We start from the raw sequence: 46594 nt of genomic DNA, 5'->3' as shown, positions 1-46594 counted from the left end.
GGGGCGGTGGGTTTGGGGCTGGGTGTCCCCCCCGGCCCCGCGGTCGCCGCGGTTCGGCGGGGGGGGGGGGGGGGGTGGTTGGTGTGGGCGGCGGCGGGGGGGGGGGGGGGGCCCCCCCCCCCACGGCTCTTCTCATGACCGCGACCAACCCAGCACGTACGCATAGACTGGAAGAGGTACCACGATGTCCGCTCCCCCGCTCAGCCCCCACCGTTCCACCGGCGTGAAATCCAGCGTCCGGCGGTCTCTGACAAGGACCGAGTGGTCGAGCCTGGGGGGCGTCTTCGCCATCGTCACCGCACTGCACGTCGTCGGCTGGGGCATTCTTGTCACCGTCGTGGCTCCCCATCACTTCACGGTCGGCCAGAAGGGCTTCGGCGTCGGCATCGGCATCACTGCCTACGTGCTGGGCATGCGGCACGCCTTCGACGCCGACCATATAGCGGCCATCGACAACACGACCCGGAAGTTGATGAACTCCGAGAAGCGCCCCCTGACGGTCGGCTTCTGGTTCTCCCTCGGCCACTCCAGTGTTGTCTTCGCCCTGTCGCTCCTCCTCGCGTTCGGTGTCAAAGGTCTGGCCGGGCCCCTTGAGGACGACAACTCCACGCTCCACAACCTCACCAGCTGGATCGGCACGCTGGTCTCCGGTGCGTTCCTGTACGTCATCGCGGTCATCAACCTTCTGGCCCTCATCGGTATTTGGAAGATCTTCCAGGGCATGCGCTCGGGTCAGTACGACGAGACCGAGCTGGAGACGCAGTTGAACAGGCGGGGGCTTGTCAACCGGCTCCTCGCACGCTTGATGGGGGCCATTACCAAGCCCTGGCAGATGTACCCGCTGGGCCTGCTCTTCGGGCTCGGCTTCGACACGGCGACCGAAATCGCCCTGCTGGTCCTCGCCGGCTCCAGCGCCGCCTCGGGCCTGCCCTGGTACGCCATCCTCTGCCTGCCCGTCCTGTTCGCGGCCGGGATGTCCCTCCTGGACACCATCGACGGCACGTTCATGAACTTCGCCTACGGGTGGGCGTTCTCCCAGCCCGTCCGCAAGGTCTACTACAACCTCACCGTCACCGGCCTGTCCGTCGCCGTCGCCCTCCTCATCGGCACCGTGGAGCTGCTCGGCCTGCTCTCGGACAAGCTGGACCTGCATGGCACCTTCTGGCAGTGGATCGCCAGCGTGGACCTCAATACGGTCGGCTTCGTCATCGTCGGACTCTTCTTCACCACCTGGGCCATTGCCTTGTTGGTCTGGAAGCTGGCTGGTGTAGAGGATCGATGGAGCCACGGAATGACGCATCGACGCGCTCCCGCCGAATGAGGTGGCACCCGTCTAGTCCGCTCGCCTGCTCGCACTCGGTCCGACCACCCATGTATGGGCGGACAATGCAGCACTGAAGACCTCCAGTAGATCATCGGGCATGCGATAACCCGCTACCTTGCCGAACCCCGGCCCCACGGGGGCGACGGGTGCCCGGAGTCCATCTGGCCACCAGCCGAGCCGAGCGCCTCGCTCCAGTGTCTTCTTCAGCGCCCCGGCGTGTCCGCGCAGGCTGGCGCCCGGCGAAGAGCGCAGTACGTCAGCGGAGACGAAGCCTCCCCCCGCTACGACTCCCTGAACGATTCGGCGAGCCCGCCCAGGCAACGCCTCGTAGAAACGTGCGGCACGCTCGACACTCCACTCAGTGTCCATACGGACTTGAGCCGCGTGCTTTATCAGCAGATCCAGCAGGTCTCTCTGAAACTCTGCGCTGGGTTCCCTGACCGTCAGAACGATTTCCATCGGCACACCTCGTCCACTCTCGTTTACCTGCGTTTAATGTACTGGGCTCTCTGCGGTGCGTGCGTCCTCGTAGCGAGGAATCACTCGGTGCAGCTGAGGAGGGCGGGCCGCGGCTATTACGACGTAATAGCTCCGGGCCCCGAGCACGCGAGTGGATGATCTGGTGAAGCGTGGTGGCGTCTGGCAGCGCACCTCTTCCCACGTCAAACGTGATCAGGACGCGGTGGGGCGACCAACTTCCGCAGTAGATCAAGGCGGCCCGCGCCGACGACCTGCCCAACCTTCACACCTTCGCCAACGGCCTTGAACGCGATCTCGCCACTGTCACCGCCGGTCGAACACTGCCGTGGAGCTGCGGCGTCGTCGAATGCCACGTCAACCGGATCAAGATGATCAAGCGACAGATGTACGGCCGGGTCGGCTTCGACGGTCTGCTGGTGTCGCTCCGCAGGCGGACGCCAGAAGCTCAGCGACCAGTCCGGGGCGATGAATGAAGCATCATCGTCAAGACCTTCCTCGGTCGTGGTGAACTACCGACGCGCCGGACAACCTCGCGGGCCGGAAGCGCGAACACGTCCATACCCTGGAGCAACACTCGGTCCGTTTGGGACGACCCCAGTTCGATGGCTTCAAGCACATCACGCATGCAGTGAATGGCTTTGAGATCGCAGAGAGAGCGCGGAGCGAGTCCAGAGCCGCGTTGGCCGCCTGTCGAGTCGTACCGATCCGCAACGGGCCGTCGCCGGTCGGCCGGGCGGGTTCGAAGTCCAGCGGGCATGATCCCAGAGAGATCTGTCGGCGAGTGACAAAGGGCCATCTACTCCCGGCGGTTACAGAGCGTGTGAGCTCCACCAAAGTTCAGAGCCCGAGCAGGGACAGCAGTTGGGTGACGTCGTTGCCGTAGCCGCCGGTCGGCCCGAGAGAGGGAAGGGCCGTGCCTCATCGGTGATCAAGTGGTGTTTCGAGCCGGGCCGGCCACGGCCGACCGGAGACGAGCCCGTCTGATTCACCTTGCAACGCCCCGACGTGAGAGGAGTCCACCACGCAGCGCAAGAGATTCAGCTCGCCGTCGCGTTCAGCTCGGCGAGCAGTACCTCCTGCAGCCGCTGCCACACACCGGGCTCGGTCCAGTCCCGCAACCGACGCCAGCAGACATGCCCGAGCTAGAGCCCAGTTCCTTCGGCAGATACTCCCACTCAATCCCAGTGTGCAGTACGTACAGAACCCGCACAGCACATCGCGGTCCGACAGCGGCTACGGCCCCGGCACCTGAAACGCCGCTCACGCTGCGACAGCAGCGGTTCCAGGCCGTCCCCCCGATCAATCCACGGCGGGCTCTCCACATCAAGGCGAATGCGCAACAACCATATCGGCAAACGATCTTCCGGGCAACCTCCCACGGAACACAACTAATCACTAGAAACTGTCTCTCCAGGGACGTGACCGCAACTCACCTACCTCCCCCGCCGCAGTCACGCTTCAACCCATTGATCCCAGCACCTTGCCGCTGTCGGCTATTACGGCGTAATAGCTCCGCAGGTGGGTAACCGCTCGGTTGGTCGTGGTGGTGCACCGCAGTACCGCTCACCGTGCTGGATCACTACTGGCCAGGGGGCTGGTGGGCATGGCTGGCCGTACGGACCTGGCCACCGATCAACACGCCTGATCGGGCCGTTCCACAAAGCTGCACCGTCCAAGGAAGTGGCGGCATTGCGCCAGCGGGCTCGCCGGAGCTGCTAGGTGCGGGCCCGCCGGCGGCGGCCGTGAGTACCCGCAGGGTCGAGAAGCTCGCTGAGTCCCTCGGGGTGACCCAGCTGTCGGAGTCCCAGGTCAGCGTGATGGCCAAGCACCTGGACGAGGAGGTCGCCGCGTTCCGCAACCGGCCCCTGGACGCCGACTCCTACGCCTTCGTCTGGGTCGACGCCCTGACCCAAAAGGTCCGCGAGGGCGGTCGCATCATCAACGTGCACGCCCTGATCGCGGTCGGCGTCAACGCCGACGGGCATCGAGAGATCCTCGGCCTCGACGTGGCCACCGCCGAGGACGGCGCTGGCTGGCTGGCCGTCCGGCGCTCCCTGGTCGCCCGCGGCCTGTCCGGCGTCCAGCTGGTCATCTCCGACGCGCACATGGGCCTGGTCAACGCGCTCGGGGCCACCTTGCCCGGCGCGAGCTGGCAGCGATGCCGCACTCACTACGCCCGCGCGTTGCTGAGCCAGGTGTCCAAGTCGGCCCAGCCGTGGGGGGCCGCGCTGCTGCGGACCGTCTTCGAACAGCCCGAGACAACGACGCAGTCCAGGCTCAGATGCGCCACGTCCTCGATGCTCTGGAACCCAAGTTCCCCAAGGCAGTAGCCCACTTGGACGCCGCTCAGGGCGATGTGCTGGCGTTCACCGCGTTCCCAAGGCGATCAGGCGTCGCATGGACGTGGCCGGCATCTTCCCCGACCGCACCGCTCTGATCCGCCCGGTCGGCGCCGTGCTGGCTGAGCAGAACGACGAGTGGACCGAGGCCCGCCGCTCCATGGGACTCGACCTGCTCGCCAAGGCCCGACTCCACCCGATCGAGTCAGAAACCGACGAGTCCGTCCTGCCCACCGAACTCACCGCCTAGCCTCAAGGCAGAGATCACCGAGTGGCTGTCGATACACCACTCCGGCGGACGTGACCGGCCGACGGAGGTTTGGCCGCCTTGGTCGCACCCTCTACCTGACTCATCGGCGAGGTCGAGGCCGGTATCTCGATGATGCCGCCGACCACCCGCACCCGATCTCAACCTGGCCGGAGGCATCCGGTCAGCGGCCCATCACTGAGCAGTCGGCAATACGTCTCGCGTCGAAGCGTTCGACCTGCCGTTGGTCTAGGGCCGGTAGGGTCGGGTCCGCTTGTGTGTGATGACGGCTGCTGCCAGCGTCTCGCACCAGTCGCGGGATCGGTTAGGAGCCGTTGTCGGTCAGGACCCGCTCGACAATGCCACTCCGGGAGAAGAAGGTGGGGCCCCACAGCCAGAAGCGGGACGACGGTCCGTCAACCTTTGAAGGTCAGCAAGTGATGGCTGATCATGATCAGACGTCACACCGGCTGATGCCAGGTCACATCCCCCGTTGGCCAGACGGTAACGACCAGTTCTGTCTGAGCCGAGCGGGTAGGGGAGACATGGCTGACTGATGGCGCGCACCGTAGGGTGGACCGTCTTCTATTACGGCGTAATAGGCCAGCACCTCCACGGCTCTAGGTGTGCTGTCCCGGGACGTTGCTGACACGCGTGCTGGGTGTTTGAACAGGTGAGGGCCTTCTGGGTTCGATGTGGATTGCGACATCTACACCTGACCGCAGGAGGCCCTCGTGTCCCACCGTCATGCCCCGCTGACCCCGACCGGCAGGCTGCGTCTGGCCCGGTGTGTCGTGGACGACGGCTGGCCGCTACGGCGGGCTGCGGAACGCTTCCAGGTCAGCCACACCACCGCCGCACGTTGGGCAGGCCGCTACCGGCAGCAGGGCGAGGCCGGCATGCAGGACCGCTCCAGCCGCCCTCACCGCCAGCCGCACCAGACGGCGGCCTGGGTGGAGGAACAGGTCGTGCGATTGCCACGCGAGCACCGCATCGGCCCGTTGTGGCTGGCGGCCCGCACCGGCGTCGCCGCCTCCACCGCCCACCGGATCCTGAACCGGTACGGTCTGCCCGCCCTGGCCGCGCTGGAACGGGCCACCGGCGAACCCGTCCGCCGCTACGAACGCGCCCGGCCCGGCGAACTCATCCACATCGACGTCAAGAAACTCGGCCGCATCCCCGACGGCGGCGGCCACAAAGTCCTCGGCCGCGCAGCCGGCAGCCCCGACAAGGACCGCCGCAACGGCACCGGATACGCCTACCTGCACACCGCCCTGGACGACCACACCCGACTCGCCTACACCGAAGACCTCCCCGACGAAACCGCCGCCACCTGCGCCGGCTTCCTACGACGAGCCACCGCCTGGTTCGCCGCACACGGCGTCACCGTCGAACGCGTCCTGACCGACAACGCCTGGGCCTACACCAAGAACACCTGGCGCGACACCTGTCGCGACCTGGGCATCCACCCCCGCTGGACCCGGCCCTGGCGGCCCCAGACCAACGGCAAGATCGAACGCTTCCACCACACCCTGCCCGACGAATGGGCCTACATCCGGCCCTACACCTCAGACACCGAACGACAAGCAGCGTTTCCCGACTGGCTTCACTAGTACAACCACCACCGACCCCACACCGGCATCAGCGGCCAACCACCAGCCAGCCGCGTCACCAACGTATGCGCGGTCGAGAGGCGCCCCTTCCGAGTGCCTGACTCTTTGGACTAGACCAGGAGGGGGATCAGTATTTAGGCCTTAGCCAAGATCCACCAGTCGGACCGGGCCAGAGCGCCCGATCTGCGGTTGAACACGGTCAGACTGCAGGTCCGTCAAAGACGGCCGATAATCGGGCAACGGTGTCCAACTTGACCTGGGGGCCTCACCGATCGACGTTCGATTCGGATTTGGGCCGTCGAGACGATCACCGGCCTCGGGGAGGATGCCGCTGCATGCGTGACCGGCCTGCGGCGGCGGAACACGTTGCTTTGGCGAGACGGGAGGGGTGGAGTCCTGACAGCCGGGAGGTGAGAAGCTGAGGAGTGAGCTTCGTTCGCAGAATCCCTCCGTGGGGAGGGAGAGTCCCGGCTCTGCAAGCTAGCGTGGCGGTCGAAGGCCTGTGGTCTTGCACCACGGCTGTCAGGTTATTTGCGGTTGGCGGCTGATGCGTGGGCTAAGATGCGCCCTATCGCCGATACTCCCTCCGGGATGGTAGTAGGGCGGGCGGTGCGTCCAGGAACCCATAAGCAGGTCATGACCCGAGTACCTGAGTGGACGCGGCTTCGTCCAGGTGGCAGCGGCCGGCTGCGGCGAGGCAGATCTTGGCAGTCGTACGACAGAGACCGTCCCAGGGCGTGGGTCGGGCGGCTCGGCAACACGAGCCCGTTGCGGCGGGCTCGGCAGCGTGTTGATGGGCACGGACGATAGTCGAGGCTTTCGGTCAAAGGCCAGGCCGGGGAGTCGTGGGGGACAGGTGGCCGTTGCGACGGTCCGCGAAGCGACTTCTAGGTCGGTTGCACCACCGCCGCACGCTGCGCCCGCGACCATCGCCTCCGAGGTGGCAGCTAGCCACCAGTCAGCCAAGGCTGCACAACATGCCCAGGGCCTACCTGCTTGCTTGTCGCGCCAACCCGGTCCACTGTGAAGGTGACGAAGAACTGGTTGATACATGCTACGCTTGAAGATTATCCGCTCTTTGTGAGTATTCCCCTTATCCGCCACCCGGTGAGCCCGCCTGCTGCCCACAACAACGAGTGGGCGTGCGTGGGGGTTACGCATTGAGCAGCGTTGTGAGGGCGGTAACAGCGACTGTAGCGACCCAAAACCAGCATGAACGTGTCCTGGCCCGGCGGCTGTACGTGCCCCACCCACCCCCTTCAGTCGCTGGGCTTCAGTCGCTGAGCTTGCTTCGGGACTCTCGAAGAAGCAGGCAGCGACTGAAGCCCAGCGACCGGCCGAAGGCCTCGGTAGCTGGCCTGAAACGAGGAAAAAGACCAGGTCAGCGCGGTGGTTCGGGGTGGAGCAGCGACCGAAGCGACCCAAGGTCTCTATATATGAAGGGATTATGCGCGCGTGTGTGCGCGTCATAGATAGAGGCCTTCAGTCGCTACAGTCGCTAATGCTCACCACCTACACCCTCTCACCTGGGGTTTTGCCAGCGACTCACAGCCAGCGACTGAAGCATCTCAGTCGCTGGCTCTTCAGTCTCAGTCGCTCGTCGCATGTCGGGAGCCACCCATCTCGACGTGCCCGCGTCTTCCCAGGTGGGCATTCCATGCTCCCCGCGCCGACGTTCGCTAGTCTGTGTGCGTCACTGGGTAGCTTCGGTCGCTGATAGGGGGTTCGTATGTCCGCTGAACTGGGCTTTTCCACCAGCGACCCAACCCGGGTCTGCCAGGCGCCTTCAGTCGCTCCGACCTCCCTCACGACGGCCCGTTGGTGCGCCCGCAGGGGCTGGCCAGTCCACCCGCTTGCTCCCGGGCGCAAAACTCCGGCAGGCAACTGCGAAGCCTGCCGGACCGCCCCGCACCCGGCCCCCGCATGCGCCTGCTTGCCTCTCGGTCGCTGGTGCCACGGATTCCATGCGGCAACTCTCGACCAGCGCCGTATCGACCAGTGGTGGGGCATGCACCCTGACTTCGGCGTCGGAGTCGCCTGCGGCCCCGCCAACCTCGTGGTCATCGACATCGACGCTCATGCCGCCGAGCCGCCGCACAGGAACCGCATACTGCCGGGCATCACCATTGGTGAGCATGTCGATCTCAGCGGGCTGTCCAACGGTTTCCACACGCTCGCGGTACTGGCGGCGCTCCGTGACCAGGAGAGCCCCGCAGACGACGACACGACGCTGCGGGTCCGCACCCCGTCAGGCGGGATGCACGTGTGGTACCGGGCCGGAGACAATCGGCGCTGGCAGTGCTCCTCGGGATCCAGCAGGGGGCGCGCCCTCGCGTGGCAGGTCGATGTGCGTGCGCACGGCGGTTACATCGTCGCGCCGGGTACCGTGACGGGCAAGGGTACCTACACTCCGGTCGGGAAGGTCAGGGAGCCGGCGGAGCTGCCCAAGTGGCTTGCGCAGGAGCTGGAACGAACAGGGCATCTGCCCGCACCCAACATCCCGGCGCCGCGTCCTGTCCCGCCCAGGGCCCAGCAAGCGGTGCTGGCGGCCGGCGGGGGAACGACCGGGGTTGAACGGGCAGTGAAGGCGATCCTGGCCCCCGTGTGGGCGTGTGGGAGGTTGGCGGAGGGCGCCGGTTTTTCGGACGCCCTCAACCGTGCCGCCTACACCCTCGGAGGCCTGGTGGCGGCTGGCCGCATGACGAAGGCGGAGGCTGAGCACATCCTCACCGAGGCCGCCGAGGCAGTCAGGCCCGGACAGCGTCGACGGGCCGAACAGATCATCAGCAGCGGTCTGACCGCCGGTTCGAAACGACCCCTGTACAACGGCGGGGGACACCTGTGACATCGCCGAGCAACCCGAAACTCTTCGACTTCGATCCCGCCGCGGTCGCGGCCCAGATCCGCAGTCAGGTCGCCGTACCGCTCCCGGCGCAGAATGACCCCGGACGCGTCAGTGATCCCAGGGTCACGGCCGCAGGGCTTCTTCCGGACACACTCTCGGACCGTGGCAACGCCAAGCTGTTCGTGAAGCTCTACTCCAACGATTACCGGCACGTCCCGGGGATCGGCTGGTACCGCTGGGACACCACCCGTTGGCAGATCGACGAGGACGACACGGTGTTGTGGGCGGCAGGTGACCTGGCGGAGAACATCGCGTTGCAGGATCCACGCGGTGTGTTCAGCACGGCTTCTCTGCAGCAGCACCGCAAACGATCGCTGTCCACGGCGGGCATTAACGCCATGCTTGCCCAGGCGAAGTCGGCTCCCGGCATGGTGCTCAACGCGGCCCGGTTGGATGCCGATCCGTACGCCCTGTGCACTCCCGACGGAATTGTTGACCTCAAATCAGGGATGATCAAAGCTCCTGACCCGAACAAGGACTTCCATTCCCGCTCCACCACCGTCGGTCCCCAGCACGTGCCCACCCCGCGATGGAACCGTTTTCTCACCGATACGTTTGGTGAGGATGCCGAGGGCACGGAAATGATTGAATTTCTGCAATTGTTGCTCGGATATTCCGTCACCGGCGACGTGGGTGGCCAGGTACTCCCATTTCTCTTCGGGTCCGGAAAAAACGGAAAATCAGTGCTTCTGGACGTCCTCATGCGGCTCCTCGGCGATTACGCGGACGCCGCGCCACCCGGATTCTTGATGGCCCGTCCCTATGAAGGTCACCCCACCGACCTGGCCGAACTTCACGGTCGTCGAGTCATTGTCTGCTCCGAGGTCAAACCCGGGGACAAGTTCGACGAGGCCCGCGTCAAGCTGTTGACGGGTGGTGACCGTATCAAAGCTCGGCGCATGCGGCAGGACTTCTTCAGTTTCCAGCCCACGCACAAGCTCTGGTTGCTTGGCAACCACCGGCCGGAGGTGGGGACGGGCGGATTCGCGTTCTGGCGCCGTATGCGGCTCATCCCCTTCGAGCGGGTCGTCTCCGATGATCGGAAGATCGACAACCTGGCCGACATCCTGGTCACGGAGGAGGGCCCCGGCATCCTAGGCTGGCTCATCGATGGCGCGCGGCGCTATCTGGAGGGATCTCGGGATCTGACAGGGCCGGAGCGGGTAAGGATCGCCACGAACGCCTATGCGGAGACGGAGGATCACACAGGACGGTTCTTCGAGGAGTGTTGCGTGCTTTCCGCAGATCTACGGGCGGAGCAGACGGGTCTCTACAAGGCGTACAAGGACTGGTGCCACAATGAGGGAGTGCCGCCTATGTCCTCTCGTGCCTTTGCCGCACGGGCACGAGAACTCGTCGGATTGGCGTCACCGAAGGAGATGATTCTGTCCAACCAGCGGAAGTACTACCCAGGTATCGGTCTGCTCACCGGCGAGGAGAGGGAAGCCGTCGCATGAGCTCCTTGATCACCGAGGACGAGATCAGTCACGAGACAGACCTCGTCTGGCTCGAAGACATCGGTCAGTTGGACTACGTCCGGCAAAGCCTCGATCGGCTGCCCACCCGCAGGGGGAAGCCGGCCTACCATCGTGATGGGCGCATGGTGGGATACGCCTGCCTGGGCACCGAGGCCAAGCCGTCGCGTTCGTCGGGGACCTTCCGTCGGCGAGTGTTCTGGTTGCTTCCGCACGACCGCGACAGTGAGCCGGAAGGCCTTTATGCAAAGGGGGCGCCCGCCGAGGCTGTCGACCCACGCACTCTGGCGGCGCGGGTCAAGGGATACAAAACGGAGCGTTCCGAAGGGGGCCCACCCTCGAGTGCCATGCAGGAGCTCGGGATAACTCTTCCGCTCTGACGGCGAAGCGACCGCGACAAAGGAATATGGCGCGCCGCTATCGGGTGTACGTGAGGCGTCCTGCTTCGAGCACCAAGTTGCCGCATGTGAGACTTACCATACTCGGGAGGTCACGAGCCGCCGAGGCTTCCGTAGGCTGTACCTATTTCTCCGAGGAGATGCTTCATGGCACGGGTTACCGTCACCATTTGCACGGACGATCTCACAGGAGAAACCGGTGACGATATATCCCCACACGTCTTCAGTCTCGACGGTGTCAGTTACGAGATCGATCTGGCGCCGGCAAGCCACCAGAGGCTTCTGGATGAGCTGGAACCGTTCATCCGGGCGGGCCGCCGCGTCGGCACCCGTGTCCCGCAAGGGCGCCGGACGTCTGTGCGTGGCGGTGCGACTGAAGCAGCCCGGATCAGGCAGTGGGCCCGAAGCCAGGGAATCGAGGTCAACGCCCGGGGGCTCGTACGTCAGGACATCGTCGACCAGTATGAGGAAGCCACGGCTGCCCGCTAGCGCCAGGGTCTGCGGATCTCCTTGCTCAGCCGAGGGACATTTGCCCGGCAGGCGGCACCGTCGATCCGTGACGGTCCTTCCGCCAGTCTGTCAGCGCAAGGCCCAGAGCCAGAAGGACCGCTAGGATACCAGCGCACACCGACAGGGCGACCGCCGCGGCGGCACCATCACCGTCCCCCTTCAGCAGGTAGTACAGACCGGGCAGCACCGCTGTGCCCACTGCCGCGCCGAGGCGCTGCCCGGTCTGTAGTGCCCCTCCCGCAACCCCCGCCATGGGGAGGGGGACCTCGCGCAGGGTCATCGTCACGTTGGGGGCGATGACGAAACCACTTCCGATGCCGCTCACGAGGAGCGCCGGCACCAGGGCCCAGATCGTCGTACCCGGCGGCACGAGCCACAGCAACAACGCGGTGGCTGTCAGCCCCAGCGTGACCGCGACCAGGCCGAGGACCGTGAGAAGACGCCCCAGACGCTGTACGAGTCGGCTGGCCACCACAGCGGCCGCTGCGCTGCCGACGGCGAACGGTGTCACGGCCAGCCCCGACTTCAGCGGCGAGTCCCCCAGTGCTTCTTGGAAATAGAGGGCGAATACCAGCCAGATGCCACTGAACCCGACGAAGTAGATGGTGGTCAGTGCGGACCCCACCGCGTATCCACGGACGTCGCGCAGCAACTTAGGGTCGATCAGGGGCTGGTGACCTCGGGCGGAGACTCGGCTCTCCCAGCGGGCGAAGGCGTAGAGCAGCAGCGCGCCGACGGGGAACAGCCACCACATCCGGTGCAGGCCGCCGGCGTCTGCCTGTATGAGCGGCAGCATCAACGCGAGGACGCCAAGCCCCAGCAGGGCGACCCCGGCGAGGTCCAGGTGTCCGGGCGTACCGGTCGCCTGCCTGGGCAGCAACCGGAGGCCCAAGAGGACTGCGGCCACCCCGATGGGCACGTTGACGTAAAAGATCCACCGCCAGCCGTCCGTACCGGTGACCAAGGCCAGGATGACGCCGCCGGTGATGGGGCCGACGGCGCTGGAGACGCCCACCGTGGCACTGAAAAACCCGAACGCGCGTGCCCGTTCCGCGCCCGCGAAGAGTTGCTGGATCAGAGCTGAGTTCTGCGGGGCCATGAAGCCGGCCGAGAGGCCCTGGAAGGCACGTGCGACCGTCACCAGTCCAATAGTGGGAGCGGCGCCGACCGCCGCGCTGCACAGAACGAAGGCGGACAGGGACACAAGGAAGATGCGTCGGCGTCCGACGGCGTCCCCGAGCCGGCCGGCCACCACGAGGGCGAGCGCGAACGTGAGGGCGTAACCCGACACCACCCATTGCACCGACGACGGCTTGGCGCCTAGATCACGCTGCATCGACGGCAGGGCCACGGATACGATCGTCACGTCCAGGAGGATCATGAAACCGGCCACCAGTGTGACCCACAGAGCGTGCCATCGGTTGGGGTCCTGTCCGGGAGCAGATCGTGTCTGGGGATGTGCAGTAGTGCGGGACTGGGGGCTCACCGCGACTCCTTTCGCCACTGTGATGCAGTGTGGAACGCCTGTCGCCTGAAGACATCACACGAACATGTGCTTCGGCCCGACCGGACGGGCCGAAGCACGTACGCCGTCAAATGACGGATGCTACGGCCCTGGGGCGGGCCTACGGTCAAGGTGTAGGGCGCACTGTTCGCCGGTCTCCTTGAGAGGAGTCGTGGAAGTGACGTCCCCGTCAGGTGAGACAGGCGGTCGTACGGCAGGCTTCTTACGCCACGACCTCTCCGGCCGAAAAGACCGGCGGTAACCAGTCCGGCAGGTACGCGCGTAAGCGCCGGGCGTCCGCCGTCTCACTCAGAGTGCTTGCTGCCGGGGTCCGGCCGGGCGCGTCGGAGAACCGATTGACACACCAAGAGGACGTCACCCATGGGGAGAGCCGCGGTCAACCGCAAGGTCGTCAGGATGCGCCGGGGGAGTGTCTCGGCGTGGGCGGACACGGTGGTGGCCGAGGAACCGCTTGAAATCCGTCTGAACGGGGAGGCGTTGGCCATCACCATGCGTACTCCTGGCGACGACTTCGCCCTGGCGGCCGGGTTCCTGGTCAGTGAGGGGGTGCTCGGTACGGTCGAGGAGTTGAGGAGCATCACCTATTGCGCCGGTGCCACAGAGGACGGACGCAATACCTACAACGTGGTCGACGTGCGGACGGTGAGCGGAGTCGGCGCCGAACACCTCAGGCTACAGCGCAACTTCTACACGACATCTTCCTGCGGCCTGTGCGGCAAGGCGAGCCTTGACGCCGTGCGAACCACTGCCCACTGGGAGCTGGCGGACGATCCGACTCTTACGTTGTCCCCCGAGCTGCTCGCCGCTCTGCCAGACAGCCTGCGCAAGGGTCAGAAGGTGTTCTCCCGAACAGGCGGGCTGCATGCGGCAGGGCTCTTCGATGAGCAAGGCCTGCTCATCGACCTCCAGGAGGACGTCGGCCGGCACAACGCCGTAGACAAACTGGTCGGGCGGGCCTTCCAGAAGGGTCTGCTGCCGTTGTCCAGAGCCATCCTGATGGTGTCGGGGCGTGCGTCGTTCGAGCTGGTGCAGAAAGCCGTCATGGCCGGGATACCGGTTCTGGCGGCCGTGTCTGCTCCCTCCTCGTTGGCGTGTGACCTTGCCCAGGAAAGTGGTATGACGCTGATCGGTTTCCTGAGGGGTGACTCCATGAACATTTACAGTGGTGAACGGCGGATTCTTCTCTGATCTGCCTCGCAGGGGTTGGACAACGGCGGAACCGTGGTCAGGACACTGCGTCCATGGCTGCTGCGCACCATCCAGGACGAGCAGACGGGACCAGCCGTCGACACACCGCGGAGCACGAGGAATCGCAGTCGCCCTCGAACGACGATGGTGAAGGCAGGCTCGCCCACCGGCTCGGCGAGCAGTTCTTCGAAGTACTGCTCTGCGTAGCCGGGACCCGCACTCTCGGTGCTGAGCAGCCGCTCGAACGCCGCGGGGTCACGGTCCCGCACGGCTGCAGCCGCGTCATCGCGCAGATCGGAGACGGTCACCGCCCCCCGTCGGTCCGGGGTGTGCCCGCTTTGCTGGTGGATGAAATAACAGATCACTGTGAGCCATGCACCGAACAGCCCGAACACCACCCAGGTCCACAGTCCATTCGGCTGGCGGGGCATGAGGGTTCCTCCGGTCGTGAAGGGAGGCGGCAACACGGGGAAGGAACGGCCTGGTGCGGGGAGAGTTGTGCCCGGTGCCACGTTCGGCCGTTCAAGCACCTGTCGAACGCGGGGCTCTCCACGGTGGACAGCCACCGGGCACTCTTCCCATCCCTCACGAGTGCCCGGTGACCGGCCGCGAAGCCCCGGTGCCGTGCCCCGAGGCCGTCGGTGGAGTCAGGCCGCCGCCGGCGGCTGATCACTCGGAATAACCCAGTCAGGCCGTACCCAGTGGCAGGTGTAGCCGCCCGGATGCTTGCGGAGGTAGTCCTGGTGTTCCTCCTCCGCGGGCCAGAAGGGCCCGACGGGCTGGACCTCGGTGACCACCGGCCCCGGCCAGCGCCCTGAGGCGTCGATGTCCGCGATGGTCTGCAGGGCGGTTCGGTGTTGGTCCTCGCTTGTGTAGAAGATGGCCGAGCGGTAGCTGCGTCCCACGTCGTTCCCCTGCCGGTCCCGCGTGGTCGGGTCGTGGAACCGGAAGAAGAACTCCAGCAGTTCCCTGTAGGACAGCCGTTGCGGATCGAAGAGAATCTCCACAGCTTCGGCGTGGTCACCGTGGTTGTAGTAGGTCGCGTGAGGAGTGTGACCGCCGGTGTATCCGACCCGCGTGCCGAGGACGCCAGGGAGGTCTCGCAAGAGTTCCTGGGCTCCCCAGAAACATCCGCCAGCCAGTACGGCGCGTTCAGTTGACATGGTCCAACACCTTCGATCCTTCGCTCATCTGCGGTGACGCCCGGCTCACGTGATGAACGCACCGTTAGCCGGGCTTTCATCGGGCGGTCTGCGCAACAGACATCCAGGATGGCTGTTGCGACGGGACAGCGCGATGGAGCACGCCCCATGTATGTGAGGTCCCTTCCATGGGGATACCCCTATTCGAACGCCGCACCAGCCGACTGTCAGGTGTGACACACATGACCTTCTACGGTCAGCCGGGTGTATGTATCACGTACACCCATGAGTGGTACCCCGCCCTTATGCTTCATGAAGCGACGGGACGCCCCGGCCCCCCCGACCGGGTCGTTCCGCCGCAGCTGAGTTCCAGCGCCATCCTGGCAACGGCGCAGGGCTCGGCGGGGCGGGTCGGCGGACGGACTCCGAGTGGTGCGCCTCGTGCCGTCTGTCGGCTCGTCACGTCCGAGGGCCCATCCGCCGGAAGGCGGAGAGACCGGATGCTCCTGCGGGAAACAGGTGGGCCGAGGCACACCAACGAGCGGGAGGAGGACGCCATGCAGATCGCCTTCAGTAACGTACGGCCGTGGTCTTCGACGCTACGCCGAGTATCGGCACGGACGTCGTCCAAGAGGTGGCACGGGCCGGGGACAGGGGCGGACGTCAGCGGCAGGAGCAGAGACGGGATGAGCGACAGGATTCCCGCGCTCTGCGTTTTACCGCTGGACGAGCTGGTAAGCCCCGCCCGCCGGCATCAGCACGGAGCAGGAAGTGTGGCACCTCGCCGGGGTGCGGAAGGCGCTTCGACATGTGGTTGACAACCTGGGCGTCCACAGATCCGTGCTGCTGACCCGATGCACCTGCCCGCAACGGAGGAACGCGACTGAGGCCGCGTACAGTACGTGGTGAGTCATGCGGCGATCGCCGTTCCGGCCGAACCGGTCCGCTACGGTATGACCCGTATCTCCTTGTGCGCGGTGAGCCGAGGGTGCGGCAGAAGCCGGGTCGCACGGAAGTGATGGTGAACTAGGTGATTCCCTGCCCCAGGCGCACCGGGGGAGCGAGGATCCGGGCCCGGACCAGGACTGGTCGGGCGTCCTTGCCGTGGAGGGAGGTACAGCATTGCCGCTCGCACGCCCTGCTGCAACGGCCGACCCAGCCGGAGGAGAGCGCGAGCATGGTCGTCCACCTCAGCCCAGCAGGCGTTCGGGACCATCGGAGGGACGCTGCGTTGCGGCGGGCACACGGATGGGATCCCGCCCTGAGCTGCCGGGACGAGCAGCAACAGATCCCGGGCCGTAGAGCAGGCGTCGGGCTCGTACCGGTTGCCGCCGCGTGCGCACGTCTCGGCGGTTGAGCGAAGGAGTCTCAAGTGCAACTGCCGATCCGCAGCGTCCTGCCTGCCATCCTGGACAGCGTCTCGCAGGTCGTCTGGGTGGTTGACCACCGGGGGGACATCGTTTACACCAATCCGGCCGGTGTCGCCGCGCTCGGCTATGACGATGTCGAGGATTTGGTGGGTCTACCCAGCCACGAGACTCTGCATCCCTGCCGTCCGGACGGCTCTCCCTTCCCCGTCTCCGAGTGTCGGATGCTCCAGCCGGCCGTCACGGGCGTGCCGGCACACGGCAGCGACGAGTGGTTCAGACGGCGGGACGGCTCCTTTTTCCCGGTCTCCTGGTGGGCAGCGCCCATCGACCTGCCGGAAGGACGCGGAGTCGTCTACTCCTTCTTCGACGCGACCGAGAGCCGCGAGCTCGAGCGCGCCCGGAGGGAGAGGGACACGGCGCGCATCCGGGCGGACGAGTCACGCGCCGCGCAACGGCGGATCATGCAGAGTATCGAGTCGGTGCGTCGGCAGACGGCGCGCGACCTGCACGACGGCGCGCAGCAGCGGCTGGTCAGCCTGCTGATCGGGCTGCGCCTAACCCGTGACATACTGCCGGAGTCCGCCTCCGGCGCCGCCGCGCTTCTCGACCAGTCCATCGCCGATGCGCAGACCGCGATCGACGAACTGCGCGAGCTGGCGTACGGCGTTTACCCTTCCGTGCTTCAGGCCAAGGGGCTGGTGACAGCGGTGGAGTCGCTGGCCGAGCGGTGCGCAGTACCAACGAGCGTCGTGGGGGAGTATCCGCGCCGGCTGCCCGCCGAGGTCGAGTCGAACGCATACTTCGTCATCGCTGAGGCACTGACGAACGCGGTGAAACACGCGCACGCGTCGCATATCCGCATCACGATCGAGCTGAAAGAAGCGTTGCTCATCGAAGTCGCTGACGACGGAATCGGAGGTGTCGCCCACGACGCCGGCAGCGGTGGCCTCATCGGTTTGGAGGACCGGGTGAGCGCGTTCGACGGGGTCGTCGTCATCGACTCCCCGCCGGGACAGGGCACCACGGTGCGGGCGGAGATTCCCGTACCGGAATGAGCGGCAAACCGTGGGGCTGCCCCTATGGTCTAGGCAGCGAGACCCGGGGCATCCTGAGAAACATGTCCGTCAACATTGTGGTCGTCGACGACGACCCTGGGTTCCGTCGCATCGCCAAGACGCTGCTGACGGCGCGCGGTATGCACGTCGTAGCCGAGTCGGAGGACGGCGCTTCGGCCCTGGCGGCGGTGCGCGCGTACCGGCCGGACGGTCTTCTTCTGGACTTGCATCTCCCCGATCACGACGGAGTGGCCGTCGCCCGCCTGCTGCGGGCGGAGGAACAGCGGCCGCGGATCGTGCTCACTTCCACCGAGCAGTCGTTCTGGTCGGCGGACGAATTGCGGCAGGCGGGGATCGAGACCTTCATTGCGAAGGACAGGCTTTTCGACGCCGACCTGAAAGCGATCTTCGGGCCGACCGCCTGAACAGTGCGGGCGGCCCGGCGCCGTCGGCGTCCTCACTGCTTGAGGTAACGCAGCACCGCGAGAACCCGGCGGTGCTGATTGGACGTCGCCTGGCTGAGACCCAGCTTCATGAAGATCCCCGTCACGTGGCGTTCCACAGCGGGCACGGTCACCACGAGCTTCCTGGCGATGCCCGTGTTGGAGTGGCCCTCAGCCATCAGGGCCAGCACCTCGCGCTCCTTCGGCGTGAGGGCCGCGAGCGGGTCCTCTTTGCGTTTGCGCCCGACAAGGGTGGAGATCACATCCGGGTCGAGGGCCGATCCACCGGCGACCACCCGTTCCACGGCGTCGATGAGTACCTGGGGGCTCGCGACCTTCTCCTTGAGGAGATAGCCCACCCCGCTCGGATCATCACCGACCAGATCCAGCGCGTAGGAGGCGTCCAGGAACTGGGAGAGCACGATCACAGCGGTGTCCGGCTGCGCGGCACGGATCTTCTGCGCGGCCTGCAGCCCGTCCGCGGCGAGGTTGGGCGGCATCTGAATGTCGGTGATCACGACGTCCGGATGCTGGCTTTCGGCGGCGCGTACGAGGTCGACCGCGTTGTCCACCGCGGCGACTACGGTGATGCCGGCGTTGCGCAAGATGGTCGCGATACCCTCGCGGACAATGGCCTGATCTTCTCCGAGCACTGCTCGCAGGGGTTCACTCATGACGGCATCCTAGTCCGAGCTCGATGTTCGGGTGTGGGGTGAGTCTGCGTCATGTCAGTCATATGACATCAGTGTCGACTATGTCCTGTTCCATCCAGATAGTTTTGCCGTCCTCCGTATAGCGTGTCCCCCAGCGCCGAGCCAGGGCAGCCGCGATCATCAGGCCCCTGCCGTTCTCCTCCTGGGCCCGGGCGCGCCGGAGGTGCGGTGCGAACGCGGACCCGTCGGAGACCTCCACGGTCAGCGTGGCGTCCCGCACGAGCCGCACGTGCGGCGCTCCCGTAGCGTGCCGCAGCACATTAGTGACCAGTTCGCTCACGATCATCTCGGTAGCGAAGGAGTGGTCGGCCAGCCCCCACCTCGTCATGTGCTGTCGGACCCACTGGCGGCAGCTGCCCACGCAGGCAGGCTGGCGGTCGGCAGTCCAGGTGACGACACTGTCCGCGGCCAGTTGGTGCGTCTTAGCAGTGAGCACGGCCGCGGACCGTCCGTGAGCCCCGCCCATCATGCGGTAGACGATGGCGTCACACGTGCCCTGGGCATCGGCCGGGGCGGCCGCTGCCGCTCGACTGAGAAGGGTGCCCGGATCGTCGCATGGCGGTTCCTGCAGAAGCCCGGCCGAGTAGAGCGTCAGTACGCTGTCCGGGGCCAGGGTGGTGTGGGCGGCCTCGTAACCGGTCCGGCCACCCAGTGCCGGGCCACGGGGGACGGGCACCTCCAGTACGGTGCCGTCCGGTGCCGTCACCAGCGGAGCCGGCCAGCCCGCCGAGGCCACGGAGAGGTCGCCCGAGGCGGGATCGTAGACGCAGTACTGGCAGTGGGCGCGCTCCTCCCGGCGTGTGCCGTCCGTATCGGCCAGACCGAGGCGGGGGACGACGTCGTCCAGGTGGGCGAGCACCTCCTCGGGAGGAAGTTCCAGGGCGGCGAGCGTCGTTACGGCGGTGCGCAGCCGGCCCATGTCCACTGAGGCGTCGAGCCCCTGGCCTGGAACCTTTCCAATGACCAGGGCGACCCGTGCGCTCGACAGGGGCAGGACGTCGAACCACGCGGTCCAGCGGGAATCCGGCAGCCAGAAACTGGCTGTGTCCACCGCTGTCACCCGGGGCAGCGACCGCGGCAACAGCCGCCTTTGCAGTGTCACAGCCGTGGTGTGCTCCCGCATGAACCGGCGGGCGTTCTCGAGGTGCGCGGCCGCCTTTCCTATGACCTGCTCCACCAGCGCGACGTCCTGTGTGTCGAAGGGCACCGGGTGCCGGGGCCCGCGGTACAGACTGACCAGACCAAGGACCCGGCCCTGGTGAATGAGAGGGGCCACGATCATGGAGTGGATGCGTGCCTCGCGCAGCGCGCCCGCGCGAGCCGCGTCGTGCCTGAGCCAGGCGGGGTCCGAAGGATCAACCAGCCGGGGAGCCAAATCCGCGAGAACCTGCGTGTAGGGAGTGGGAAAGACGAAGCGGCTGGGCTCGCCCACGGCGTGCACCCCCTCCAGGCCACCGGGGGCCTCGAACGCCGTGCGGCGCAGCGGATCCGCAGGGGTGAGGGGCGCCGCGGGCGGGTCGCCCCCGTCCAGGACGGCGCCGACCAGATCGACCGACACCGCATCGGCGAAGTCGCGCGTCAGGGTGGTGGCCACCTCCTGGCTGGTGCGGGTCGCGCTGAGTGTTGTGCCGATCTCACGGTGTGCTGCCGACAGCACTTGCTCCCGGGCGTGCGAGCGTGCTTCACCGGTCACGTCGTGAACGAGAGTGGCGGCACCGACCACGGTGTCGCCGTCGCGCAGGCACAGGGCGGTGATCCGGTAGACACGGTGACCGGCGCCTTTGGACGGCACGCTGACGAACCGCTCGGCCACCGTCCGCGGCCCGCGCACGACCTCCCGCAGCAGGCGGCTCGTCGGAAGACTGGCGTCCAGGTCTGCGGCAGTGCGGTGCAGTACTTGGGCAGCCGCGCGGTCGCGGATGCGCAGTGCTGCCGCGTTGCTGCGCAGCAGTCTGAGATTCTTGTCGAAGAGTTCCATACCTGCGGGCGCGTATTCGAATGCCGTACGTGTGTACGCGGCCTGCGTGCGCGCCAACTCAGCATTGGTAGCCGTTCCCGCCACGGTCACGTGGGTGTGCGCCTCATCACGCCACACGTCGAGTTGCAGCACAGCGGACGCGTCGCAGCCTGCCCGGTCGAGCAGTCGGCCGAGGAAGAGGTGGGCCGGCGCCCGTCCGGATTCCTCCGCCGGGTCGTCTCCCGGTGTGTGAACCGACCTGCCTTGCGCGTCGAAAACGAAGAACCGCTCACATGTCATGTCGGACCTCCTCCGTCGGCCGTTCGGCGTGCTACGTGCCGCGTTCGCGCCCGCATGTCCGGCCGGTGTCCCTTCACGGTGACCATCGCCCCCCGTTTGGGCAACCGGGTGACCGGAAAATGAGACGGAGGCGTATCCGGTCCCGTTGTATCTGCGACCGGAGAAGTGGATTCACTCGTTCATGTGATGCGCGAGACAGAACATCGCCCCATCCTGGATGACAGGAGAACCGACGAAGAAAGGCGCACGTGATGTCGTTCGTTACGGTGGGGCATGAGAACTCCGGTCCGATCGAGCTGTACTACGAGGACCATGGCAGTGGTCGTCCGGTGGTGCTGATCCATGGGTATCCGCTGAACGGGCATTCGTGGGAGAAGCAGGAGCGGGTGCTGCTGGAGGCGGGGTACCGGGTGATCACGTATGACCGGCGGGGGTTCGGCCGGTCGAGTCAGCCGGTGGTGGGGTATGACTACGACACGTTCGCGGCGGATCTGAAGGTGCTGCTGGAGCACCTGGATCTGCGGGACGTGGCGCTCGTGGGGTTCTCCATGGGGACGGGCGAGGTGACCCGTTATCTGGGCCGGTACGGTTCGGAGCGGGTGTCGAAGGCGGCGCTTTTGGGTGCGATTCCTCCGTTTCTGCTGAAGACGGAGGACAATCCTGAGGGTGTGGACGCGTCGGTGTTTGAGGAGATCAAGGCGGCGGTGCTGAAGGACCGTCCGGCGTATTTCAAGGATTTCCTCGATAATTTCTACAACGTGGACATGTACGCGGGGACGCGGATCAGCGATCAGGCGTGGCAGAACAGTTTCAACGTCGCAGTGGCGGCATCGGCGTGGGCGGCGTACGCGTGCGTGGACACCTGGCTGACGGACTTCCGCGCGGACCTGCCGAAGATCGATGTGCCGACCCTGCTGGTGCACGGCGACGCGGACCGCATCCTGCCCTACGAGAACACCGCCAAGCGGCTGCCTGGTCTGATCGAGGACCTGACGTTCGTGACGGTCGAGGGCGGTCCGCACAACATCGCCTGGACCCACCCGGAGGAAGTCAACACCGCCCTGCTGGACTTCCTCGCCAAGTGACGCCACGTCAGCACGGCTGAAGACGTTGTGGCCCGTCCGGTGAAGCCTTCGCCGGACGGGCCACAGGCGTGTCGGTTGTGCTGCCACTGCTGCCGGTCGTGGGTTCGGCCGCGGAGCGGCTGGTGCCGAGGTGAGTCATGGGAGCTGTCCAGCGGGTGGAGCCCGAGGCTCCGTCCCGGCCTCAAGGTGGCGGCCGACGCCGGCACGGTGACCGCGAGGTGCTGGCTGCGACCGTGTTCGTGGCAACGTCGGGCTGCACGTGGCAGCAGCTTGCGTTCGGGCCTTCGGGAGCGACGGCTCATCGGCGCTTTGCCGAGTTGGACTGGTCTTGCTGCGCTATCGATTCGGTGAACATGCGGGTTCTGGACACGGGGACCTGACCGATCCGCATCCTGTCCACCGGGGCACAGTACGGCTCGAAGATCCACCTGATCAACGAGCGGACCGGTCTGCCCCTCTCCGTCGGGATCTCGGGAGCGAACCTGCACGACAGTCAGGCGCTGATTCCGCTGGTGAGATCGAGTCCTCCAAGCGGCTGGGCCCGCCACCGGTGGACCACCGAACGCACCACGTCCTGGCTCGCCGGCTGCACGCCCGCTACGAGCGCAAAGCCGAGCACGTCTCGGCCTTCACCAGCATCGCCTGCACCCTCATCCGCCACCGAAGACTCACAGACTCACCGTCTGAGATGGGTCTGTACGCGGCCGCATCACATTTTTTCGGGCGGCGGCCCCTCGGACAGGGTCGCGGCCCCGTCTGTTGGGCCAACCCCACAGCGCTGCACGGGTGGTCCACATACAGGGTGCCCGGCCTGCCCGATGGTGACCGGAAAGTGCCGGCGGAAAACTGGTGAGAGCGCCGAGAGGGTCGCCCCATCGCCCCCGCCTCGACGTTGTGATCGATGCTTACGCGCTTCTGTTGCCATTGATCGCATGATGTGTTATCGTCGATCACGTCAAGGCGTCATCAGCGATACGGCTTCACCCCGGTGGGCCGAGCAGCTGTTATACCGATCAAGGACTGGTCAACATGACGGACACCCAGACCCGCGTCGCGCTCGTCACTGGCGCCACCGGCGGTATCGGCCTCGCCGTGACCGACCGCCTGGTCCAGGACGGCTTCGCTGTCGCCGTCCACTACGCGGGCAACAAAGCCAAGGCGGACGAGACGGTGGCGGCCATCAAGGCCCGCGGCGGCAAGGCCATCGCCGTCAGCGGTGATGTGGCCGACGACGAGGCCATGACCGCGGCGTTCGACGCTGCGGAGGCAGAGTTCGGTGGCCTGGACGTCGTGGCCAACACGGCAGGCATCATGCTCCTGTCGCCGATCGCGACACTCAAGCTGGAGGACCTGGACCGCATGCACCGCACCAACATCCGGGGCACCTTCGTCGTCTCGCAGCAGGCCGCGCGACGCCTGCGCACAGGTGGTGCTCTGATCAACTTCTCCACGTCTGTCACCCGGCTTCAGTTCCCCACCTACGGGGCCTACGCCGCGAGCAAGGGAGCGGTCGAGGCGATGACCCTGGTGCTCGCCCGCGAACTCCGTGGCAAGGACATCACCGTGAATGCGGTGGCCCCCGGCCCCACGGCAACGCCGCTGTTCCTGGAGGGCAAGGACCAGGCGGCCCTCGACAACCTCGCCAAGGCGGCTCCGCTGGAGCGGATCGGCACCCCCGAGGACATCGCCGAGGCCGTCTCCTTCCTGGCCGGCCCCGCGCGCTGGATCAACGGCCAGATCCTCTTCGCCAACGGCGGCATCGCCTGACCCCCGGCTCCGCGCTCGGCCGAGCCCCCGCCTGTCCGAGGCGCCTGGAGCCTCAAGGTCCCACCCCACTCCGAGAAGAGATCCGCACGCGCGGACGAGGAGATTCCCATGGGCAACATCGTCGTCATCACCGGTGCCTCCAGCGGCTTCGGCGCCCTCACCGCCCGCGCCCTCGCCGATGCCGGCAACACCGTCTACGCCGGCATGCGGGAGACCGAGGGTCGCAACGCACCGCAGGCCGAGGACGCCGCCGACTACGCCAAGGAGCACGGTGTTGACCTGCGCGTCATTGAACTGGACGTCAACTTCGAAGATTCCGTCGACTCGGCCGTCGAGCAGGTGATCGGTGAGCATGGCCGTATAGACGTGGTGATTCACAATGCCGGTCACATGGTGACCGGGCCCGCCGAGGCCTTCACGCCAGAGCAGTTGGCCCAGCTCTACGACATCAATGTGCTGTCCACCCAGCGGGTCAACCGCGCGGTGCTGCCGCACCTGCGCGAGGCCGGCAGGGGCCTGGTCGTCTGGGTCTCCAGCTCCAGCGTCAAGGGCGGCACCCCTCCCTACCTCGCCCCCTACTTCGCCGCGAAGGCCGCTATGGACTCGCTCGCGGTCAGCTACGCCGGCGAGCTGGCCCGCTGGGGCGTCGAAACCTCGATCGTGGTCCCCGGCTCCTTCACCAGCGGCACCAACCACTTCGCGCACTCCGGTCACCCGGCCGACGGCGCCGTCGAGGCCGAGTACGAGGCGAGGTATCCGGGCCTGCTCCAGCAGGTCTCCCAGAAGCTCGCGGCGCTAGCCCCGGCAGGCGCTGAGGCCTCGCTCGTCTCCGACGAGATCGCCCGTATCGTTGCCCTGCCCGAGGGCCAGCGCCCCTACCGCGTCCACATCGACCCGGCGAACGACGGCTCCGAGGAGGTCTCGGAGGTTGCCGACCGTATCCGCCGTGAGTTTCTGACGCGCATCGAACTGGCCGACCTGCTGACTGTGCACCCGGCCGGCGCCTGACGGGATGGCACAGCGCGCGACGAGGGGGGCGGCCCGCGGACCGGTCCCCTCGCCGTCCACGGTCCTCGAAAAGGCGACCGCGGTGAGTTACTTCCTATGATCAACTGGACTGAGGTTTACTCCGGACATAATCTTTGGCCGTAGCAAAAACAATTGACTGCACACGTGACGGGGGATGCAGCTCTGCTGCCAGGGGTCATTCCATGATGAGTCGGGAAGCGTCGGGGACGCTGCTGGTTGGCCGCGAGGCGGAGTTGCGAACGCTCGACAGCTTCTTCTCGCGCGCTCGCCGTGACGGCGCCGTCCTGCTACTGAGCGGAGAGGCGGGCGTCGGCAAGAGTGTCCTGCTCAACGCGGCCGTGGCCCGTGCCGAAGCGGTCGGCGCCAGGGTCATCCGTGCCACGGGCGTGCAGTTCGAAGCCGACGTCAGCTACGCCGTTCTCAATCAGCTCATGCTGCCCCTCGCCCCGCGCTTCGCCCATCTCGGCGAAGTGGAGCGCAACGCACTCATGGTGGCCCTGGGGCTGGTGTCGGGCCGGGTGCCGGAGCGGACCGTCGTCGCCCGCGCCTGTCTGAACGTGCTGCGGCACGAGGCCGGGCAGCGTCCGCTGCTGCTGGTCGTTGACGACCTGCCCTGGATCGACCGGCCCACCACCATCGTCCTCGAATACCTCGCACATCACCTCGCGGGCAGCGGAATCGGACTGCTCACGGCCTCCCGGACCGGCGAGGAGAGCTACTTCGATCCCAACGGTCTGCCCGGACTGCGCGTGGAGCCGGTCGGTGAGGAAGCCGCCGACGAGTTGCTGCGCACCGCCTTCCCGGAGATGGCGGTGCGGGTACGGCGGCGCATTCTCGCCGAGGCCCAGGGCAATCCCCTCGCGCTGCTGGAACTCGCCGACGCGCTCGATCCCGCCCAGCTGACGGCCCGCGGAGTGCTTCCCGAGGTGCTGCCGCTCACAGATGGCATCGAAGCCCTCTTCGCCTCGCGAATCAAGCAGCTACCGGAGCTCACGCGGGAGACCCTGCTGCTGGCGGCGCTGGAGGGCAGCGGCGATCTTGGGCTGCTGCGCCACACCACAAGCTCGGTCACCGGGACCAGCGCGCTCGTCCCGGCGGAGACCGCGAGGCTGATCGAAATCGACGAGGCGGCGAGCCGCGTGGTGTTCCGGCACCCCCTCGTGCGATCAGCGGTGGTCGAGTCCTCGACAAATGTGGAACGACGACGGGTGCACCGCAGACTGGCCGACTTCTTCGCCCGGGACGCCGAGCGCCGTGCCTGGCACCTGGCCGAGTCCTCGGTGGAGCCCGACGAGGCGGTCGCCGCCCTTCTGGAAGAGGCGGCCCGTCGCAAACTCCACCGGGGCGACGCCACCGGCGCGGTCGCGTCCCTCACCCGGGCCGCCCACCTCAGTCCGAGCGCCGCCGACCGGGGGCGCAGGCTTGCGGAGGCCGCCTACCTCGGGGCCGACGTCACCGGCGAGCTGGACAACGCCTCGCAGCTGCTCGATCAGGCCCGCGCCTTCGACCCGGATCTTGGCGGCTCCCTGCACGCCGCTTCAGCCGCAGCCTTCATCCTGGTCAACGGCGACGGCATCATCGACACCGCGCACCGTATGGTCGTCTCCGCCATCGAGAACGGCGACCATGGTTACGACGCCAACAACACCGACCTGACGGACGCCCTGTACACCCTCCTGCTCATTTGCTGGTGGGCCGGTCGCGAGGACTTCTGGCCTCCGTTGTTCGACGCCATCGACCGGCTGGTCCCCGAACCACCGGAGGTCATCTGGCTGATGAGCACGGCGTTTCCCGACACCGCCCGGGCCACGGTGGAAACCCGGCAACGCCTGGCCGCACTCATCGACCGCCAGAGTACCGAGTTCGACCCCGGCACCCTCGTCCGGGGCAACACCTCGGCCGTCTACATTGACCTGCTGGGCGGCTGCCGGGACAGCGCCTGGCGGCTCATCGAAAGCGGCAGGGCGGGCGGCACGGTCCGTTCCAGCCTGGCCGGTCTGATGCACCTGTGCCTGGACGACTTCGCCACCGGCCGCTGGGAAGAGGGGCAGCGCCTGGCTGACGAGGGTCTGGCCCTGGCAAAGGCCCACGGTTACGACTTCATCAGCTACTACTTCCTCTTCCACCAGGCCCTGCTGGCCGCGGCGCGAGGCCAGGACGCGGCGATGCACCGATGGGCCGACGAACTGACCAGGGTGACCACCCAGCGCCGTGCCTACGGTGCCGCCCGCTTCGCCGACCACGCCCGGTCCCTGGGCGCCATCGGCCGCGGCGACTTCGAGGCCGCCTACCACCACGCTTGCGCCCTCAGCCCGGCCGGCACGCTCGCCCCGTACACCCCGCACGCCCTGTGGGTGATGCTCGACCTGGTGGAGGCAGCCCTGCGTACCAACCGGCGGGAGCAGGCCGAGGCCCACGTCAGCGCCATGTGCGAGGCCGCCTTGTGGGACGTGTCACCCCGCCTGGGCATGCTCACCCATGCCGCCCGTGCCCTCGTGGCCAGCGATGCTGAGGCTCCGGCCTTGTTCGATAAGGCCATCGGCACCCCCGGCGCACGAAACTGGCCTTTCGACTACGCACGTGTCCGTCTGCTGTACGGTGAGCGACTGCGCCGGGCCCGCGCGCCCATCGAGGCACGCCAGCACCTGAGCGCCGCGCTGGGGATCTTCGAGGAACTGGGTGCCGTCCCCTGGGCCGCCCGGACGGCCGCCGAACTGCGAGCTGCCGGCCAGGCCCAGCCGAACACCGCCGTCCCCGCCGCGGCCGCGGCCGGGCTGACCGCTCAAGAGACGGAGATCGCGCTGCTTGCGGCGGAGGGACTCACCAACAAGCAGATCGGCGAGCGGCTGTTCCTCTCACCGCGTACAGTCGGCTCCCACCTCTACCGCATCTTCCCCAAGCTCGGCATCACGTCCCGGGCCGCCCTGCGCGACGCCCTGTCCGACAGAGAGATGTGACGTCCACCCGGTCGCACCTCTGCCGCGCGTACGAGGCAGAGAAAGCACCTCTGACCTGGCCGGATACCTTCTGACGTCAAATGACGGATGCCTTCGGCCCGCGTCGGCTGCGACAGTCGTGTCATCAACGGCGAAAGAGCCGGGCACGACGAAGGAGCCGGGCGGTGGGCTTGACCGACAGCGAGGCGGGAACGGGAGCGCTATCCGGCGCCGCCCAGTTTCGTCCGTCGGACTGCGATCGAGCCATGTTCTCGAATCGCTATGGGAAGGGGCAACGCGATGACGTCGCTCGCCGATGATCTGGGGCACATCCTTGACGTCATGCAGCAGCCGGCCTGGGCAGTGGACGCCGAGCACCGCGTGTTCCACGCCAATCCGCTGGCCGCCGAGTTCCTCGGCCACAAGCGTGCCACCGACCTGCTGGGCATGGATGGCAGGCCGGCCGAGTTCCCCGGCCCCATGCCGCAGAGCCATGCCGCCGCGCACACTGCACCATCCCGTCGGCGTGGCACGCTCCCGCACGCCGACGGCTTCCGCCTGCCGGTCGAGTGGTCCGTCGTCCCCTTGACTCGGCCGAGTGGTGGTGCCGCCGTGTACGTCTTCCGTGCGAGCACCGGCGTACCCGTCGCCGCCCGAGAGCCCAAGGAGGAGGAACCAGCGCGGGCACGGGGCGCGGGGCTCGACGCCGACCTGCACCGCGGCGCGGCCCGCACCCTCCAGCACGGTGCCCAGGAACGCCTGACATCGCTGCTGCTGGGCCTCAACCTACTGCGTGAGCAGGTTCCCCCGCCGGCGGCAGGGATGCTCGACCACGCGATCCGGGACGCCGAGGCGGCACTGGGCCATGTCAGGGAGGTGACGCACGAACTTTACCCGGGTGTACTCCGGCTGCGTGGGCTTCCGGCCGCGCTCGCCGTGCTGGCGGGACAGTGGCCGGTATCCGTCGGCGTCTCCGGAAACCTGCGGGAACGGCTGCCGCACGCGGTGGAGATGCACACCTACTTCCTGATCCGGGAGGCGCTAGGCAGAGCGGTGCACGGTTCAGGGGCCAGCACGGTCCACGTGGCCACGGACTTTGACCTTGAGCTGGTGGTCACCGTCGTGGACGACGGTGTCGCCACCGGTGACGGCCCGGACTCGGCACCGCTGGCGGCGATCGCCGACCGGGTGGCCGTACTGGACGGGTCGCTCAGTGTCCGGCAGACGGTGGGTGAGGGCACCACGCTGCGCGCTGTCATCCCGGTTCAGGCGTACACCGTTCCTCAGGAGGACGACCTCTACGGCGGCTAGAGGAACGTCTGCACATGAGACGTCGGGTTGGGGATTCGTACGGCCGTTGCTGCCGGGGTCCTTGCTGGCTCACGGGCGGCTGGACGGCCGTAACATACTCAGCGGGACCGTGCGGACGATCCGCCGCCCACCGGCATGCCGCCGGGGCCCGAAAAGGGGGCGCGGCCCGGCACTCGGACGCTCCCGGGGCAGTCGGACCAGTAGGATCAACCTGGCGTTCGGTGATGCCGGGCGCCCGCTCGCCTTGCGGCCTACCCACGTCCTGGGGGACGGTGGCTACAGCTCCAAGGTCATCCGGACCTGGCTGCGACGGAGTGGCATCGCATACATCATCGCCGAGCGAGCCGGCCAGATCCGCAACCGGCTCCGTCGCGGCAGCCAGGCGGGCGACCACCGGCCTTCGACCGGCGTCTGTGCAAGCGGCGCACCGTGGTGGAACGGTGTGTCCACCGCCAGGCATTAGCGCCGCATCGCCACTCGCTACGACAGGACCGCCGAGACCTACCGAGCGACCGTGACCCTCGCCGCGCTCCGGATGTCGGCGTGAGATCCGAAGACGACCCCTAGCCGGAGGAAACCTGGTTTCGGCATCTCAGCTCAAGAGGCGCGTGGAACGGGCGCATTTCCACCTTGACGTCAAATGACGGATGCTCCATCCCCTCGTGAACGAGAGGCTGGTCCTGTGGTCGTCAGGAGAGCGAACGGAGCAGAAGATGGACCAGCATCGTGAGCACGCGGCTCGCCCCGTCGAGCGGGCACCGCTCGACGGTCCCTCCGGTATTGTCCGCCACGACATCTGGGTGTGGCTGGCTCCGGCCGGAACGCTCCGCATTCCCGTCCGTGCCTGCTTCGCTTACGACCGGACCGACCCGCTGGCCGTGCGCGTCTCCTTCAACCTGCCGCATCAGCGGCAGGTGACCTGGGTCTTCGCCCGGGACCTGCTCGCCGACGGACTGCACTTCCCCGTGGGAGCCGGTGACATCCGGATGTCGCCCGACAACGGTCCGGCAGGTGGTACCGCGCGCATCGTGTTGAGCCCGCCCTCCGGGGCAGCGTTGATCGAAGTGCGCAGGTCCGCCGTCCGCACCTTCCTGCGGGCCACGGAACGCCTGGTCCCGAGGGGGCAGGAAACCATCGACATCGACGCCTTCCTCAGGGAGTGCCTCGGCGACGCTTGAAACAGCCGGCTTCCGCGTTTCCTCGCACATTCAGGTGATGCGGAACGGCCGGTCGTCCATCAATCTGAGCACAGACAACCGACGAGAGGTATGAGCCATGTCGTTCGTTACGGTGGGGCATGAGAACTCCGGTCCGATCGAGCTGTACTACGAGGACCATGGCAGTGGTCGTCCGGTGGTGCTGATCCATGGGTATCCGCTGAACGGGCATTCGTGGGAGAAGCAGGAGCGGGTGCTGCTGGAGGCGGGGTACCGGGTGATCACGTATGACCGGCGGGGGTTCGGCCGGTCGAGTCAGCCGGTGGTGGGGTATGACTACGACACGTTCGCGGCGGATCTGAAGGTGCTGCTGGAGCACCTGGATCTGCGGGACGTGGCGCTCGTGGGGTTCTCCATGGGGACGGGCGAGGTGACCCGTTATCTGGGCCGGTACGGTTCGGAGCGGGTGTCGAAGGCGGCGCTTTTGGGTGCGATTCCTCCGTTTCTGCTGAAGACGGAGGACAATCCTGAGGGTGTGGACGCGTCGGTGTTTGAGGAGATCAAGGCGGCGGTGCTGAAGGACCGTCCGGCGTATTTCAAGGATTTCCTCGATAATTTCTACAACGTGGACATGTACGCGGGGACGCGGATCAGCGATCAGGCGTGGCAGAACAGTTTCAACGTCGCAGTGGCGGCATCGGCGTGGGCGGCGTACGCGTGCGTGGACACCTGGCTGACGGACTTCCGCGCGGACCTGCCGAAGATCGATGTGCCGACCCTGCTGGTGCACGGCGACGCGGACCGCATCCTGCCCTACGAGAACACCGCCAAGCGGCTGCCTGGTCTGATCGAGGACCTGACGTTCGTGACGGTCGAGGGCGGTCCGCACAACATCGCCTGGACCCACCCGGAGGAAGTCAACACCGCCCTGCTGGACTTCCTCACCAAGTGAGCACCGCCCAGCCGCCCCAGAGGCCGTGGCCCGGCTGGACCGGAGCCACGCGGTATCTGCTGACCCTCGCGGCCGGAGCGACGAACGCCTTCGGGTTCCTCGCCCTGGGCGGTGTCTTCACCAGCGTCGTGACCGCGAACTCGGCCCTGCTCGGCCTGTACCTGGGCAACGCCCGCCTGCCCGCGGCACGCCTTGTCGCCGTCGCCCTGCTCGGCTATGTCGTCGGGGCGGCGGCAGGCGGTCTGGCGGCGGCGGGCCGGGGCAGGGTCCGCGGCGCGGGCATCCGGGGCGGCCTGCTGCTGGAGGCCCTGCTGTTGTGGCTGGTGTTCTTCGGCTGGCCGGCCTGGCACTCGGGACCGCGCGGTCGCACCCTCCTGCTGTTCCTCACGGCGGTCGCCATGGGCTGCCAGAACGGCGCCGTTCGGGTAACCGCCGGCGGCGAGGTCACCACCGCCTACCTGACAGGCCTGCTCACCTCGACCGTCACGGCCTATGCCACCCGGGGCCGCCTGGCAGCTCGAAACGGTGCGGTCGTGCTCGCGCTGATCGCGGGAGCGATCGCCAGCGGTGCCGCGTATCGTTGGTCTCCCGCCGCAGCTCCGCTGGTACCGGCCCTCCTCGTCAGCGCCGCGCTGGCGGCGACCTGGACACGCTCGCCGTCCCACGCGGAACGCCGTCCCCCTTTGATGCACTGACCACAGCGCCGCACACCGTCTCCGAGTCAGTCCCCGGCCCGTCCGGGGCGAACGGCCCCTTCGACAGAGAGAGCGCACGATCATGACCGCACCCGACCTTGACCCGACGCGGAACCCACAGGAGGGCGTGGTCGGCCGCTCGGCCACCGGCGGCGACGGCCCGGCCGGCGACAAGCGGCCGTCCCACCGCTCCTATCACCACCCGGCGGCCGGCTGGGGCGCCGCCAAGAGCGTCGGCCGGGTGCTGATCAGGGAACGAGCGCTGTTCGACGGGCCGCGGGCCATCCTCAAGATGAACCACGAGAACGGCGGCTTCGACTGCCCGGGCTGCGCCTGGCCCGACGACACCAAGGGCCTCAAGCTCGACATCTGCGAGAACGGCATCAAGCACGTCACCTGGGAGATGACCTCCAAGCGGGTCGGCGCCGACTTCTTCGCCCGGCACACCGTCTCCGAGCTGTCGGAGTGGTCGGACTTCGCGCTGGAGGACCAGGGCCGGCTGACCGAGCCCCTCGTCTACGACCAGGCCAGCGACCGGTACGTTCCGATCACCTGGCAGGATGCCTTCGACCTCGTCGGCCGTGAACTGCGCTCCCTGGACAGCCCGGACGAGGCCGCCTTCTACACCTCCGGCCGGCTGAGCAACGAGGCGACCTTCCTCTACCAGCTGATGGCGCGCGAGTTCGGCACCAACAACCTGCCCGACTGCTCCAACATGTGCCACGAGGCATCCGGCCGCGCCCTGACGGCGGCCCTCGGCACCGGCAAGGGGACCGCCGACCTCAAGGACTGGGAGACCGCCGACGCCCTGTTCGTCATGGGCGTCAACGCCGCCTCCAACGCCCCCCGCATGCTCACCGCGCTCGCCGAGGCCTACCGGCGGGGTGCCCAGATCGTCCATGTGAACCCCCTGGTCGAGGCGGCGGCCACCAGCACGATCGTGCCGCACGAGTTCACCGACATGGCCCTGTTCAAGGCCACCCGCACCAGCACCCTCAACCTCCAGGTCCGCGCCGGCGGCGACATGGCCCTGATGCGGGGCATCGCCAAGGCGGTCCTGGAGGAGAGCCGGACCGATCCGAAGGCGCTCGACAAGGAGTTCATCGAGCGCTACACCCACGGCTTCGAGGCCTACCGGGAGCTGTGCGAGGCCACCTCCTGGGAGGAACTGGAGGAGCAGTCCGGCCTCACCCGGGCCGACATCCTCAAGGCCGCCGAGATCTACTCCCGTTCCGACCGCACCCTGATCAGCTGGTGCCTCGGCCTCACCCAGCACGAGCACGGCGTCGACACGGTCCGCGAGATCGTCAACGTCCTGCTGCTGCGCGGCAACCTCGGACGGGAGGGCGCGGGCCCATCGCCGGTGCGCGGGCACAGCAACGTCCAAGGCAACCGCACCTGTGGTATAGACCACAGGCCCGAACCGGAGTTCCTGGACCGGCTCGCCGACATCTGCCGCATCGACCCGCCGCGCGAGCACGGCATGGACACGGTCGACGTCATCGAGGCGATGAACCAGGGCCGGGTGAAGGTCTTCGTCGGCATGGGCGGCAACTTCGTGCTCGCCGCGCCGGACACCGCGTACACCTCCCAGGGCCTGCGGAACTGCGAACTCACCGTGCACGTCAGCACCAAGCTCAACCGCAGCCACCTCGTGCACGGCAGGAAGGCCCTGATCCTGCCCTGTCTCGGCCGCACCGAGAAGGACCACCAGCGCAGGGGCCTGCAGTCCGTCTCCGTGGAGGACTCCATGAGCATGGTGCACCTGTCGGTCGGCATGAAGAAGCCCGCCTCCCCGCACCTGCTGTCCGAGCCGGCCATCATCGCCGGGATGGCGCGGGCAACCCTCCCGGAGAGCAGCACGCCCTGGGAGTCGTACGTCGAGGACTACGACCGTATCCGCGACACCATGGCGAAGGTCCTGGACGGCTTCGAGGACTTCAACCGCCGGGTGCGGCTCCCGCTCGGCTTCCGCATCAAACAGCCTGCCCGGGAACTGGTCTTCCTCACCCCCTCCGGCCGCGCCGAGTTCTCCGCCGCGCCACTGCCCGAGGCACCCCCCAATGACGACGTGCTCATCCTGCAGACCATGCGCAGCCACGACCAGTGGAACACCACGATCTACTCGGACAACGACCGCTACCGCGGCATCAGCAACCTGCGCACGCTCATCCTGATGAACGGCGACGACATGCGCGCCCGCGGCATCAAGCCCGACAGCCTCGTCGACATCACCGCCACCGCCCGCGACGGCAGCAAGCGGTACCTGAAGCGGTACACGGCGATCGAGTACAGCATGCCCAGGGGTTGCGCCGCCGGGTACATGCCGGAGATGAACGTCCTGGTCGCCGCGAGCGACTACAGCAAGCAGAGCAACCAGCCCCTGATGAAGAACATCAAGGTGCGGGTCGCGCCCAGTGCCGAGGAGTGACCGGCCGTGACGACCGTCGGCACGCTCGCCTCCCTGCCCGCACTGGCCGCCGCGGACCCCGCGCAACTGCTGCCCGCCCGGGAGCAGATGGCGTTCACCCTCGGGTTCCACATCATCCTCGTGCCGTTCGGCGTCGCCCTGACCACCTTCATGCTGATCGCCCACTGGCGAGGGCTGCGCAAGGGCGACGCCGACGCCCTGCTGCTCGCCCGCCGCTGGTCGAAGGTGGCCGCCGTGCTCTTCGCGGTCGGTGCGATCACCGGCACCGTCCTCTCCTTCGAACTGGGCATCCTGTGGCCCGGTCTGATGGGCGACTACGGCTCCGCCTTCGGCTTCCCCTTCGCCATCGAGGGCCTGTTCTTCTTCCTCGAAGCGATCTTCGTGGCCCTCTACATCTACGGCTGGGACCGGATGCCGCCCTGGGCGCACTTCTGGACCGGCGTACCCGTGTCCCTGGCCGGCGTCGGCGGAACCGCCTCGGTGGTCGCCGCCAACGCCTGGATGAACCAGCCCGGCGGCATCACCGTCGAGCACGGCAAGGTGGTCGCCGTCCGGCCCGTCGAGGTGTTCTTCAACGACGCCTTCTGGCTGGAGTTCTGGCACATGCTGATCGCCGCGTACATCGTCGCCGGGTTCGTCGTGGCCGGCGTCTACGCGGTGGGCATGCTGCGTGGCCGGCGCGACCGCTACCACCGGGTCGGCTTCCTCACCGGCTTCGTCACCGCGGCCTGCGCCCTGCCGGTGCAGATCATCGTCGGCGACACCATCGCCCGGCAGGTCTTCGACGACGAACCGGCGAAGTTCGCGGCCCTGGAGCTGCTGCCCCACACCGGATCGCACGTCCCCGAGACCCTCGGCGGCGTACTCGTCGACGGCAAGGTGCGCTACGGCGTCGAGATCCCCGACATGGCGTCCCTGCTGGCCGGCTTCAAACCGTCCACCACCATCAAGGGGCTGGAGGCCGTCCCGGCGAACGTCCGGCCGACCGCCGCGCAGGCGAACATCGTCCACTGGGCGTTCGACATCATGGTCGGCACGTCCTTCCTCATGCTCGCCGTCGCCCTCTGGTTCGCCTGGCTGTGGTGGCGCCGCCGGCACACCCTCGCGACCAACCGCTGGTTCCTGCGTGCCGCCGTCGCGTGCGGGATCGTCGCGATCCTCTGCCTGGAGAGCGGCTGGGTGGTCACCGAGGTCGGCCGGCAGCCCTGGATCGTGGTCGGCCACCTGCTGACCCGGGACGCGGTGGCCACCCGGGGCGACCTGTGGCCCTTCTTCGGCGCCGTCCTCCTGCTCTACCTGGCCGTCGGCGCCGCTGCCCTGTGGGTGCTGCGGTCCATGACACGGCGCTGGCGGCAGCAGGGCGACGAGGCCGTGTCCGTCCCCTACGGTCCCGAACGCCCCGCCGGGACCACCACGGGAAAGGCGTCCTGACATGGCGGACCTCGTCGCGGTGTTCCTCTTCATCGGGGTGATCGCCTACTGCGTCCTGGGCGGCGCCGACTTCGGGGCGGGGTTCTGGGACCTGATCGCGGGCGGGGCCCGGCGCGGCCGGGCACCCCGCCACCTGATCGACGACTCCCTCGCCCCCGTGTGGGAGGCGAACCACACCTGGCTGATCTACTGCCTGGTCATGCTGTGGAGCGGCTTCCCCACGGCGTTCGCCGCGCTGACCTCGACGCTGTTCCTCCCGCTGGGGATCGCCGCGCTCGGCATCGTGCTGCGCGGAGCCGGCTTCGCCTTCCGGAAGGCCTCGATCCGTACGCCCGAACAGCGCGTGTACGGCGCCGCGTTCGCGTTCTCCTCCGTGCTGACGCCCTACTGCTTCGGCTCGATCGCGGGCGCCCTCGCCTCCGGGCGCGTGCCCGCCCGGGGCGACGGGGACCCCGTCACCAGCTGGCTGAACCCGACCAGCGCCCTCGGCGGCGTGCTCGCCGTGCTGGCCTGCGCCTACCTGGCCGCCACCTACCTGACGGTGGCTGCCAGGCGGCACCGGGACCCGCACCTGTTCCGGTACTTCCGCGACCGCGCCCTCGCGGCCGGTGCCGTCACCGGCGCCGTCAGCATCGTGGGAATCTTCGTTCTGCAAGCGGACGCCCCCCGGCTGTTCCACCAGCTCAGCCACCGTGCGCTGCCGCTCGCCGTGCTCGCGGCGCTCTGCGGCCTGCTGGGCCTCGCCTTCCTGCGCGCCGAGTCGACCCGCAGCCTGCGCGAGACGGCGGCTGCGGCCGTCGCCCTCATCGTCAGCGGCTGGGGCGTGTCCCAGTACCCGTATCTACTGGGCACTCATCTGTCCGTCCAGGAGGCGGCGGCACCCCGCGCCACCCTCGGCGTCCTCGTGGGTGTCGCCTGCGTCGCGGGCGTCCTCATCCTGCCGTCTCTGGTCCTGCTGTTCCGGGTCATGGGACGGCCCGACCGCGCGGACCCGGTTCTGCACGAGACCACCTGACAGGCGTAACCCGCCCCCAGATCACGTTGCCGCGTCCGCCCCTGCGTACCGAGGCGATCGGCGCGTCACGACGCTGACTCGCTTTCGGCAGATGGTCGCCGCGGCCTTCGACCGGTCGTACGTGAAGCGGGTCACAGCCGGTGCAGCCGGCCGTGGACGGGCCGTGTTGTCCGCGCCTGACGGGCCGCCCCTCGGGAGGCCTCTCAGGTCTGGTCCCTGGACCGTTCGCCGTCCGGGGCCGGGCAGTCGCTCCCGGTGCACTCCGGACGGATGGACGAGGAGATCAGCCGCCGCAGGGCCGCCTCACTTGAGGAACCCGGCTCCGCCTGGTAGGTGCCGAGCTGCTGTCCGGCTGAGCCGTTCACGGTGAACGTCTGATGCGTCAACGTCAGTTCACCGGCGCTCGGGTGCAACAACCGCTGGGTCTGATGGGTCTTGGCGCGGACGTCGTACTTGGCCCACAGCCGAGAGAACTCTTCGCTGTGCATGGAGAGCTGACCGATCAGCGCGTGCAGGGCCGAGTCGTCCGTGTTGAGTGAGGCCGCCGCCCGCAGGCCCGCCACACAGGTCCAGGCGATCTCGTCCCAGTCCCGGTAGAAGCGCCGGGACTCCGGGTGCAGGAAGACGAAGCGGAGCATGTTGGTTTCGGTGCCCATGACGGAGAACAAGGCCCTTGCCGCGTCGTTCGCCGCCAGGATGTCGGACCGGGGCCCGAGGATGACCGCGGGAGTGCTCCAGGAGCCGACCAGACGAACCAGATGGGTGGCCACGCGGTCGTCCCGCGACGGGGAGTGGCCTCGCTTGCGCAGCCCTTGCCGCGCCAGCCTGTGCAGGTGCTCCGCCGCCTCGGCGTCGAGCCCGAACACCCGGGTCAGCGCGTTGAGGACCTGATCGGAAGGATGTCTCTCGCGGCCCTGCTCGAGGCGCGCGTAGTAGCCCTCGCTCACGCCGGCCAGCATGGCCACTTCATGGCGTCGCAGCCCTGAGGTGCGACGCGGCCCCTCGTCCGGCAAACCCACTTGTTTGGGTGATGTGGCAGCTCGGCGAGCTCGTATGAACTCACCTAGCGGGTTGACGCTTTGCATTCAACCAAGGTTACTTGCTGGGCTGACATAGCAATGTCACGTGGGACGCTGTAGGTGAACCTAACGCGTACACCTAGAATCGCTTGCCTCGCTACTCAGCCCCCATCAGAGTGAGTAGCTCCCGTGCGTACAGGAAGGACTGTTCCACGGTGTCAACCTCGTACATGGTGTCCACCATGAAGTGGTCGATGCCCGTCTTGTCGTGAATGAGACGAATCGCGTTCGCCACGCTCCGCACGCCCGCGCCCTTTGAGACGTTGACCCGCAGGACGGTGTCGATGTCAGCCGGGTTCCGTCCGGCCTCCCGTGCCCACCGGTCCAGCGACGCGCGCTGGGTGACCAGGCCCGGGATGTCCACGTAGTCCGGCACGACGCACAAGGGCAGCCACCCGTCGGCACGTCGCGCGACCCGTCGCAGTGCCCGGTCGGACAGGGCGCCCAGGTACACCGGGGGATGCGGACGGCGTGCAGGCTTCAACGGGGCATGGTGACGGGGCACCGACAGCAACGCCCCGGAGTACTCGGCCGGGTCCTCGGTCCACACCGTGCGCAGGGCGTCGAGCACTTCGTCCAGCAGCGCGCCGCGCCGGGCGAAGTCCTGGCCCGCCGCCTCGTACTCCTCCGGCGACCAGCCGATGCCGAAGCCGGGCAGCAACCGACCGTGACTGATCAAATCGATGGTGGTCAGCGCCCGTGCCAGCTGGACGGCCGGATACAGGGGAGCGATGAGCACGTGGGAACCGAGCTGGACGCGTTCGGTAACGGCCGCCGCCACTCCCAGCAGGACGAAGGGATCGGCCGCCGGGTTCAGCTCCGGGGGAATGGTGGTGCCCTGTCCGCCGTATCCGACGCGGGGCGTCACCGCTGCCAGGTTGCGGTCCCCGACCCACAGACTGGCGGCCCCGGCCCGTTCTGTCTCCCGCGCGAAGTCCGCGACGCGGGCGACCTCGAAGGCCTGGTGGTGGAACTGGGGGAGTGCGAATCCTATGCGCATGGCTGCCTCAAGAGAGTGATCCAATAGCCCGCCACACCTTACACACTTGGGTCGAGTTGTGACTGCCCAGCATGTACACAGGGGGGTCGCTGTATGCCCGCCGATCGCACCGACAGTCATATCTTTCGCAACCTTGACTCGTGCGACTTAGGGTGGAGGGTGATTCTGCACTCGTCTTCACCGAACCCATCCGGGAAGGGTATGACTCATGGCCGGAGACGTTCCCGAACCGGTACCCCAACAGGTCCTGTCCCCACTGACCAACGCGGCGATCTTCCTTGTCGTGACCATCGACAGCGGTGGGGAAGGAACCGTCCGCCAACTGCTCGCCGACATCGGCTCACTGGAGCGAGCGGTGGGGTTCCGTGCTCAGCCGGAGGGCCGACTGAGTTGTGTGACAGGCATCGGCTCCGATGCCTGGGACCGACTCTTTACCGGACCGCGTCCGGCCCTGCTCCACCCGTTCCGGGAGCTGAACGGCCCTGTGCACCGGGCCGTGGCAACCCCTGGCGACCTGCTGTTCCACATCCGTGCCGCGCGGCTGGACCTGTGCTTCGCTCTCGCGACCGAGATCATGAACAGGCTGCGCGGCGCGGTCACGGTCCAGGACGAGGTGCAGGGCTTCAAGTACTTCGACGAACGGGACCTGCTCGGCTTCGTCGATGGCACGGAGAATCCGACCGGAGCCGCGGCGCGCGCGGCCGTCGTCGTCGGTGCCGAGGATCCGCCCTTCGCTGGCGGCAGCTACGTCGTCGTACAGAAGTACCTGCATGATGTGCGGTCCTGGGAGGCCTTGCCCGTCGAGGCGCAGGAGAGGGTGATCGGCCGGCACAAGTTGTCCGACATCGAGTTGTCCGACGACGCCAAACCGGCGGACGCGCACGTCGTCCTGACCACCGTCACCGATCCCGACGGCACCGAACGCCAGATCGTGCGCGACAACATGCCGTTCGGCGCGGCCGGCCGGGGAGAGTTCGGCACCTACTTCATCGGCTACGCACGGACCCCCGAGGTGACGGAGACGATGCTGGAGCGCATGTTCCTGGGCACGCCGTCGGCCCGGTACGACCGGATCCTGGACTTCTCCACGGCCGTCACGGGCTCCTTGTTCTTCACCCCCGCGGCGGACTTCCTCGAGAACCTCCCGGGTCCGCCGGACGTCGCGCCTTTCGCCACCCCAACCGACAAGCAGGTCCGATCTCCCGGGGCCTCCCTCGGGATCGGCGACATGAAGCGGAGCCAGACCCGATGAACAATCTCCACCGCGAACTCGCGCCCCTGTCCGCTGCCGCGTGGGTCGATCTGGAGGACGAGGCCCGCCGTACCTTTGAGCGTCATGTAGCGGGCCGCCGCATCGTCGACGTTCCCGACGCGGGCGGGACCAGGCTTGCCGGAGTCGGTACGGGTCACCTGGACGCCGCGGAGGCACCCGCGGACGGGGTTGTCGCCCATATCCGCCGCTTCCAGCCGCTGGTCGAACTGCGGGTCCCGTTCACCGTCGACCGTACTCAGGCGGATGCCGTGTCCCGGGGGGCCAAGGACGCCGACTGGCAGCCGGTCAAGGAGGCGGCCCGGCGTCTGGCCTTCGCCGAGGACCGTGCCGTCTTCGAAGGGTACCCGGCCGCCGGCATCACGGGCCTGCGCTGGAGCACCTCGCATCCTGTGCTGTCCTTGCCCGCCGATGTGCGCGATTACCCGGACGCCGTCACCCAGGCGGTGACGGCCCTGCGACTGGCTGGTGTGGACGGCCCTTACACCCTCGCGCTCAGCGCCGACGCGTACACGGCCGTCAGCGAGACCTCCGACCACGGTTACCCCGTCATCAAGCACATCGCCGGTCTGCTCGACGGGGACATCGTCTGGGCACCCGCGATCGACGGCGCCTTTCTGCTCTCCGGCCGCGGCGGTGACTTCGAGCTGCGGCTCGGCCAGGACGTGTCGGTCGGTTATCTCTCGCACGACGCCACGACCGTCACCCTGTACTTCGAGGAGACGCTCACTTTCCTGGCGTACACCAGTGAGGCCGTCGTGGCCTTCTCTCCCGCTCCGGCCGGCGACTGATAGGCACTCGGACCGAGCGTGGTCCCACCTGGCCGGGTCGTACCACCGCCCGGGATCCCGGCCGCGCGAGCGCTCCCGGGCCGTGGGCACCCGTGCTCATCCGTCGATCAGCCGGGGCAGGACACCGCCCCCCCCGGCGCGGGGCGCGGCCGCGGGCGATGGCGTCGTGGAGGGCGCGTGAGAAGACGGCTGTCGCCGCGATCGCGCAGAGGCCGAGAAGCGCGTGTGGTGATCGGTGACTGGGAATGCCGCGGCGGCGTCCGGGGCGATGAGCCAAGAACCGGGCGGTGGTCGCTGTCGCCGTGCGAGAACGCCGTCCGTGACAGCGTTCAACTCCATGGCCTGCGGCGTCCCGGCTGACGGGAGCACGGGCCCCGCCGTCCGATCAGCCGCGGACCGACGCGGGGCGTAACGGGTCACCGAACGCCTTGACGCAGGTGGCCGGTCCCCCCTGAGCGCCGTGCCAGCCCTGTTGCTGTCGGTGCACCGCCAGGTGAGGGGGCGCTTCCTCCTCGCCGAGGCGACCCCCTCCCCGTACGAGGGCCAACGGGATCTGCTTCCGGCTCCTCAGTCGAGCAGACCGGTCGGCTGCGCCGGGGGAGTGCCGCCGGCCAGCACAGTGGCCAGCCGTGGCACCCCGAGTCGTACGGCGAGGCCGGTGGTGAGGTGCGAGGCTTCCGCCAGACCGCCGTTGACCACGGTGATCGCGCTGTCGCCCGATGTCATGAGTGCCACGTCGAGTGACAGGGTGAACGGCACACCCTCCGTCGATCCCTTCGCCACGACCGACAGTGCCTGCCGCGTGCCCTCGCCCTTTGGCACCGGCAGGGACGTGACCCGCACATCCTCCGCGGTGCCGTCGGGCCGGGTCGCGGTGAAGACACCGCACGTCTGCGCCAGGGACCCGAACCACCGTCGGGTGGCTCCGAGTTCCGCGGCGGAGTAGGTGCCGACCTCGTAGCGCATCAAATTGCCGTCGTCCGCGTCGAAAACGGCCACGGCCTGCGTATCCGCGAGCGGGGCGCCGAGGATCCGGTTGCCGCTCAGCCGGTCCAGCAGCTGCTGGCAGACGCCGACGTCCTGCTTGTGGGTGAGCCAGTTCTGAGCGTTCACCGTGCCGTGCAGCAGACCTTCGCGCCCGGCTCCAGCGTCCGTCACCTCGGTCCACTGGGACCCCAGGTACGCCTCCGTGAGCAGCGCGTGCTCAGCCTGCCGGGAGGTGAGCCTGACGCCAGAGGCGGGGGCGCCCGCCCGCAGGCCCTCCTGGCTGCTCTCCGTGCTCTGCCGCTCCTGACCCGCCCCGGCGCAGGCTGCCGCGAACAGCGAAGCGCCGACGGCGAGAGCGGCAATGTACCCGACACGGCCCCGGTGCGGCCCGGTCATCCTCGTCATCTCCTCTGGTCCTCTCCCCAGCCTGGGGCCGCGGGACATGCGGCGCGTTGACGTTCATGCTGACAACGCCGAGCCCTCGTGACATCACTCGATCAAGCGATCCACGTAATCCGCTGACAAAACGGTCGGGCAATGACTTCACTGTGTGGGGTTCTCCCCACGGCTGCTGTGGGGCGGGTGCCACGTACGGTGTCCGGGTGGCCTGACAGTAAACATCAGTGTCGCGTAAGCACACTTGTCGGGTCACGGGGCGGCGCTCGACCGGCACTGTGACATTCACTCCACGTACCACTTCTGCATTCGTCCCATAACAAGGAGACGCATTCTCATGACCGCACGCAGCCGTCTGGTCCGGACCGTCGCGGTGGCCGCCGCCCTGCCACTCGCCTTCGGCCTTCTCTTGGAGGCGAACACCGGCGCCAGCGCGAGCGTCACCAGCACCGTCCACAAGCCGACCGACGTGGTGCTGGAACACGACGCCCAGGTCTTCGCCGACCAGGCGGCCAAGCAGCCGCCCGTGTACACGCTCGGCTACGCCGGTGCCCGCAAAACGCTCGACGAGCTCCAGGCCGACCCCAAGGGGCTGCTGCCGGCCGACATCTCCCACCGCGACCTGCCGGTCGGCCCGACCGGCAAGGTCACAGTGCGGATCGTGCGACCCAAGGGAGCCACCGGAAAGCTGCCCGCCATCATGTACTTCCACGGCGGCGGCTGGGTGCTCGGAGACGAGGAGACCCATGACCGCCTGACGCGCCAGATCGCCAACGGGGCGCACGCCGCCGTCATCTTCGTCGACTACACGCCGTCGCCGGAGGCGCGCTTCCCCGTCGCCATCGAGCAGGCCTACGCCGCCACCAAGTGGGTCGCCGAGCACGGCCGTGACATCAACGTCGACAGCTCGCGCATCGCCGTCGCCGGCGACTCGGTGGGCGGCAACATGGCCACCGTCGTGGCGCTCATGGCGAAGGAGCGGCGCGGCCCGGCCCTGCGCGAGCAGGTGCTCTTCTACCCGGTCACGGACGCGAACTTCAACACCTCCAGCTATCGCGAGTTCGCCAACGGCTACTGGCTGACCCGCAAGGGGATGGAGTGGTTCTGGGACGCCTACGCCCCCCACGCCAAGGACCGCAAGAGCGTCTACGCCTCCCCGCTGCGGGCCAGCCTGAACCAGCTCAAGGGCCTGCCCAAGACGCTGGTCATCACCGAGCAGGCCGACGTGCTGCGCGACGAGGGCGAGGCCTACGCCAACAAGCTCCGCGCCGCCGGCAACGACGTGACGTCCGTGCGCTACCAGGGCATGATCCACGACTTCCTCATGCTCAACGCCCTGGCCGACACCAACGCCGCCAAGGCGGCGATCACCCAGGCCAACGGCTACCTCTACCAGGGCCTGCACGGCACCAAGTGACCCGCACGGCACCCTGAGACGCCACGGAGCTCCCGGGATCGTCCCGGGAGCTCCGTCGCATGCCGGCCGGTCAGTCGTGAGAGACGACGACCTTCTTCTCGTGCAGCGCTGCGATCTGCTCCTCGCGTACCCGAGCGAGGCCAGCACTCGTCGGTGTGCTCGCCGAGCAGCGGAGAGCCGGTGATGGCCGGCGTGAACCCGGTGAACTCGATCGGGCTGCCGACCGTCAGATACGTGCCGCGCTCCTTGTGCTCGACCTCTTCCACGGTGCCGCTGCTGCGCAGCGCGGGGTCGTGGGCGATCTCCTTCATGCTCAGCACCGGCGCGCACGGGACGCCGTACCGGCGCAGGATGCCCACGGCCTCGTACTTCGTCCTGTCGGCGAGCCACCGCTCGATCTCGGCGAAGATGTCGAAGATGTGCGGCTGACGGGCCTGCGCCGTGCTGTACGCCGGGTCGTCGATCCACTCCGGCTTGACCAGCGCCTGGCAGGTCGGCCCCCAGTCCTGCTCCTGGAGGGTGAAGTAGATGTCGGCGTTGGGGTCCTCTTCCCGCCCTTGCACTTGAGCACCCAGCCGGGCTGGCCTCCGCCGCCGGCGTTGCCGCCGCGCGGGACGACGTCGGTGAACGTGCCGTTCGGATACTGCGGGTACTCCTCGAGTAGCCCACCCGCTCCAGCCGCTGCTGGTCGCGCAGCTTGACCCTGCACAGGTTGAGCACCGCGTCCTGCATGGACACCGCCACGCGCTGGCCCCGGCCGGTGCGCTCCCGGTGAGCCGCTCGTGCCGGGCCGTGAGCGTGAGGGTGGTGGGTGAGGAGTCGGCGGACGCGGGGGTTGACCCCGTCGCCGCGGTAGACGCCGCCGTTGTTGAGGATCACGACGACCACCGGCAGCCCGTACCGGCATATGGTCTCCAGCTCCATGCCGCTGAATTCGAAGGCGCTGTCGCCCTCCACCGCGACGACCGGTTGCCCTGTCTCCACGGCGGCGGCGATGGCCTACCCCATGCCGACGCCCATCACGCCCCAGGTGCCGGTGTCCAGGCGGTGCCGGGGCACCTGCATGTCGATGACGTTGCGCGCGAAGTCCAGCGCGTTGGCGCCCTTTGACGAGATAGGCGTGCGGGTGGGCGCGCAGCACGTCCCGCACCGCCCGCAGGGCGCCGCAGAACCGCATGGGGTGCGGGTCGGCGGCCAGCCGTTCCGCCATCTTCGCCAGGTTCTGCTCGGTGCTCTCGGCGAGTTCGTGCCGCCAGGCCTCGGGTACGGTGATCCGCCCGGGCTCGATCCGCTGCACCAGCGCGCCGACCACGGAGCCGATGTCCCCGACCAGCGACGCGGCGATGGGCTGGTTGCTGTCCAGCTCGGTGGGCTCGATGTCGATCTGGACGAACTTCGTGTCCGTACCGCACCCTCGCCGCCCTGGCGGACGAACTGGCCGAACGCCTGCTGAGCGCGGGGCTGCGAGCGCGCGATCCGGTGGGCCTGGTGAGCGCCGACGATGTGGAGTTCGCCGTCGCCGTGCTGGGAGCGGCACGCGCCCGGCTGGTCCCCGCCCCGGTCGACCCCGCCCTGCCCGAAGCCGAAGGCCGGCACAGGTTACGCCGTTCTCGGGGTCCGGACGGTGCTCACCGGCCCTTCGGTGACGGCGCCGTCCCGGAAGGGCGACGGGCCGCCGCACTGGCCGCTGACGGTGCGGCAGCGAAGCGGGGTCCGATGCGCTCTCGAACTCGACTGCGGCACCCCGGCGGACGCGGCGCCGCACGGTGTCGCCGCCCAGCTCACCGCAGACGACGCCGTTACGCTGTTCACGGCCGGCACGACGGGCAGGGCCAAGATCGTGCCCCTGACCCACGCCAACGTGGCCGCGTCCCTGCACGGCATCATGACGACGTACGAACTCGGCCCCGGAGAGGCCACGGTGGTGGCGGCGGTGCCCTTCCCCACGGACACGGCCTGGTCGCCGGACTGCTGGCCACGCTCGGCACCGTCGCCCGTGCCCTGGAGCGCCTCCTGGACGCGCCCGTCCTGTCCACCTACGGAATGACCGAGACCGCCCACCAGGCGGCGGGTGAACCGCTCTCCGCGTCCGGTGAGCGCGCCCCTGGGTCCGTCGGGCGGGCCACGACCGAAGACCGCTGTCAACACCTGTAGTGTGTTGAGCCGCACAACCTGACTGTTGAGGGGCACACCTTATGTCTGTTGAGGACTACACCGGCGGCTCGACGCAGAACTCGGACGTTCTGGTGGTCACAACTAACGACGCTCCCGGGCATGACGTGAAGCAGGTGATCGGCGAGGTGTTCGGTCTGACCGTGCGCTCACGCAACATCGGCGCGCAGCTCGGTGCGGGGCTCAAGTCCGTGATCGGCGGAGAACTGAAGGGACTGACCAAGACGCTGGTACAGGCCCGCTCCGAGGCCATCGAGCGTCTCGTGGAGGCGGCCCGAGCCCGTGGCGCGAACGCGGTGCTCGCCGTGCGGTACGACGTCAATACGGCCCATGACTCGGGCACCGAGATCTGCGCCTACGGTACCGCCGCGGTCATCGCCCCCTCCGCCTGATCGGCGGGACCTACTGCACGCCACGCGCGCCGGAGCCTTGCGTCATCCGCCGGATCCTTCGCAGCGACGCGTGCGAGGCGTGGGGTTCCAAGTGCGTGGAAGGTGCCGTCGCGGGATCGCGAAGAGGGCGTTGATCCGCTGGCGGGCCAGGCGGAGCGGTGCTGGCGTGTGGGTCTCCCCGCGGGCCCGGCATCGGTCGTAGTAAGGGCTCGCAGAGAATCAAGGTGTTGCTTCGCGTGATGCGGCTCGTTGTTGTGATATGAGCGTCTCCGATGAGATCCGTGGTCAACTCGCCGT

Annotated in this window: 33 protein-coding genes and 6 pseudogenes; 28 read left to right on the top strand and 11 right to left on the bottom strand. The window is 67.9% G+C overall.

The genetic code is table 11. The annotated features are described in order from the left end of the window. Positions 1-184: 184 nt before the first annotated feature. A complete protein-coding gene (locus ABZV94_RS19945) occupies positions 185-1321 on the top strand; it encodes a HoxN/HupN/NixA family nickel/cobalt transporter (protein ID WP_356341837.1) in 1137 nt (378 codons plus the stop codon). 1329 nt (positions 1322-2650) lie between these two features. On the opposite strand, the pseudogene ABZV94_RS19940 reads toward ABZV94_RS19945, so the two are convergent. Then, positions 2651-3023, bottom strand: a pseudogene (locus ABZV94_RS19940) (transposase); the annotation flags it as partial. Between the two features lie 523 nt (positions 3024-3546). Here ABZV94_RS19940 and ABZV94_RS19935 point away from each other — a divergent pair. The 6 genes and pseudogenes from ABZV94_RS19935 to ABZV94_RS19910 form a co-directional block, all read left to right on the top strand. Continuing rightward, positions 3547-4393 (top strand): annotated as a pseudogene (locus ABZV94_RS19935) (IS256 family transposase); the annotation flags it as partial. Between the two features lie 731 nt (positions 4394-5124). Beyond that, positions 5125-6117, top strand: a pseudogene (locus ABZV94_RS19930) (IS481 family transposase). Positions 6118-7732: 1615 nt separating this feature from the next. Next, the gene (locus ABZV94_RS19925) at positions 7733-8848 is read left to right on the top strand and encodes a bifunctional DNA primase/polymerase (protein WP_356341836.1); all 1116 of its coding nucleotides are present in this window, start codon (positions 7733-7735) and stop codon (positions 8846-8848) included. Continuing rightward, the gene (locus ABZV94_RS19920) at positions 8845-10365 is read left to right on the top strand and encodes a phage/plasmid primase, P4 family (protein WP_356341833.1); all 1521 of its coding nucleotides are present in this window, start codon (positions 8845-8847) and stop codon (positions 10363-10365) included. The genes ABZV94_RS19925 and ABZV94_RS19920 overlap by 4 nt, the downstream gene beginning before the upstream one ends. After that, positions 10362-10763, top strand: a complete 402-nt coding sequence (locus ABZV94_RS19915) for a DUF6009 family protein (protein ID WP_356341831.1) — start codon at positions 10362-10364, stop codon at positions 10761-10763. The genes ABZV94_RS19920 and ABZV94_RS19915 overlap by 4 nt, the downstream gene beginning before the upstream one ends. Before the next feature lie 165 nt (positions 10764-10928). Beyond that, positions 10929-11270, top strand: a complete 342-nt coding sequence (locus tag ABZV94_RS19910) for an Lsr2 family protein (RefSeq protein WP_356341829.1) — start codon at positions 10929-10931, stop codon at positions 11268-11270. 25 nt (positions 11271-11295) lie between these two features. Here ABZV94_RS19910 and ABZV94_RS19905 read toward each other — a convergent pair whose 3' ends face one another. Then, entirely contained in the window at positions 11296-12672 is a 1377-nt protein-coding gene (locus ABZV94_RS19905) for an MFS transporter (RefSeq protein ID WP_356341826.1), read from the bottom strand. Positions 12673-13176: 504 nt separating this feature from the next. Here ABZV94_RS19905 and fdhD point away from each other — a divergent pair. After that, the gene (fdhD, locus tag ABZV94_RS19900; RefSeq protein ID WP_356341824.1) at positions 13177-14004 is read left to right on the top strand and encodes a formate dehydrogenase accessory sulfurtransferase FdhD; all 828 of its coding nucleotides are present in this window, start codon (positions 13177-13179) and stop codon (positions 14002-14004) included. Here fdhD and ABZV94_RS19895 read toward each other — a convergent pair. Further along, positions 13974-14435 carry a hypothetical protein gene (locus ABZV94_RS19895; RefSeq protein WP_356341821.1) on the bottom strand — a complete coding sequence of 154 codons (462 nt, stop codon included), beginning with the start codon at positions 14433-14435 and terminating at the stop codon, positions 13974-13976. The two genes, fdhD and ABZV94_RS19895, sit on opposite strands and share 31 nt — an antisense overlap. Before the next feature lie 216 nt (positions 14436-14651). After that, complete coding sequence (gene msrA / locus ABZV94_RS19890) at positions 14652-15167, bottom strand: peptide-methionine (S)-S-oxide reductase MsrA (protein ID WP_356341819.1); 516 nt, start codon at positions 15165-15167, stop codon at positions 14652-14654. A 1351-nt stretch (positions 15168-16518) separates the two neighbouring features. Here msrA and ABZV94_RS19885 point away from each other — a divergent pair. Both ABZV94_RS19885 and ABZV94_RS19880 read left to right on the top strand, forming a co-directional pair. After that, positions 16519-17571, top strand: a complete 1053-nt coding sequence (locus ABZV94_RS19885; protein WP_356341816.1) for an ATP-binding protein — start codon at positions 16519-16521, stop codon at positions 17569-17571. A 62-nt stretch (positions 17572-17633) separates the two neighbouring features. Then, on the top strand, positions 17634-17996 hold the full coding sequence (locus tag ABZV94_RS19880; RefSeq protein ID WP_356341814.1) for a response regulator: 363 nt from the start codon (positions 17634-17636) through the stop codon (positions 17994-17996). Positions 17997-18028: 32 nt separating this feature from the next. Here the strand turns inward: ABZV94_RS19880 and ABZV94_RS19875 are convergent, their stop codons facing one another. Further along, positions 18029-18676, bottom strand: a complete 648-nt coding sequence (locus ABZV94_RS19875; protein WP_356341839.1) for a response regulator transcription factor — start codon at positions 18674-18676, stop codon at positions 18029-18031. A 70-nt stretch (positions 18677-18746) separates the two neighbouring features. Next, positions 18747-20984, bottom strand: coding sequence for a SpoIIE family protein phosphatase (locus ABZV94_RS19870; protein WP_356341811.1), 2238 nt, complete (start codon positions 20982-20984; stop codon positions 18747-18749). A 251-nt stretch (positions 20985-21235) separates the two neighbouring features. On the opposite strand from ABZV94_RS19870, the gene ABZV94_RS19865 reads away from it, so the two are divergent. The 12 genes and pseudogenes from ABZV94_RS19865 (at position 21236) to ABZV94_RS19810 (ending at position 36793) form a co-directional block, all read left to right on the top strand. Further along, on the top strand, positions 21236-22069 hold the full coding sequence (locus tag ABZV94_RS19865) for an alpha/beta hydrolase (protein ID WP_356341808.1): 834 nt from the start codon (positions 21236-21238) through the stop codon (positions 22067-22069). A 137-nt stretch (positions 22070-22206) separates the two neighbouring features. Further along, positions 22207-22745 (top strand): annotated as a pseudogene (locus tag ABZV94_RS19860) (transposase); the annotation flags it as partial. Between the two features lie 353 nt (positions 22746-23098). Then, positions 23099-23836 (top strand): SDR family oxidoreductase, encoded by a 738-nt coding sequence (locus ABZV94_RS19855; RefSeq protein ID WP_356341806.1) that lies wholly within the window; start codon positions 23099-23101, stop codon positions 23834-23836. A gap of 108 nt (positions 23837-23944) precedes the next feature. Further along, positions 23945-24844, top strand: coding sequence for an SDR family oxidoreductase (locus tag ABZV94_RS19850; protein WP_356341803.1), 900 nt, complete (start codon positions 23945-23947; stop codon positions 24842-24844). A 203-nt stretch (positions 24845-25047) separates the two neighbouring features. Next, on the top strand, positions 25048-27822 hold the full coding sequence (locus tag ABZV94_RS19845; RefSeq protein ID WP_356341801.1) for an AAA family ATPase: 2775 nt from the start codon (positions 25048-25050) through the stop codon (positions 27820-27822). Positions 27823-28101: 279 nt separating this feature from the next. Beyond that, positions 28102-29112, top strand: a complete 1011-nt coding sequence (locus tag ABZV94_RS19840) for a histidine kinase (RefSeq protein WP_356341798.1) — start codon at positions 28102-28104, stop codon at positions 29110-29112. Positions 29113-29825: 713 nt separating this feature from the next. After that, positions 29826-30290 carry an SsgA family sporulation/cell division regulator gene (locus tag ABZV94_RS19835; RefSeq protein WP_356341796.1) on the top strand — a complete coding sequence of 155 codons (465 nt, stop codon included), beginning with the start codon at positions 29826-29828 and terminating at the stop codon, positions 30288-30290. A 97-nt stretch (positions 30291-30387) separates the two neighbouring features. Then, the gene (locus ABZV94_RS19830; protein WP_356341795.1) at positions 30388-31221 is read left to right on the top strand and encodes an alpha/beta hydrolase; all 834 of its coding nucleotides are present in this window, start codon (positions 30388-30390) and stop codon (positions 31219-31221) included. After that, positions 31218-31916: a YoaK family protein gene (locus ABZV94_RS19825; protein ID WP_356341793.1), complete on the top strand. Its 699-nt coding sequence runs from the start codon at positions 31218-31220 to the stop codon at positions 31914-31916. The genes ABZV94_RS19830 and ABZV94_RS19825 overlap by 4 nt, the downstream gene beginning before the upstream one ends. An 82-nt stretch (positions 31917-31998) precedes the next feature. Then, positions 31999-34347, top strand: a complete 2349-nt coding sequence (locus ABZV94_RS19820; RefSeq protein WP_356341791.1) for an FdhF/YdeP family oxidoreductase — start codon at positions 31999-32001, stop codon at positions 34345-34347. A gap of 6 nt (positions 34348-34353) precedes the next feature. Then, the gene (locus ABZV94_RS19815; RefSeq protein WP_356341789.1) at positions 34354-35778 is read left to right on the top strand and encodes a cytochrome ubiquinol oxidase subunit I; all 1425 of its coding nucleotides are present in this window, start codon (positions 34354-34356) and stop codon (positions 35776-35778) included. Position 35779: 1 nt separating this feature from the next. Further along, positions 35780-36793, top strand: coding sequence for a cytochrome d ubiquinol oxidase subunit II (locus tag ABZV94_RS19810; protein WP_356341787.1), 1014 nt, complete (start codon positions 35780-35782; stop codon positions 36791-36793). Between the two features lie 203 nt (positions 36794-36996). On the opposite strand, the gene ABZV94_RS19805 is transcribed toward ABZV94_RS19810, so the two are convergent. Both ABZV94_RS19805 and ABZV94_RS19800 read right to left on the bottom strand, forming a co-directional pair. Then, positions 36997-37878: a helix-turn-helix transcriptional regulator gene (locus ABZV94_RS19805; RefSeq protein ID WP_356341784.1), complete on the bottom strand. Its 882-nt coding sequence runs from the start codon at positions 37876-37878 to the stop codon at positions 36997-36999. 91 nt (positions 37879-37969) lie between these two features. Further along, entirely contained in the window at positions 37970-38872 is a 903-nt protein-coding gene (locus ABZV94_RS19800; RefSeq protein WP_356341782.1) for a TIGR03619 family F420-dependent LLM class oxidoreductase, read from the bottom strand. 208 nt (positions 38873-39080) lie between these two features. On the opposite strand from ABZV94_RS19800, the gene ABZV94_RS19795 reads away from it, so the two are divergent. Beyond that, positions 39081-40124: a Dyp-type peroxidase gene (locus tag ABZV94_RS19795; protein WP_356341779.1), complete on the top strand. Its 1044-nt coding sequence runs from the start codon at positions 39081-39083 to the stop codon at positions 40122-40124. Beyond that, positions 40121-40933, top strand: coding sequence for a family 1 encapsulin nanocompartment shell protein (locus tag ABZV94_RS19790; RefSeq protein WP_356341776.1), 813 nt, complete (start codon positions 40121-40123; stop codon positions 40931-40933). Before ABZV94_RS19795 ends, ABZV94_RS19790 begins: the two co-directional genes overlap by 4 nt. A gap of 567 nt (positions 40934-41500) precedes the next feature. Here the strand turns inward: ABZV94_RS19790 and ABZV94_RS19785 are convergent. Continuing rightward, positions 41501-42316, bottom strand: coding sequence for a hypothetical protein (locus ABZV94_RS19785; RefSeq protein WP_356341774.1), 816 nt, complete (start codon positions 42314-42316; stop codon positions 41501-41503). A gap of 337 nt (positions 42317-42653) precedes the next feature. Here ABZV94_RS19785 and ABZV94_RS19780 point away from each other — a divergent pair, with 337 nt between their 5' ends. Further along, complete coding sequence (locus ABZV94_RS19780) at positions 42654-43733, top strand: alpha/beta hydrolase (protein WP_356341772.1); 1080 nt, start codon at positions 42654-42656, stop codon at positions 43731-43733. Here ABZV94_RS19780 and ABZV94_RS19775 read toward each other — a convergent pair. Continuing rightward, positions 43706-44296: a CoA transferase gene (locus ABZV94_RS19775; RefSeq protein WP_356341770.1), complete on the bottom strand. Its 591-nt coding sequence runs from the start codon at positions 44294-44296 to the stop codon at positions 43706-43708. The genes ABZV94_RS19780 and ABZV94_RS19775 overlap by 28 nt on opposite strands. 841 nt (positions 44297-45137) lie before the next feature. Here ABZV94_RS19775 and ABZV94_RS19770 point away from each other — a divergent pair. The 3 genes and pseudogenes from ABZV94_RS19770 to ABZV94_RS19760 form a co-directional block, all read left to right on the top strand. After that, a pseudogene (locus tag ABZV94_RS19770) lies at positions 45138-45284 on the top strand (hypothetical protein); the annotation flags it as partial. Positions 45285-45375: 91 nt separating this feature from the next. Next, complete coding sequence (locus tag ABZV94_RS19765; protein ID WP_356341767.1) at positions 45376-45780, top strand: AMP-binding protein; 405 nt, start codon at positions 45376-45378, stop codon at positions 45778-45780. Between the two features lie 148 nt (positions 45781-45928). Then, the gene (locus ABZV94_RS19760) at positions 45929-46297 is read left to right on the top strand and encodes a YbjQ family protein (protein WP_356341764.1); all 369 of its coding nucleotides are present in this window, start codon (positions 45929-45931) and stop codon (positions 46295-46297) included. Here ABZV94_RS19760 and ABZV94_RS19755 read toward each other — a convergent pair. Continuing rightward, a pseudogene (locus tag ABZV94_RS19755) lies at positions 46261-46501 on the bottom strand (IS110 family transposase); the annotation flags it as partial. The gene ABZV94_RS19760 and the pseudogene ABZV94_RS19755 overlap by 37 nt on opposite strands. Positions 46502-46594: the final 93 nt, after the last annotated feature.

Source organism: Streptomyces sp. NPDC004658 (assembly GCF_040609555.1).
Taxonomy (GTDB): domain Bacteria; phylum Actinomycetota; class Actinomycetes; order Streptomycetales; family Streptomycetaceae; genus Streptomyces.
This window is presented reverse-complemented; position numbering and strand designations above follow the sequence as displayed.

Coding starts and splice junctions, on each gene's coding strand:
- ABZV94_RS19870 (WP_356341811.1), bottom strand. CDS start 20,984: ATGACATGTGAGCGGTTCTTCGTTTTCGACGCGCAAGGCAGGTCGGTT.
- ABZV94_RS19795 (WP_356341779.1), top strand. CDS start 39,081: ATGGCCGGAGACGTTCCCGAACCGGTACCCCAACAGGTCCTGTCCCCA.
- ABZV94_RS19855 (WP_356341806.1), top strand. CDS start 23,099: ATGACGGACACCCAGACCCGCGTCGCGCTCGTCACTGGCGCCACCGGC.
- fdhD (WP_356341824.1), top strand. CDS start 13,177: ATGGGGAGAGCCGCGGTCAACCGCAAGGTCGTCAGGATGCGCCGGGGG.
- ABZV94_RS19850 (WP_356341803.1), top strand. CDS start 23,945: ATGGGCAACATCGTCGTCATCACCGGTGCCTCCAGCGGCTTCGGCGCC.
- ABZV94_RS19910 (WP_356341829.1), top strand. CDS start 10,929: ATGGCACGGGTTACCGTCACCATTTGCACGGACGATCTCACAGGAGAA.
- ABZV94_RS19835 (WP_356341796.1), top strand. CDS start 29,826: ATGGACCAGCATCGTGAGCACGCGGCTCGCCCCGTCGAGCGGGCACCG.
- ABZV94_RS19810 (WP_356341787.1), top strand. CDS start 35,780: ATGGCGGACCTCGTCGCGGTGTTCCTCTTCATCGGGGTGATCGCCTAC.
- ABZV94_RS19895 (WP_356341821.1), bottom strand. CDS start 14,435: ATGCCCCGCCAGCCGAATGGACTGTGGACCTGGGTGGTGTTCGGGCTG.
- ABZV94_RS19805 (WP_356341784.1), bottom strand. CDS start 37,878: ATGCAAAGCGTCAACCCGCTAGGTGAGTTCATACGAGCTCGCCGAGCT.
- ABZV94_RS19830 (WP_356341795.1), top strand. CDS start 30,388: ATGTCGTTCGTTACGGTGGGGCATGAGAACTCCGGTCCGATCGAGCTG.
- ABZV94_RS19840 (WP_356341798.1), top strand. CDS start 28,102: ATGACGTCGCTCGCCGATGATCTGGGGCACATCCTTGACGTCATGCAG.
- ABZV94_RS19915 (WP_356341831.1), top strand. CDS start 10,362: ATGAGCTCCTTGATCACCGAGGACGAGATCAGTCACGAGACAGACCTC.
- ABZV94_RS19845 (WP_356341801.1), top strand. CDS start 25,048: ATGATGAGTCGGGAAGCGTCGGGGACGCTGCTGGTTGGCCGCGAGGCG.
- ABZV94_RS19780 (WP_356341772.1), top strand. CDS start 42,654: ATGACCGCACGCAGCCGTCTGGTCCGGACCGTCGCGGTGGCCGCCGCC.
- ABZV94_RS19865 (WP_356341808.1), top strand. CDS start 21,236: ATGTCGTTCGTTACGGTGGGGCATGAGAACTCCGGTCCGATCGAGCTG.
- ABZV94_RS19760 (WP_356341764.1), top strand. CDS start 45,929: ATGTCTGTTGAGGACTACACCGGCGGCTCGACGCAGAACTCGGACGTT.
- ABZV94_RS19925 (WP_356341836.1), top strand. CDS start 7,733: ATGTCCGCTGAACTGGGCTTTTCCACCAGCGACCCAACCCGGGTCTGC.
- ABZV94_RS19880 (WP_356341814.1), top strand. CDS start 17,634: ATGTCCGTCAACATTGTGGTCGTCGACGACGACCCTGGGTTCCGTCGC.
- ABZV94_RS19820 (WP_356341791.1), top strand. CDS start 31,999: ATGACCGCACCCGACCTTGACCCGACGCGGAACCCACAGGAGGGCGTG.
- ABZV94_RS19790 (WP_356341776.1), top strand. CDS start 40,121: ATGAACAATCTCCACCGCGAACTCGCGCCCCTGTCCGCTGCCGCGTGG.
- ABZV94_RS19800 (WP_356341782.1), bottom strand. CDS start 38,872: ATGCGCATAGGATTCGCACTCCCCCAGTTCCACCACCAGGCCTTCGAG.
- ABZV94_RS19785 (WP_356341774.1), bottom strand. CDS start 42,316: ATGACCGGGCCGCACCGGGGCCGTGTCGGGTACATTGCCGCTCTCGCC.
- msrA (WP_356341819.1), bottom strand. CDS start 15,167: ATGTCAACTGAACGCGCCGTACTGGCTGGCGGATGTTTCTGGGGAGCC.
- ABZV94_RS19905 (WP_356341826.1), bottom strand. CDS start 12,672: ATGATCCTCCTGGACGTGACGATCGTATCCGTGGCCCTGCCGTCGATG.
- ABZV94_RS19945 (WP_356341837.1), top strand. CDS start 185: ATGTCCGCTCCCCCGCTCAGCCCCCACCGTTCCACCGGCGTGAAATCC.